A 57,671-nucleotide genomic window follows, 5' to 3' on the forward strand; every position below is an offset into this window, starting at 1 on the left:
CGTCGACCTGTTGCCCGCCTTCTCGAAGATGTGCTTGCCGGCAACGAAGAAAACGAAGGTCACGCCGCAGAAGGCACCGATGAAGTTTGCCCAGAACACGGGCAGGCCACTTTGCGTGAGCGTTGCCATGGTCAGGAAATCCAGGCACCAGCCTATGCCGGAGATCAGGGCAAATCCCGAGAAGCGCTTTGCGATCGCATTGAAACGGTTCAAGGAAGACGACCCTGACTTTTGTTTGCCGTCGCGTTCCACGACAGTAGATGCGCTCCCGGCGTCCTTCATGAAACCACCGTCAGCAACCGCTGGAAAGACGGTCGATCCATATGCTGAAATTGCGCTCGGCCGGCATCGGGAAAACCTGTTCACATCCTGAAAACAAAGAAGCCGTTTCCGTCGAACTGTCTGACCGAAACGACCTTATCTCATGCCGGGAAACACTAGCGGTGAATTGTTTCAATGCCGTTAATCGGCGAATCTGACAATGGGTCTGGATATGTGGAAGGTGTCCGTGCCAACGCCCGCTGGGATGCGATGCAAGGGTTCGGGGACAGCTTCCCGGTGGCGGCAGAACAGTCAATCGGCGATCGCTCGCGGCAAAGACAAACCGCACACGGCCCACTGCCTGGTCGGCTCAAAATGCAAATTTTTCGAAGAAAGACTGGAATGGTGGAGCCAAGGGGAATCGAACCCCTGACCTCTACAATGCCATTGTAGCGCTCTCCCAACTGAGCTATGGCCCCATGTTCCATATGAGAGCCGGTTTGGGTGCCGGCGTCGATGGAGGCGGGTTATAGTCACACCTCCACACAAGATCAAGCAGAAAATATCAGGATCTTTTCTGCCGCTTGTGGAAAAGCCCGGACAGACTGAAAAGCCTGTCCGGACAATAGCTTAGCGATCCGTATCTTCGTCGATTTCGACGCGGATGCCCGGGACGGATTCTTCGTCTTCATCTTCATCGTCGATAAAGACGTCGTCGTCGTCGTCACTATTTTCGTCGTCGTCGAGATCGACGTCCGTATCTTCCAGATCCGGCACATCGTCGTCGTCGCCTTCCGCTTCCGCATCGGCCTCTTCCAAGGTCACGATTTCCGGAGCTGCGACGTCGTCTTCTTCTTCATCGTCTTCCGGCGTCTCTTCGACCTTCGCAGCCTTCGCGGCACGGGAGGTCATGACCGCCTCGAACACCGTGCCGCATTTCGGGCAGGTGACCGGGTTCCGGTTGAGATCGTAGTATTTGGCGCCGCAGCTCGGGCAGAGCCGCTTTGTGCCAAGTTCAGGTTTTGCCACTGTGCTCACCCTTCTTCGTTATGCAATCGACTTGAATTCGTGGGCCGCCCCATAGCCTCAAGCCGTTCCGGTGTCAAAGGCAAATCAATCGAAAAACATTCTTCGGATTATTGTTCTGCACGTTGTGACTCAAATTTCAAGCACCTGACCGCGTTACCCACACGCCCTGCAGACCGGCACACGTTTGAATCTGCTTGTCGTTCTGCCAATGCCGGGAAATTTTGCGAAGTTCGGATTCGGGCGGTCTGAACGGATGACGCAGGCGCATCCACATGATAGGACGTGTCACCTTTTGACAACCGATCCAATTTGCGGACATTGAAAATGTCACACGATTCTGCGCCCAAGCCTCTGACTTCCAGCCTGGGCAGCCCCTTGACCGGCACGATCCGCGTGCCCGGCGACAAGTCCATCTCCCACAGATCCCTGATGTTCGGCGCGCTTGCCGTCGGCCGCACCACCGTGAAGGGTCTGCTTGAATCGGAAGACGTGCTGGCCACGGCTGACGCCATGCGTGCTGTCGGCGCAACCATCACCAAGCTCGAGGACGGCAGCTATACCGTCGACGGGATCGGCCTCGGCAGCCTGCTTGAGCCGGAGCATGTCATCGACTTCGGCAATGCCGGCACCGGCGTGCGCCTGACGATGGGCATCTTCGGAAGCCACAACATCGCCGCTACATTTGTCGGCGACGCTTCCCTGTCCAAACGACCGATGGGCCGTGTGCTCAATCCGCTGCGCGACATGGGTACCAACGTGATTGCCCGCGACGGCGACCGTCTGCCGGCGTCCATCCGCGGCCCGGAGCAGGCACTGCCGATCACCTACCGGGTGCCCATGCCTTCGGCGCAGGTCAAATCGGCCGTTCTGCTGGCCGGCCTCAATGCCGCCGGCGAAACCACCGTCATCGAACCGATCCCGACACGCGACCACACGGAAAAGATGCTGAAGGGTTTCGGCGCCGACATTTCCGTATCCGTGAACGAGGCCGGCGAGCGCGTGATCAAGCTTCAGGGCCAGCCTGAACTGAAGCCGCAGGACATTGACGTGCCTGGCGATCCCTCCTCCGCGGGCTTCCCCCTGGTGGCGGCATTGATCGTGCCGGGTTCGGACGTCGTCATCGAAAACGTTCTCCTGAACGAGCACCGCACCGGTCTCATCACCACCCTGATTGAAATGGGCGGCGACATCTCGATCGTCAATCGCCGCGAGACGGGCGGCGAGGAAGTGGGCGATCTGCATGTGAAGGCCAGCAAGCTGAAGGGCATCACTGTTCCGGCCGACCGGGCGCCGTCGATGATCGACGAATATCCGGTGCTGGCCATTGCTGCCGCATTTGCCGAAGGCGATACGTTCATGCCGGGGCTCGAGGAGCTGCGCGTGAAGGAATCCGACCGCCTGGCCGCTGTTGCCCGCGGGCTGGAAGCCAACGGCATCCCTTGCGTTGAAACCGAGGATACGCTGACCGTGACCGGTGGTGCCGATGCGATCGGCGGCGGCACGGTGGTGACCCATCTCGACCACCGCATCGCCATGTCCTTCCTGGTGCTGGGCATGGCTGCTCACAAGCCGGTGACGGTTGATGACGGCGCTGTGATCGCGACCAGCTTTCCGACCTTCACCGGTCTCTTCGACCGCCTTGGCGCTAAGATTTCCGCAAACACCAGCGAGGCCGCATGATCATCGCAATCGACGGACCGGCGGCTTCCGGCAAGGGGACCCTCTCCCGCCGGCTAGCAGATCATTTCGGACTGCGGCACCTGGACACCGGGTTGACCTATCGCGCGGTTGCGGCCGCGCTTCTGGCCAATGGCCTGCCGCTTGGCGACGAAGGTGTTGCCATCGAGATTGCCCATAACCTCGATCTGGCCCAGATGGACAAGTCCGTCCTGTCGGCTCACGAGATCGGCGAAGCGGCGTCACGCATCGCGGTTCTCGGCGGCCTTCGCGACGAATTGGTGAAGCTGCAGCGGCGTTTCGCCCAGACGCCTCCCGGCGCCGTTCTCGACGGTCGCGACATCGGCACGGTGGTGTGCCCCGATGCAACAGTGAAGCTGTTCGTAACCGCCTCTCCCGAGGCCCGCGCAAAGCGCCGGACCGACGAGATGGTCTCCAAGGGGCAGGACGCGCAATATGCCGCCGTTCTGGAGGATCTCAAGCGCCGGGACGAGCGCGATTCCAAGCGAACCGTGGCTCCAATGCGCCAGGCGGACGATGCGGTCTTGCTTGATACGACAGAAATGGATATAGAGACCGCGTTCCAGGCGGCTGTGGATATCATCTCCCGCGCCAGGGGTGCCTGATAAGGACAAGGGGTTCACCACCGGTGCGCCCCTGTTTGTGCATCCGGAACGCATGTGGCCTCAGGCCATCAGTTCTTTACGGAACGACCAGAGAATTTCGGCAGGGCGCCTTTTCCGGCGACCTGTGACGAGACCGGATTTTCCGCCTCTCGCCCCGCCGGCCCGCTTTCGATAGCGGCAGGATCAGCGGAAACCGCGATCCCGGGAGAAGGACAGATCCGGAGTGCAACACCAACCCGCCGGCGGCGCGCCTGAAGGCGCCAGGAGCATATATGTCTGATTACAATCCCTCCATGGAGGATTTCTCCGCTCTTCTCGAAGAGTCCTTCGTTCAGAACGACCTGTATGAAGGTGCCGTCGTAAAGGGCACCGTCGTCGCGATCGAAAAAGACCTGGCAGTCATCGACGTCGGTCTGAAGGTCGAAGGCCGCGTGCCGCTGAAGGAATTCGGCGCAAAAGGCCGTGACGGCGAAATGAAGGTCGGCGACGAAGTCGAGGTTTACCTGGAGCGCGTTGAAAACGCTCTTGGCGAAGCTGTTCTGTCGCGCGAAAAAGCTCGCCGCGAAGAAAGCTGGGTCCGCCTGGAAGTTGCTTTCGAAGCAAACGAAAAGGTCAACGGCCAGATCTTCAACCAGGTCAAGGGTGGTTTCACCGTCGATCTGGATGGCGCAGTTGCCTTCCTGCCGCGTTCGCAGGTCGATATCCGTCCGGTTCGCGACGTGACCCCGCTGATGCACACCCCGCAGCCGTTCCAGATCCTGAAGATGGACAAGCGCCGCGGCAACATCGTCGTGTCTCGCCGTGTCGTTCTGGAAGAAACCCGCGCCGAACAGCGTTCGGAACTGGTCCAGAGCCTGGAAGAAGGTCATACCGTGGAAGGTGTGGTCAAGAACATCACCGATTACGGTGCGTTCGTCGACCTCGGCGGTATCGATGGCCTGCTGCACGTCACCGACATCGCGTGGCGCCGCATCAACCATCCGTCGGAAGTTCTCACCATCGGCCAGACCGTCAAGGTGCAGATCATCCGCGTCAACCAGGACACGCATCGCATCAGCCTCGGCATGAAGCAGCTTGAAACCGATCCGTGGGATGGCATCGAAGCCAAGTACCCGATCGAAGCCAAGTTCACTGGCCGCGTGACCAACATCACCGACTACGGCGCATTCGTGGAACTGGAGCCGGGCATCGAAGGCCTGATCCACGTTTCCGAAATGTCCTGGACCAAGAAGAACGTCCATCCGGGCAAGATCGTTTCCACTTCTCAGGAAGTCGAAGTGATGATCCTGGAAGTCGACCCGGTCAAGCGCCGCATCTCCCTGGGCCTCAAGCAGACCCTGCAGAACCCGTGGGATGCATTTGCCGAGCAATTCCCGATCGGCACCGAAGTCGAAGGCGAAGTCAAGAACAAGACCGAATTCGGCCTGTTCATCGGCCTCGACGGCGACGTGGACGGCATGGTTCACCTCTCCGACCTCGACTGGAACCGCCCGGGCGAGCAGGTTATCGAAGAGTTCAAGAAGGGCGACATGGTCAAGGCCGTCGTTCTGGATGTTGACGTCGACAAGGAGCGTATCTCCCTCGGCATCAAGCAGCTTTCCGGCGATCCGATGGAATCGGGTGCAGCTGGCGAACTGCGCAAGAACTCCGTCGTGACCTGTGAAGTCATCGAAATCAAAGACGGCGGCCTGGACGTCAAGATCGCAGACAGCGACCTGACTGCCTTCATCCGTCGCGCCGACCTGTCCCGCGATCGCGAGGAACAGCGTCCGGAGCGTTACTCCGTTGGCGACAAGTTCGATGCCCGCATCACCCAGTTCGACAAGAAGACCCGTCGGGTCACCGTGTCGATCAAGGCTCTCGAGATCGCAGAAGAGAAGGAAGCTGTCGCTCAGTACGGCTCTTCCGACAGCGGTGCGTCCCTCGGCGACATCCTCGGTGCAGCTCTGAAGCAGCAGTCCGAAGACTAAGATTTTCGTCTCTCTCACGAGAGTTGAAAGCGAAAAGCCCGGCAGCAATGCCGGGCTTTTTTGTTTCTGCGTTGCGAGGGGGTTAGTGTAGGTAACGCGCCCCTCAATTTACGCCCCAAATGGGGAATGCGGCCAGCTCCACCGTGCACTAGCTTCCTGCCATGCCATCACCTGGAGGAAGAGCATGTTCGACTGGTATGACCTGCGTAATTTCCTGGAAGACAATCTGATAGTCAGCATATTCGTCGGCATTGCCTTCGCAATTGCCATTGTCTGGGCGGTGGTCGTGTTCGTCCAGGCCCGCGGCGGCGGGTTCAAGGCTGTTTCAGCCAGCCTCTTTGCGACAATCGTTTCCCTGTTCTATCTCGTGATGGCCTTCGCTCTGGGCTCGTTTGCCGAGCCTCTGGTCATCATGCCCTATTTCGCCGTTCTCGCCGCGCTCAAGTCCATGGCCGTCGCCTGGCGTATCGGCGCACGTTGATACCAAGTTCCCAGGCGGATGACGTCAAACCGGCCTGGCGCGTTACGCCTGTGCTGAGAAACGCAGACTTAGCGCCGCTCTTTCAGAATGCCCTGGAAATAGCCCGACAATGCTTCATGGGCATCCAGCGGCAATACCTGGGCGACGTATTGATCCGGCCGGACGATGACCAAACAGCCTTTATCCCGGTCAATGCCACGCATTTCGAAAATGTCGTTGCCGCTTTTGAGATCCGGGCAGAACATCTTTTCATAGTCCCTCAACCCGTAGCGGCCTTTTGCCGGTAGCAGCAGTGACGGCATGCGCCCAAGGGCCAGATCGCGATGGTTTTGCTGGAAGACTGCGCGAAGATCGATAACCGCATCGATATCTTCACCCGCCGCCGTATGACGCAAAACCGGTGAGCCCTGATCGTCTTGCAGAAAGTTGCAAAGACGACGGATGGCCGACGTTTCCGCTGCCGGGTCGCCTTTATCGGCAAAGGCGAAGATCCGCCAGCGACCGTCCGCCTTTACGACATGGCCCAGCTGTACCGGCTTGGCGTCGGCAAGACGAACGACAGGGGCGGAATGAAACCGCATGCCGATCTGGAAACCTTCCGCCAATTGCTGATGCGCGCCGTCCCCCGTCAACAGGGACGGGAGATAGCGCGAGGCCGTGCCGGCGGTATAACGGCCATGCTGCACAAAGTATTTCTGAACTTCAGCCGGTTCGACGCCATCGGGATTGCTTTCCGATCTCACCGGCGCGCTGACAAGCTTTGCCCATTCCCGGTCGAAATCGATCAGGTTCTGCGCAATCGCCTGGCGTTCGGCCGAATAGCTGGCAAGCAGCTGCGGTTCGCTCAGTCCCTTCAGTACGTGGGCGAGTTTCCAGCCAAGATTGAACGTGTCCTGCATGGAGACGTTCATGCCCTGCCCTGCCTTCGGGCTGTGCGTGTGGCAGGCATCGCCCGCAATAAAAACGTTAGGCAAGCGACCTGGAGCGCCTCCTGCCGGAACATCATCGAACTTGTCGCAAAGCCGCTGACCGATTTCGTAGACCGACCACCAGGCGACTTCCTTCACGTCGAGCGAATAGGGATGAAGGATGCGTCCGGCTGCGGCGATCAGATGATCGACCGTAATGTTCCGGTTCGCGACCCGTTCGTCCGGCCGCAGCTTGTCGAGTTCGACATAGATGCGGACCAGATATCCGCCTTCACGCGGAATGATCAGGATGCTGCCTTCACTGGCCGACTGCACCAACGCCTTGAAGCGAATATCCGGGAAGTCCGTCACGGCAAGAACGTCCATCACGCCCCAGGCCTGATTGGCACTGTCGCCCTTCAACTCGCGGCCCAGCGCCCTGCGCACGGAACTGCGGGCGCCGTCGCAACCGACCACGTATCTTGCGCGTACCGTTTCCGTTTCACCTTGGTGTCCGGGGTCCATGCGTTCCAGCTGAACCGTAACTGGCCACTCCCGCCCTGCTTCGGCCGCCATATCCAGATCGACCAGCCGGCGGGAGTAGTTGGGCTCCAACCTGTTTGGCGAATTGCGCATGATCTCGAGATAAAAGTCGTGAACGCGCGCCTGGTTCAAAATGACATGCGGAAACTCGGACAGGCCGTCCTCGACATCCTGAACCCTGCCGCTGCGGGCGATCGTGTCCGGAGACGCCGGGGCCGGTTTCCAGAAAGTGGTCTCGTTGACCCAGTAAGCTTCCTTTTCCAGTCGCTCGGCAAAGCCGAACGCCTCGAACATTTCCATTGTCCGGCAGGCGACACCATCCGCCTGGCCAAGCTGCAAGGGGCCGGCTTTCTGCTCCACGATACGGGTTCGGATATCCGGGAAAGCCGCAAGTTGAGCGGCAAGCGTCAGGCCCGCGGGACCGCAACCGACAATGAGGACATCGACTTCTTCCGGCAGGCTGTCTGTGTTGGCCAGGGCAGTGGCGTCGGCATTAGGTTCATGAATGACCGGATCACCGGTCTTGAAGCCGTCGAGATGAAATTGCATGAAACCGTCTCCTCCGCCACATTCCGGCAGTTTGGCAACCGGCCCTCCTTCTTGGGAGAGGCCGGCGCCAGCATGATGGGGCCACGCGAAAGCTGCCGGTGTTCAAGCCCGGACTTCCTTGCCGCATTGCGGGTCTTTCGCGTTTGACAATTCCGCCGTGATGTCCAAACAAACATCGACAACGGATTAATTAGAAAGCATACTGATTATCAGCATGCTGTCAAATATAATCAGCATACTTCCTTTTTTGAACTCCCTGGAGGCGGCGATGCGAAACCTTGAACAGATGCCCGGACACCTGATCCGCCGTTTGCAGCAGATCGCAGTGGCGGTGTTTCATACGGAAGTGGATGCCGTCGGATTCGACATGACGCCGGTGCAATTCGCGGCGCTGGTCCGGGTGGCGGAAAACCCGGGCATCGACCAGATAACGCTGGCAGGCCTGATTGCCTATGACCGGACCACGATAGCCGGCGTTGTCGACCGGCTGGTGCAGAAGGGCTTCCTGTCACGCGCCGTGAGCGAAAAGGACAGGCGCGCAAAGGTGCTTCACATGACAGACGCCGGAACCGATGCGCTGTCGCGGCTTGGCCCTGCGGTGGAAAAGGCGCAACAGGTGATGCTCAGTGGGCTCGACCGCCAAGAGGCTGACGATTTCATGCGGCTCTTGCAAAAGGCAACAGAGGCGGTCAACGACCTCAGCCGCGCGCCACTGCGTTCCGGTTCCAAGGCCGCGGAAAAAGACTGACTGGCCTGCGAAGGTTCGGCATCAAGCCCGCAACAAGCGGTGACTATTTCCCTGCCCAGAAATCCGCCTGCAGGCCGGCCGCTTCCTCTTCCAGAAGCGGACCGACAACCTCCACCTTGCGTTGCCCCGCCGCAAACACCGTCCTGCAGGGCAGATCGAGTGTCGGATTTTCCTCGTGATCGCCGGTCTGTTCCTTCAGGGACTTTTCGGTCTGGCCAAAGACGACCCGACCAATGCCCGCCCAGTAGACAGCACCGGAGCACATGGCGCACGGCTCTGCCGACGTGTACATGGTGCAGCTTTCCAGAAAATCCGGGCGCCAGCGCTTGCTTGCCCGTGTCGCCAGCAGCCTTTCGGCGTGGGCGGTCATGTCCTGCCCTTCGGCGGAATAACCGTTACCCTGTTCCATCAGAACCTCACCGTCCGGACCTGCCAGCAGGCAGCCAAATGGATGATCGCCCGTTTCCCGCGCCTGCCGCGCGATTTCGAATGCCCGGCGCAACAGCGCGATATCTTTGTCGTCATGAGTATCAGTCACGCAAGGCTCCTTTGATTTCTTCCCCCTGAAGGGAGCATGAACACGCTCACCCCGCAAGACTTTGCAAACAGTCAGTCACGTTGAACAGAAACACATCAAAAGACTGGCAATTTAAAAGGCAACTGCTGAAATATTGGCCTCTTGATCACTATTCTCGCGGTTTCATCTTGAGGCTTTCTTGACAAAAATCGCGCACCGGTTTCCCGTAGAGGTCGAGTAGAAGCGGTGGAGCCCAACGGTTCCGACATTGCTCATCTTTCAGTTGATCGACGATGCCCGGCACGAACGCGCCCGCATCCAAGACCAGGAGATGAGAATGCCGGCCGAAGACAACAAAACGCTCCCGCCACTCGAAAACCTTCCAGAGAAAGTACAGCGAAAGGGTGTGCCGATGCGCATGTTTGACGGTAAGTCGTTGGTTGTTGCCATGGCGGCAATGGTTGGGTCGTTTCCGGCGGCTGCGGCCGATCTCGTGACCTATCAGCTCGACTGGTTGCCCGGCGGTGACAAGGCGCCGATCTATGTCTGCATTCAGGAAGGCTTCTGCGAAGAAGCCGGTCTCGAGATCAAGATCGAACCGGGGCGCGGGTCTTCCGAGGCCATCACAAAGATCGCCACGGGGGCATCGGACATCGGTTCCGCGGGCATGGGCGCCCTGATGGCAGCCAAGGCGACCGAAGGCGTGCCGGTGACCGCCGTCATGACCATCTTCAACATGGGACCGCACGCCTTCTACACCACCAAGGACAGCGGCATCGCCTCGATCAAGGATGTCAAAGGCAAGAAGATCGCGACTTCGCCTTTCACCTCCTCCAACGTGTTCCTGCCGCTGGTTCTGGCCGACAACGGATTGTCGGAAGAAGATATCACCCTGACCAAATCCGACCCTGGCGCGTTGGGGCCGCTGCTGATGACCGGCCAGTCGGACGCGATCATCGCCTGGCTGACCGATGTCTCCCGCTATTCCGGCCAGGCGGCGGAGGCCGGCAAGGAACTGGTCGTGCTGCCCTGGGCTGACGCAGGTCTTGAGCTTTATTCCGCATCGCTTGTCGCGGGCGACACGTTCCTGGAGGAGCGCCCGGACGTCGCCAAGCGCTTCGTTGCGGCCTTCAAGAAGTCCCTCGAATTTGCCTATGAAAACCCGGACAAGGCAGCCGCAGCTGTTTCCGCACAAGTGCCGGAACTTTCGGCGGAAGACGTCAAGGGATCCTGGCTGGATGCGTCCAAGCTCGCGTTCAACGATGTCACCGAAAAATTCCCGCTCGGCACAATCGATGCCGACAGGCTGGCGGCGACATGGACCCGCGTTGCAGCGGCGCAGGATCTGGACCCGGCATCCCTGAAACCTGAAGACGCTGTCAACCGCTCGTTCCTGCCGGCAGCGGAGTAACCCTCAAGTGGCACTCACCAACAACGCGATCAGCTTTTCCTCGGTCGGTCAGACATTTCTGACCGGCTCGGGATCCGTCACCGCCCTGGACGGGGTCACCGTCACCATTGCGCAGCATGAGTTTGTAGCAGTGCTCGGTCCATCCGGATGCGGAAAATCGACCTTGCTGAGGCTGACCGCCGGACTGATGAAACCTTCAAAGGGAACGGTGAGTGTCTTCGGCAAAGAGGTGACGATGCCGAGGGACGATGTCGGCATCGTCTTCCAGAAACCGACATTGCTTCCCTGGGCGAACGTAGAGGACAACGTCGTCTTTCCGGTTCGCCACAAATACGGACGGGTGACGACGGAGGACCGCGAACAGGCCCGCACCATCATCGAGACCGTCGGCCTGAAAGGATTTGAAAAGCGGCTGCCGTCAGAACTTTCCGGCGGCATGCAGCAACGGGTCGGCATTGCCCGGGCTCTGTTTCTCAATCCGGACATTCTTCTGATGGATGAACCGTTTTCAGCGCTTGATGCACTGACCCGCGATGCCATGGGCTTTGAACTTCTTCGGTTGTGGCAAGCAAGTCCGAAGACAGTCCTTTTCATCACCCATTCGATCCCGGAAGCCGCGCTGCTGGCCGACAGGATCCTTGTGCTCAGCGAGCGCCCCGGCCGCATCATCGCGGACCTGCAGGTGCCGACCGCCCGTCCGAGAGACGAAAGCGCGCTGAGAACGCCGGAGATGCAGGATTTCTCGGCCGAACTCCGCGCGCTGCTGATCAGAAAGGAGGCCGCCTGATGACTGTCAGCGAAACACAGGACACTGCCGCGGCGAAGACCACCCCAAAGCCCGAGCGTCTGGAACGGCCGTTGCCGGTTTCCGAAAAATTGCTCCGGATGCCTGTCGTACTTCCCCTGATCACCTTCCTCCTGATCCTGATTGTCTGGGAGGCCGGGACACGGCTGTTTTCCGTTCCCTCATTCGTGTTGCCCGCCCCTTCAAGCATTTTGGGCGGATTTGAGAGCGTTACAGCCGGACGCTGGATGGAGCATATCTGGGCAACACTTCGGGTCGCCCTCATCGGCTATGCCGTTTCGTTTGTCATCTCGCTTCCGATTGCCGTCGGCCTGGCAAAGTCGCGTCTGCTTTCGGGAGCATTCTATCCCTTGCTCGTGGTCATCCAGTCCGTTCCTGTGGTCGCCGTTGCCCCGATCATCATCGTGGTGCTGGGCACCGGTGATGCTCCACGCGTCGTGATCACCTTCATGATCTCCTTCTTTCCGCTGGTCGTTTCCATGACGACGGGTCTGGCCGCCACGCCGCCGGAACTGATCGAATTGTCCAGGTCGCTGCGCGCGCCGTCCTTCCGGGAGATCACGCAAATCCGCTTGCCCTATGCGACGCCTTACATCTTCTCGGGCATGAAGATTTCGATCACGCTTTCGGTCATCGGCGCTGTCGTTTCCGAATTCGTCGCCGCCGAAAAAGGCATCGGCTACTTCATCCAGTTCTCCACGTCGATGTTCAAACTGCCCCAGGCCTGGGCCGGGCTTGTCATCCTCGTCGTGATGTCTCTTGTCCTGTTCCAGTTGGTCAGCCTCGCGCAGCGGATCTTCTTTCCCTGGTCACTGCCGAAGGGACAGAAATGACGAGCTTCCTGATCAACAACATTGACTACGGCCTCACCGGAACCCGGGAGGGAGCGCGCCTCAGTGGTGCAATCCGCGTTCACGACGGCAGGATTGCGGAAATCGGCCACCTGCAGCCCAGGCAAGGCGAACGGATTGTCGATGCAAGTGGATGCGTGGTCACACCGGGTCTGGTCAACACCCATCACCATCTATTCCAGTCTGTCCTGAAGGCCGTACCGGAAGGCATGAATGCGCCACTAGACGACTGGCTCATGAACGTTCCCTACAGCTACTGGCCGCTGATCGACGAGGAAACCCTTCGCGTATCGGCCAGGATCGGACTGGCAGAACTGCTTCTCACCGGAACGACAACGGTCTGCGATCATCACTACGTCTATTCCGACCACTATGACTACGATCCGGCGGACGTGCTTTTTGAAGAGGCGGAAGCGCTTAGCATCCGTTTCGTCCTGGCCCGGGGTGGTGGAACGAAAGGCCGATCTTTTCCCGATCCGAGCCTGCCACCGTCACCAAGCGAGCCACTGGACAAATTTCTGGCCAGCATCGAGCGGACTGCAAACCGCTGGCATGACCCCTCCCCAGGTTCCAGCAGGCGGGTTGCCGTCGCACCGACCACGCCGACGTTCAATGTCGATGCGGGTGAGCTTGCCGACGTCGCCCGCTTTGCCCGCGGCAAGGGCCTGCGCCTTCATTCGCATCTTTCGGAAAATCGGACCTACGTCGACTTCACCCTGGCGAAATACGGCAAGCGACCGGTTGATTGGCTTGCCGAGCAGCAGTGGCTCGGGCCGGATGTCTGGTTTGCCCATCTGGTGGAATGCGACCGGGACGAGGTGCGCATGCTCGCAGAAACCGGAACCGGGATGGCGCACTGTCCGCAAGCAAATGCAAGGCTTGGCTCAGGCATTGCTCCAGCTGACGCCCTGCACGACCTCGGCGGCAGAGTTTCGCTGGCGGTAGATGGCGCGGGTGCGAACGAGGCCGCCGACATGGGCGCTGCCCTCTACAGTGCCTTCGCACTGCACCGAGCGACAAAGGGCGTGCAGGCATTGCAAGCCGAAAGCTTGCTCAACTGGGCAACCGAAGGCGGCGCCAAGGTGCTCGGCTTTGAGGAGATCGGCGTGCTGCGTCCCGGCATGATCGCCGACATTGCCGTTTTCGACATTTCCGCCCCTCGCAACATGGGTCTTCACGATCCGGCCCTTGCTCCCGTGCTGACGGGTGCCGCAAGCCTGCGCCACAGCTTTGTCGGCGGGCAGCAGATCGTCCAGGACGGTTCCATCCCCGGACTGGACCTGGCAGGGCTCGGTTCGGACGCAAGGCGTGTTACCCGGCAACTGATCGAACGCAGAAAGGAAATGACGGCGCCTCACCGGGTCCGCGCCGCCCAGGCCTGATGGCAAATCGCCTGCATCGGGCAGGCACATTCTTATGTGGAGTAGAAGCTGTCAGTGCCCATGAGCACGGGTCATTGCTCCCGGACCTCTTTCTCAAGGAGAACGGAAATATGAGCACCTCTGCATCTTATGGTCTCGTTGAACTGGAAAAGGAAAAAGGCTTCGGCGGCGTCGGTGAGACGGTCGACCGGTCAATTCCCCAGGTCGACATGTCGGACTTCTTTTCGCGCAAGGCAGAAATCACCGAGGATCTGTGGGCCGCGGCGACGGACATCGGCTTTTTCCAGCTGAGCAACCACGGCATCCCGCAGGAACTGATCGACGAGGCTTTTCGACTGTCGGCCGGCTTCTTCGATCTGCCGGCCGAGACGAAAGAACAATATCCGCTTCGGCCCGGAACCAATGCAGGCTGGGAGTTCAAGGCGCAGGTCCGCCCTTCAACCGGTACTGCCGACCAGAAGGAAAGCTACCAGATCACCCTGCCGCGCATGACAGGTCTCTGGCCGACCGGCGAAGAACTGTCCGGCTTCAAGGCGACCATGCTGGCATTCGAGCGGCACAACTGGGCGCTGGCGATGAAGGTTCTGTCCTGCTTCGCCGACAAGCTGCAGTTTCCGCCGGACTTCTTCACCGACGGGCACGACCCGCTGACACCGGAATACCAGTCGACCCTCCGGCTGATCCATTATCTGGGCATGGAAGATGCCAAGCCAGAGGACTTCAAGTTCTGGCGCGCCGGAGCCCACACCGACTTCGACTGCCTGACACTGCTGCACCAGAAGGCAGGCCAGGGCGGGCTACAGCTTTGCCCGGGCAAGGACAGCCAGGGCCGGGCGATTGCCTGGACCGACGTACCCCCGCTGGAAGGCGTTATCACCTGCAACATCGGCGACATGCTGATGCGCTGGTCGGACGACAAGCTTCTGTCAAACCTTCACCGGGTGCGCATGCCCAAGCCGCAGGAATATCTCGGCCCTCGCTACTCGATGGCCTATTTCGCCCAGGCCAACATGGATACGGTGCTTGCAGGGCCGGAAGGCAAGTATGAGCCGATGACGGCGCATGACTATATCCAGATGCGGCTAGGTGCGAATTTCGGCAAGAAATAGCGGCGCAATCGCCATCCGACGAAGTAGAACCACGGCACCGGGGCCATCGTTTGAAACGATCGGCGCCGGGGCTGCACCATTTCAGTCATGATTTGTCCGCGAAACTATCCAGAAGCTGACGATCCGGCAGACTTTACTTTTGCTGCCCGTCCTTTAGGCTTGGTTTCACGACGAGCACCCGCCAACCAAACGCGGCCTCAAAACTCACCCAACAGACAGAATTGCGAAACGCTCCATGACCGAAGCCAAAAGCGGCGACACGGTTCGTCTTCATTATAAGGGCACGCTGGACGACGGCTCCGTCTTCGACAGCTCCGAAGGACGCGACCCGCTGGAATTCACCGTTGGATCCGGCCAGATCATTCCGGGTCTCGACCAGGCCATTCCCGGCATGAAGGTTGGCGACGAGAAGACGGTCCGCATCGAACCCGACAGCGCCTACGGTCCCCACAATCCGGCCGCACGCCAGGCTGTTCCGCGGACCAACATTCCGGCCAACATCCCGCTGGAAGTCGGCATGCAGCTGCAGGCGCAGACAGAGAACGGCCAGATGATGACCGTGACCGTGATCGAGATTTCTGAAAACGAAGTCATTCTGGACGCCAACCACCCGTTGGCCGGCAAGGTGCTGACGTTCGAGATCCAGCTGACAGGGATCAACTGAGGCCCACCGGTTCCGGTTTGGCTGGCGGTGGTAAAGTCAGAAGCCGATTTCGGCTCGCTGATGAGGTCTGAACGCTGAAAAGACAAAAGCCCCGCGGTTCGCCGCGGGGCTTCTTTTTTCACGCACCGGCGCTGCAAGCCGGCGCGCGAAAATGTCAGACCATGCTTCAGTCCATATAGACGCTGTCGTTGGCTTTCTGGACCTCGGTCTTGAACAGGCCAAGCAGTTCGTTGGCTTTCGGGTCGAGGTTTTCAGCCACGTGCGTTTCGAAAGCCGGCTGGGCCGCTGCTGCCATGGACGCGCGCTGGTCGGCGGTGAGAGCGGTCACTTCCATCTTGTCCATCAGGCCCGCCAATCCCCTGTCGGAGGCTTCGATGATGCGCGACAGGCCACGGCTGGCGGTTACGCAGCTTTCCGCGGCATAGCGCAGGGTCTTCTGCTGCTCTTCGCTCAATCCTTCGAAGAAGTCCCGATTGACCATGAACGTGTAGGGCGAGAACAGGTGGTTGGTCAGCGTCATGTACTTCTGAACCTCGGAGAAGTTCGCGAAGGAAATGATCGGCACCGGGTTCATCTGACCGTCGATGACGCCGGTCTGCAGGCCGGAATAGACCTCGCCCCAGGATAACGGATAGGCCTGCGCGCCAAGTGCCTGAATGATGGTCTGGTGAGACGGCAGCGTCATGGTGCGGATGCGGATGCCGTCAAAATCGTCGAGCGACGCGATCGGATGCTTGGAATTGGTAACAGCGAAGAACCCGCCCGTGTCCGGGAAACCGAGCACCACAACATCTCCAAGGGCTTCCTCGATGTCGGCAGCCAGAGCCTTGCCGAAATCACCGTCGAAAACCGCGTAGGTGGCGGCGTTGTCGGCGAAGGCGAACGGCAGGTTCAAAACGTCGATGCGTGGGTAGTAGCTAGCCAGCGCGCCGGTGGACGTCAGTGTTGCCTGGATGATGCCGTCGCGCACATGCTGCACATGCTCGGCAGCCGAACCGAGCTGGTTGGAACCGAAGACCTCCACTTCGACGGCACCGTTGGTGTCTGCGTTGACGATGTTGGAGAACACCGCGGTGCAGGCATGAGCCGGATTTTCGAACGGATCGGTCTTGTTGTCGTGTCCAAACTTCAACACCTTTCCATCTGCCAGCGCGCTGCCGGCCATAAGCGCAGCGGTCAGCCCGACCGCCAGTCCCTTTGCGAACTTCTTCATGATTTTCTCCATTCCTCTGTCAGGTTGTTTTTTTGTTATTGGGCAAACCCGAGAGCACGCGGCAGCATCATCGCCGCGCTTTCCCAGAAGGCGAACAGGAACAGCACAGCCACCTCTGCGACCAGGAACGGCCCCAGCTTGATGGCAATCCGTTCCAGTTTCTCACCGGTGACCGATGAGAGAACGAACAGGCACGCGCCGACAGGCGGCGTCATCAACGAGATGTTGAGTGCCAGAACGAAGATGATCCCCGCATGGATCGGCTCCAGACCCACCTGAGCGGTGAGCGGAACAAGAACCGGTGCCAGGATGATCAGGATGGCGGTGATATCCATGACCATGCCGACGATCAGCAGAAGTCCGATGATGATGGCGATGACCGCATAGCGGTTGTCGGCCAGACCCAGGATGGTCTCGGCCAGCATCTGGGGGATTTTTTCAAAGCTCATCCACCAGCCGAGGATGCCGGCAAAGGCGATGATGACGAAGATCACGCCGGTGATGCGCGCTGTGCGCACGAGCATCTGGTAAAGCGCGGGCAAGGTCAGCGTGCGGTAGACGAATGCACCGATGAAGAGTGCATAGGCGACTGCAATGGAAGCAGCTTCCGTCGGCGTGACGACACCGCCGAGAATACCTCCCAGAATGATCACCGGCATCAGCAGTGCGGTAATTGAGGAAACGAAGACCTGCCAGATTTCCTTCAGGTTGGCCCGGCGCTCCGCCTTGGGCAGGCTGTTGCGGGCCGCACCAAGGGTAATGACGGCCATGCAGACACCACAGATGACGAGACCCGGCAGAATGCCTGCGGCGAACAACCCACCAATGGAAACGCCCATGAGCGAGCCGTAGACAACCATCAGACCGGACGGCGGGATGGTCGGTCCGATGATCGAACCGGCCGCCGTTACGGCGCACGCGTAATCGCGCTTGTAGCCTTCCTTGACCATGGCGGGCACCAATGTGCGCCCGAAGGCCGCCGCATCCGCCGTTGCCGAACCCGTTAGCCCCGCAAAGAACACGGAGGCGAGCATATTTGTGTGGGCCAGCCCACCCCGGAAATGGCCGACCAGCACCTGGGCCAGCTTCACCAGCCGGTCGGTGATACCCGTCTGGTTCATGATTTCGCCGGCCAGAATGAAGAACGGCATCGCCAGAAAGGGGAAGATGTTCAACCCGTTGAAGATACGGCTCGGCCCGATGGCCAGGAACTGGTCACCGCCCATATGAATGAGGCCGATGACGCCGGCCGCGCCAATGGCAAAGCCGATAGGCATGCCGAGCAGGACAAATCCGATGAAGACAGCGGCAACGATCATGCTGCGGCCTCCGCAAACGGGGGATTGTCGAGATGGGTGCCGTTGTCCCGGATCATCGCCAGAACGGTCTGGATCGAGGCAAGGGCTGCGGCAGCCGGGATTGCCGCATAGAACGGCTGCAGACTGATACCGAAGATCATGGCCTGCCGCTTGGCGCCGCTTTGCGCGAAACCGAGCCCGTACCACAGCACGTAGAGAAACAGCGCCAGGACGCAGAGATCAATCGCCATCAGCACAATGCGGCGCAACGACACCGGCACGCGCATGATGGCAGCCGTCAGTCCGATATGGTCCCGTCTGGCGATGCCGGATGAGACGGCCAGCATGGCTGCCCAGATCATCAGGTAGCGCGCCAGGATCTCCGGCCAGGGCAACTGCCAATGAAAGAAGTAGCGATCAACCACGCCAAGCCAGACATCAAGCACAAGCAGTGCCATCAGCAAGGCTATTACAGCCTCGACGCCCGTATTCAGCCTGGCACTGGTTCTGGCAGCCCACTCGCGCATAATCCCTCCACCGAAATGTACCTTAATTACATTTTCAGAGCAGAAACTGCGTTTCGTCAAGCGTATTTTGTTTTTAAATTACATTTCTCGCGTAAATGAGGCTATGATCAGGCGCTGATTGACGATTTTGTGTAATCAAATTACAAATCCCGCAACCAGGGAGACATGTGTGCAGGCAAAGATCCGAACCCCGACCGGCGACAATACAAACGGCCATGCCGCTATCGATCTCATTTCCGCACTCCGCGATCACGCCGGCCAGTTTCCGGCGCGGGAACAAAAGGTTGCGGACTACGTGCAAAAGCATCTGTCCGCGATTTCGGACATGACGATCGCCGAACTGGCAAAAGCCTGTGGCGTCAGCACACCGACCGTCGTTCGCTTTTGCAGGACACTCGGCTGTGACGGTTTCCGGGAATTCAAGCTGCGTCTGGCGCAAAACCTGGCCGTCAGCCTGCAGTATATTTCCGCGCCATCGACCACCGAGCAGGTTGCCAGCGAAACGGCGATCGACCGCGTTCTGGGCGCGCTTTATGCGACCGCCAATGTCATGCGGCAGCAGGTCGATCCGGCCGTTATCGAGCGGGCCGTCGAAAAGATCGCCAAATGCCGGCAGCTTCTCACCGCCGGGATCGGCGGTGGGTCGACGATGGTGGCCGGTGAAGCGGCAAGCCGCTTTTTCCGCCTTGGCATCCCGTCCGTCGCCCTGCACGACAGCTATCTCCTGCAGATGCGCGCGGCGACGCTCGGGCCTGAAGACGTTCTGCTGTGTGTCTCCGCCAGCGGCGAAGCGGATGAACTGGTCAGTGCGGCCGAAATTGCCGGCGGCTATGGGGCCACCACGATCGCGATCGCACCGAAAGGCTCCCGCCTTGCAATGATTTCCAAGATCCCCATCCTGGTCGATCTTCCCGAGGACCCGGACATCTTCAAGCCCACCGCCTCGCGATACGCACACCTGGTGATTGTCGACGCCATCGCCATGACGGTCGCGCAAGTCCGGGCCGCCACCACAAGCGAAAACCTGCGCCGGATCCGCTCTTCCCTGACCGCCTTCCATGGCCGTACCGGACCTCAACCTCTGGGCGATTAAGCCTTATGAACACACGAAACTGCGCCGGCTTGCCAGAAACCGCCGCAATCTGATGTGAAACTTAGAGAAGCCGATTGCATTTCTTACAACGGTCACCCTATGTATGTTATTGGTTTTCATAAGCTCTTGTCGGGGACATCGTATTCATGTCGGTAGATGTTGACGCGCTGGTAGACAGACGGCGCCTCAGACGCAAAGTGACCTTCTGGCGGATCGCGACTTTTGTCGTCATCGCCGCGGCACTGATCGGGGGGCTTATCTACGTCTCCGGGGCTTCGGAATTGTCCAAGCGGACGGCGCATATCGCACGCATCCCGATCGAAGGCGTCATCCTCGAAAGCCGCAAGACCCTGCAGATGATCGAGAAGATCGGCAAGTCCGATGCGGTCAAGGGCGTGGTGATCTCCATCAACTCTCCAGGTGGCAGCACAACCGGCGGCGAAGCGCTGTATGAAGCGCTGCGCAAGCTTTCCGAAAAGAAGCCGGTGGTCGCCGAAATCCGCACCATCGGAACCTCCGCGGGCTACATGATCGCCCTTGCCTCCGATCACATCGTCGCGAGATACAATTCCATCACCGGCTCCATCGGCGTGCTGTTCCAGTTCGGCAATATCAGCAAACTGATGGAAACGGTCGGCGTGGAAATGGATGCGGTCAAGAGTGCTCCGCTGAAGGCCGAGCCCGACTTCTATTCCCAGACGAGCCCCGAGGCACGCGCCATGCTGCAAAAGCTCGTCGACAATTCCTACGACTGGTTCGTTTCACTGGTCGCCGAGCGGCGATCTCTCGACATGCCCAGGGCCAAGGAACTTGCAGACGGCCGCATTCTGACGGGCCACGATGCCCAGACGGAAAAGCTGATCGATGCCATTGGCGGCGAAGATGTCGCAATCGACTGGCTAGTAAGCGAGAAGGGCGTTCCGAAAGATCTTCCAGTCGTCACCTGGAGCGCCAACGAAAATCTGGAAGAGCTGCCGTTTTCCTCCCGGGTCTCGCGAGAGTTCGGAAAAGGCATCGGATCGGCCCTTCTGGAGCCGGTTAGTGAAGCTAAGGGGCTGATTCCACGAGGGCTTACGCTTGACGGGCTCGTATCCGTTTGGCAGGCTTCTGACGCGGCAGACAATAATCCGTAAGCGAGGGGGCACTTCATGATCAAATCTGAGCTGGTTCAGCATATCGCCGAACAAAATCCGCATCTCTATCAGCGGGACGTTGAGAACATCGTCAACGCCATCTTGGATGAGGTTACCGAAGCGCTCATGCGCGGCGACCGGGTGGAGTTGCGCGGCTTCGGCGCGTTTTCCGTCAAGAACCGCCCCGCTCGCGTCGGCCGCAATCCGCGAACCGGTCAAAAGGTGGAAGTGGACGAAAAGTTCGTGCCCTTCTTCAAAACCGGCAAGGAAATGCGTATACGGTTGAACGATGGTGTGGACCACGGCGACGACTGATTGCGTTTGCCACGGCACGCCATTTAAAATCGACTTCTGATCTGGCCAAAACCGGGAGAACCCAGTGACCCGTTTCCTCAAGAACGTGATCTTGTTCGTTATCGCGGTTGTCCTGATCCCGTTGTCGGTGGCGAACCGGCACACGGTCTCCCTGTCGCTCAATCCCCTCGACCCGCAGGACCCGCGCCTGACGATCCCGGACATTCCGCTGTTCTGGATCATCTTCGCAAGTCTGGGTGTCGGCATCATCGTCGGTGGACTTGGCGCATGGGCCAAACAAGGCCGCTGGCGCAAGGAAGCACGCGTGAAGCGCCGGGAAGCCGCGAAATGGCACAAGGAAGCCGACCAGCTGCGGGAAATGAACACCGCAGGTCAGCCGGCATCCAATCTCAAGGGACTGGCAGGACCGGGCAACCGCAACGCCGCCTGACCGGCCGACATTACCATGCGTATTATCTCCAGCGACGAGATCGATGCCTGCCTGGAAGACAGGGCCGTTCTTGAAACGCTGCGCCGGGCCTATCGCTCCAGCACAGTCGCCCCCAAGGCATCCCCCTTGCCCATCGGCCGGCTGAACCAGCAGCAAGGCGCGCTTACCGTACAGCCGGCCTGGACTGACTTTACCCAACAAGGCGACGTCAAGCGCGGCTATATCGGCTGCTCCCTGGCGCTGGATCTACCCGAACAAACGGGCCTGTCCTCAAGTCTCTACCTATTGTTTTCCGGTTCCGGCGGACAACCGATCGCCCTTCTGGATGGCATGCGCCTTACAGTCTGGCGCACGGCCGGTCTGCATGCGCTCGGCGCAAGTTACCTGTCCCGCGAAGACACGTCCCGCCTGCTGGTCATCGGCGACGACCCGAGGTTGCCCCGGCTGGTGTGCGGCTATGCGGCCGTGCGCAACCTGACGTCGATCCTTCTGGCCGGCGTGTCGCCGGAAATCCAGAAAAGGATCGCCGCCTTGCCCGCGCTCAAGGGGGTCAATGTCGGCATCACGAACGAGATCTATGCCGCGCAGGAAGGCGCGGACATGATCTGCATTGCCGGTCCGGAAAACGAAACAGGCACCCATCACGCCCTCACCTACCTGGATCCTCCTGCGGGCTGTCACGTAGATGTGCTGGATCCGGAAGCACAATTGCCGACAGAACTGCTGCAGGAAGCACGGCTGTTCACCACCGACCTGAGCGAACCGCCGCGGCCGGATCTTGAATGGGCTGCCGACCTGAAGGACCTCACACAGGGCACGAAAGCCGGCCGGCGTTACTACGGCCAGCGCACGCTGTTTTTGCCTGCCCCGCGCACCGGGCTCGCAGACTACGCACTGGCTGCACACGTTTTTTTGAGGACGTGACCTCTGGAACTCGTGCCTGCGCACACCATATCCCGGAACAGCAGGGGGAATCCATGAAAGCGAGCGCCCGAAAGGGGTCGCCCGGATGACGGCTTGGCCGCCATGGGTTTCTCGTTGGTATCTTGAAGGAGCAAATCATGCTGACGACGCTTGCCTATTCGGCAAGCCTTCCGGCAATCGCAATTGGGCTGATGTACTATGTGTCGGCCTGCTCGGGGCTTGTCTACTAGTGCCTTGATGGCACCCTGGCCGTTCGACCCTACGGGCGAGACCGGCTGCCTCCAAGGGTTTGGCACGTTCTGCCAATCGCGCCAAACCCGTTATACGATAATCGTGAAGCCGGTTCCCCGTGGGCCGGCTTTTGTCGTTCCCGGACTGTCCGCTGAGGCCAAGGGACGGAAAGCCATCCCGGCTTAGCTGGGATCTGAACCTGTTCCAAAACGGTGTCCGGGCAAGGTCCAGCCACGCAGGATCGCTCCGCCGCGCAAGATCAGCGCAAAGCTTGCGGCAAGGATCGCGGCAAGGATTTGCGGCGCACCCAATTGCACCAGCACAACAAATCCACCCGCACCGGCAAAAGCCGCACCGACATAGATTTCCGGCTTCACGATGGAGGAAGGTTCACGGGCGATGGTGTCCCGCAGGATGCCGCCGAAAGTTGCCGTCGAGACACCCATCAGGATCGCCACCAGGATCGTGTCACCGACAGTCAGGGCCTTGGCAGCTCCCATGACAGAATAGGCCGCAATACCGATGGCATCGGCCCATCTCAAGGGTTTGCTGAGCTTTTCGATCCACTCGGCAAAATACCAGACCAGCGCGCTGACGACGAAGCACACCAGCAGATACCATTCGTTCTCCACCCAGAAGACCGGTACACCCAGCAAAAGGTCACGCAGGGTACCACCACCGATCCCCGTCAGCGTGGCAAAGAACAGCAGGGCAACGATATCCAGCTGCTTGCGCGAAGCGACGATGCCGCCGGTAATGGCGAATACCGCCACCCCGAGATAGTCCAGCATTTGCAGCAGCATTCCGTCCCCCATGGCCACTTTCTTTCCGAAGGCAGTACCTGAGGTCCGGGTCTTTGTCATCCCGTAGCATGCCACGCCGGCGCTCGGCCCTACGTCTGAGGGGCTGCATATCTCGCTCAAGGGATTAGGAAAGTCCGACCAGACCGCTTTCTGGAAAACACTGATCGTTGGGCTGTCATCCTCGCGCGTCGCGTCGACAGCAGGACTGGCTCCGGTTGGCTGTGTTGACGAAAGGGTTGCCCCAAAGAAAAGGGGCCACTTCGCTGGATGCGGAGCAGCCCCTTCAAAGCTCTGGGGTCGGTTGAACTCAGGCGTTCTTGTCGACTGTCTGTCCGGCTTCAGCCGACGCCGCAACATCCTTCGGGCCACCCTTGGAAACGCCGACCATGGCCGGGCGCAGCACGCGGTCGCCAATGACGTAGCCGGCCTGCATGACCTGTACAACCGTGTTGTTCGGCACTGCGGTGTTCGGCACCTCGAACATGGCCTGGTGGAAGTTCGGGTCGAACTTCTGGCCTTCCGGGTCCAGTTTCTTGACGCCATTCTTTTCAAGCTGGTTGAGCAGATCGCGCTCGATCATCTCGACGCCTTCGATCAGCGAAGCAACACCCGCATCGGCGTTCTTGCGGTCATCTTCCGGCAACGCCTCAAGTGCGCGGCGCAGGTTGTCGGAAACCGTCAGCATGTCACGGGCGAAACCTGACACGGCGTACTGGCGGGCGTCCTTGACTTCCTTTTCCGTGCGGCGGCGCAGGTTTTCCATTTCCGCCATGACGCGAAGCGCGCGATCCTTCAGATCCGCGTTTTCGGCTTTCAGAACTTCGATCGGATCGACACCGGCCGCCTCGACAGCTTCCGGCTGTTCCGCTGCTGCGGTTTCCGGCGTTGCTTCTGCCGGCTGCTCTTCCGGGGTTTTGTTTTCGTCGCTCATGAATGATCCGTTTGCTCAGACTGTTTGCGGGTGCTTATACGACCGGTTGGCGTTTTTTCAAAGAGCATCGGCGGATAGGCTTTCGCTTACCCGCCGGATGCGCTCATATGAACCGCAGCCGGTCAGCCGCAGATATATTTCGGAATTAAAGGGCGCTCTTGATCCAGTCGGAGAGTTTGCCCTTCGGCGCTGCACCGATCTGGGTTGCCATCGGCTCGCCGTCCTTGAACAGGATCAGCATCGGAATGGACCGAACGCCGTATTTCATCGCCATGTCCTGGTTCTCGTCGATGTTGAGCTTGGTGATCTTCACCTGGCCGTTCATCTCTTCGGAGATTTCTTCAAGAGCCGGAGCGATCATCTTACACGGACCGCACCATTCGGCCCAGAAGTCGACCACGACCGGGCCGTCGGATTTCAGGACTTCGGCTTCAAACGAAGAGTCGGTAACTTGTGTGGTAGCCATAACTAGATCTCGTAGGTCTCAGGATCGCGCCTACCCGATGTAAGCGCGTCAGTTGGCAAGAACGTAGGAAGCCGAGGGCCTGCCGTCAAGCCGATGTGCCGTCAGGACGCAGTCCGGCGAAGGTTTCTTCCAGCACCTTTTCGGGGATTTCCATCAGGCTCGGCACCGCGGTCCACAGAAGCTGGGCGGAAATCTCCCTGTCCGGATAAATCTGCTTCAGCATTTCCCTGTAAACACAAAGCTGTGCGCGGTACTCGAGCGGGATTTCGGCAACTGATGCCGGCGGATGGAAATTGGTCTTGTAATCCACAATCACCACCCGGTTATCCTCAACCACCAGCCGGTCGATCTGTCCGGATATCTCGACTTCCGTACCGTCGCTTGCCCGAATCGTCCCGACCAGCGGAACTTCGGCGCGGGCATGACCGCAAAACAACGTCTCGAATTCCGGCATCTCGAGAATCGCAGCCACTTCACGCAGAAGGTGAGGCATGCGCTCGGCAAATTCCGGCTTGAGCGCCTGCTTGAGGTAGGCTTCCGACGCTGTCATGCGGGCGTCTTCAGCCAAGTCCGGCGACAGCTCCAGAAGCCGGTGGATCAGTCGACCGCGCTCCAGGGGCCAAGACGCAAGATCCCTGCCCGCCTGCAAGCGAGACACCGCAGGCACCGGTTCGATGCCTTCCTTTTCCTCCATCGCCTCGAATGCCCGTGAGGGCTGAAGGCGTTTCTTCCTGGCAAGCGGACGGACGGGACTGGAGAGCCAGTCCGGCAACGGCGGTTCTTCGCTGCGCGGCTCTGCGGAGGTATGCGGCGCCGCGCCTGCCTCGGGCTCGGCGATGACGCCGTCCTTCTGCCAGCGCCAGGCGGAGACGGATCCATCCGTCGCTGTCAGTTCACGCGCCTCAGGCTTCAACGCCCGCGAGACCATCGAATACCAGCAGTTCTCGTGGGCACCGCGTTTCGGTTCCCAGCCGCAGACGATCAGCCGGTCTTCGGCGCGGGTCAGAGCCACGTACAACAGGCGCCGGTATTCTTCCTCCTGCGCGTCCCGCAGGGCTTCCACCGCCGCGTCGTGCCAGGGCGTCCGGTCCGCCTTGGGCGGCAGCCAGACCAGAGCCGGTGGCAGAAGATCGTTTTCCAGACGCTTGCGCGGCAGGAAGGCCGGATCGTGGATTGCGCTGACAGGGGCTGCCCCCGGATCGACCAGAACGACGATCCGCGCTTCCAGCCCCTTGGAACCATGCACGGTCATGATGCGGACCATACCTTTGGTATTGGTCAACTCACGCTTGATCTCGGTCGGTGCCGCTGCCATCCAGGCAAGGAACCCTTCCAGGCCCGGCGTGCCGGATTGCTCATAGGCAATGGTGAGCGCCAGGAACTCGTCCAGAACGTCATCGACTTCCACGCCGAGGCGAGCGCGAAATGCTTTCCGGCCACCATCAGCCCCCAGCAGCCGGGCATAGAATTCGTAAGGCGGCACGAAGTCGGCGCGTGCGCGCCAGTCTTCCAGCCTTGCGCGCACGGCCTTCCATTTGTCCGAACTGTCCGACCGTTTCACCAGCATCTGCCACAGCGTTCCGGGGCGCACCTTTTCCGGCGTTTCCCGGGCAACCTCCAGCAGGTCGTCGTCCGTCAGGTCGAACAGCGGGCTCTTCAGCACGCAGGCAAGCGACAGGTCGTCTTCCGGCAGCAACAGGAACCTGCCGAGAGCGGCAAGATCCTGAACAGCGATATGGTCCGTCAGAACAAGGCGGTCACTGCCGGCAGCCGGGATGTCCAGCTCCTTCAGTTCCCGGTTGAGCGCTTCGACAAAAGGCCCGCGCTTGCGCACGAGGATCATCACGTCGCCGGGATTTGCCGTGCCATCGCGCATCCATTGGGCGATCTCTGCCGCGATGCGCCTGGCCACCTTCAGCATCGGGCTGCCTGAACCGACGTGGTCGATCGGCTGGCGCCAGTCGTCCGGCTCCTCGATCTCCGCCTCGGCCTCCAGTGGCCACAGATCAACGATCCCCGGATCGCGGCGGATGGCTTCATGGACCGGCGCTTTCACGTCCTGCGACAGGCCTTTGTGGGCGCTTTCGTCGTGAAACACCTTGTCGACCGCTCCAAGAACATCCGGCGTGGAGCGGAAGGAGAGCTGTAGATTGACGGAATGAAACTCAAGCTCGGCCGCCTCGGCCTTTCCGGAAAAGGCCCGGCGCATGGCATCGAAATAGGCCGGAACAGCGCCCTGGAACGAATAGATCGACTGTTTTTCGTCGCCCACCGCAAACAGCGTGCGGACCCGGTCTCTTGCACCAGTCCCGGCGAAGAACTCGGAGGCAAGCGAAGTCACCACTTCCCATTGGCGCGGGCTGGTGTCCTGGGCCTCGTCAACGAGGATATGATCAAGCCCCTGGTCGAGCTTGTATTGCACCCAGAGTGCGGCGTCCGACTTCTGCAGCAGTGTTGCCGTCTTGACCACCAGATCCTCGAAATCGAGATACCCGCGGGCGGTCTTGGCGCGCTCATAATGACCGATCACCGCGTCGGCGAGACGCAGCAGGGCTGTGGTTCCCTCATAGGTCGCCACCTTCCGGCGCTGGTCCAGCAGCTCCAGCAGGCGATGTTGTTCCGCCTCCAGCGCCTCGAGCATCTGGGGGAACGTTTCAGCGACCTTCTTGGTGGCGAGCGACTTTCGCGGCTCAAGCTTGGCTGTCAGGAAAATCGCCTGCCAGGCCTCGCGGAAAGCGGTTATGTCCGTGAGCCTCGCGGCGGCAACCAGATCGTCCGCACGCGCCTGATCGGTCTTGGTGCCGGTTCGCAGTGCCTCGGCATAGGCAAGACAGGTGTTCAGATCAAACGGGCATGCGGACCGAAACTGCTCGTCGAAATCCGCGAGCCTCAGAGCCGGGTCGGTTTCCAGAAGATCGGCAAGCTCGGCAAGCGCGGTTTCCAGATCGCCGGCATCAACCGTCCAGCGGCGGAAGGCGTCGCGGCTCTGGATCAACTCGTCCAGCGCCTTCTGGGCGCCGCCGTCGCTCATCAGATCAATGACAGATGCCAGCGCCCTGCCAAAGGCGCTTTCCGGCTCGGTTTCGGCAACATGAAGCACGGTCGCGCGCGAGGCCGCCATGAGTTCCGCCGCCACCCGGTCGTCGAGTACGGCAAAATGGCCCGCGACGTTTGCTTCCAGCGGAAACTGGTGCAGCAGGGATTCGCAGAAACCGTGAATGGTCTGGATCTTCAACCCGCCCGGTGTTTCCAGTGCCCGGGCAAAGAGGCGACGCGCCATCGCCAGGCGCGCGGCATCTGGTTTGCGGCCTTCAATATCCTGCAATTCGGCCGCGAGCGCGGCATCATCCTTGGTGACCCATTCGCCGAGAATCTTGAAAACGCGGGTCGCCATTTCGGCAGCGGCGGCCTTGGTGAAGGTCAGCGCAAGAATACGAGAGGGATCGGTGCCATCCAGCAGCAGCCGCACCACCCTGCGGGACAGAACGAAGGTCTTGCCCGATCCGGCATTGGCACTCACCCAGGCCGAGGCCCGTGGGCGGGAGGCAAGGTCCTGCCGTTGCCTGGTCACTTCAGGGATCTGAAAGCTCACGACGCCTCCTCCGATCCAAGCGCCCATTCCTGCGTTCTGGCAAGATGATCATAGTCACCGCCCATCTGCCGTTCGCGCATGACGCGGGCACGGGACAGGTAACCAATGTCTTCTCTGACATAGTGGGCGATCAATTGTTCCAGTCGCGTCCAGGCGTCTTCCACCAGATCTTCCAGCGGCGTGTCCTTCGGGTTTCGCGGCGCTTCGATCACCGGTTCGCTGCCGCCTTTCAGCTGCAGATACAATAGCTCGGATATGGGCGCGTCAGCTGGCACATCCTTGAACCCGAACCGCCGGACCATCGCGGCCTCCAGCGGCAATTGCGGCGACAGGAGCGCGTCGACCTGCTTTTGCGAGGGCACCTGCCCTGTCTTGTAATCGACCACGGACAGCCCGCCGCCACTCAGAAGGTCGATCCGGTCTGCCCGGCCGCGCAGGCGGAAATCGAAGCCGGGCAACTTCAATTCCACACCGCCCCCGATTTCCAGGAACCGCTGACTGACGTGTTGTGACCGCCTCGCTTCGTAGGCAACGAAGCCAGCCGCAATTTTCTGGAAACGCGGCCACCAGAGCGCCCGGATCGCCGGAAACGCATCAAGAGGCTCAAACAGCTCCTCGCCGATCTCTGTCAGGGCCTTTACGGCACTGTCGTCGAATGCGCCGGTCCAGGTCAGCAGGAAATCTGCCAGCGCATCGTGAATGAGGTTGCCCTTGTCGGCCGCACCGGGTTCGCCGCCGATCGGGTCGACCGGCTGCAGCTCGAGCACATGACGGGCAAAGATCGCGTAGGGATCGCGGATCAGGCGTTCGATTTCGGTGATGGAGAGCGATTTCGGGCGCGCTGCCAAGGGCGGACGAGGGTGAGGCCGGGACGCGGGCCGCACCGCACCTTCCGGCCGGTCGAGCTGTGCTGCAAGGGCGGAATATACCGCCCCTTGCGCTTCCAGTTTCTTCGTCAGGTCAGGCCCGGCAAGCGTGGTCAGGCGCTGCAGCCAGCGCGATGCGACAGTGGGAGCGCCGTCGGAGCGTGCGGCACGCGACAGAAGGACCCGCCGTGCACCCATGCCTTGCGCAAAGTCATGTGCGGCCGCACCGAGCCGGCGTTCCGGGGGTTCCAGCCCCATGTCGCGCTTCATCGGCCGGTTCAGCCACGGATCATTGCGCGTGCGTTGAGGCCACACGCCCTCATTGAGGCCACCCAGGATCGCAAAATCAAAGGCCTGAAGCCGTGCTTCCATGGGACCGAGGATCTGCACCCGCTGGTCGCCCGGCAGCCTGCGCCGTACGGCCTGACCGGACATCAGCGCAGGCAGTACCGACGGCCATTCGCCGGCGGGAATTTCCAGTCCGCTGGAGCTTGCTTCCAGAAGACCGGTCAGGAACTGGGCCAGCGCCTCGCCCGCCTCACCGGTGTAAAGTTCGGCCACCGAACCTTCGTGATCGATCGAGATCGCCTCGATCACATCGACATGCCGCCGTGCGAGGTCGGTCAGAAGGATCGTGCCGCCTTCTGCGGCAAGTTCTTCCAGCGGTTTCAGTGCGTTCGCCAGCCGGTCGACAAGGTTCGCAATCACATCCCAGTCTTCGTCGTGGATCTTTTTCCAGCGTGGCGTATGTGCCTTGCCCGCATCTTCCCGGCTCGCCTCGACAGCCAGCCGCAAACCTGCCGTTCCCGGCCGGGCGCGCGGTCCGCGAACCACGCCACGCTCCAGCGCGCGGGCGGCAGACCGGATGTCCTTCACCGGCAGGCCCAACCGTGTCAGCGGATGCTTCAGAAGCGCCAGAAGATCAATAGGCTCGCAGCCACCAAGGGCGAGTTTTGCTGCCAGGATTGCCAGGATCGCCGGTGCGGTCTGGTCGAGCGGGCGGCCGGCACTGTCGTCCACCTGGATGTTCCAGCGGGCAAGCTCTGCCGCAACCCGGCGCGTCAACATACGGTCCGGCGAAATGAGGGCCGCACTTTCCTGCCGCTCGATCGCTTCGCGCAAGGCAATCGCGACGCTCAAGGCTTCATCCGCCTCGTTGCGGGCAGTCATGATCGAGACACCATCCAATGCCTCCGCCCTGTCCGTTTCGGGACGGGCGTCCAGATAGGCTGTCCAGCCATCGGAGGTATCGGCGGGACGCAAAGCTTCGGAGACAAGTTCCTCACGCAGCAGGAGCCCACGGTCCGGGTCCGGCCCGAGTGTTGCAACCTCTTCCCGCCCGGCACCCAGCCGATCAAGCAACTGCTTCAGAGAATACTGCGGATGTGAAGGCAGGGTTGCCGCGTCTTTCTGCATCACACCCTTGCGGGTCGAGGCCTTGCCCGTCTTTTCTCCCAATACGGCCCAGGAGCGGCTGTCCAGATAGCGGTCCAGCCCAGGCAGCACGACGACACCGGATTCAAGCCGGGAGACAACCTTCAGCAATTCGGCGGTGGCCGGAACCGAGCCGGTGACACCCGCAACAATGACCGGGCCACGAGGAGGTGTCCGTTCCAGGCGCTCGGCCTCGCGCCGGATAAGGGCCGAGCGGCGTGCCTTCGGGTCCATCATTTTCAGTTCGGCCAGATGCGCGGGCCAGGCCTCCCGCACGATCTGCAGGAAATCGAGCGTGATCTGCCAGTACCGGGCGTGGTCCTCCGGCACCAGACCGGACAGTTCCGTCCAGTCGGCTTCTTCCGTTTCAACCTCGTCCATCAGCGTCAGCAGGTCTGCCGCCAACCAGGCTGCATCGGCCGTCGACGCCGGAAGGCCGAGAGGTTCGTCGGACCTGAGACTGAGCGCTTCCCGGCGCAGCATGCCCTTCCAGGCCTTTACCAGCCGCGTCATCGCAAGATGACGTTCCAGAAGGGGCATTGCCGGCGGCAGAGGTTCCAGATCCGCATTGGCGGTCAGGCTCTGCGCATCCTCGTCGGCATCGCCCACCGGGCGGATGGCAGGCAGGAGAACCGGCCGGCCACCAAACCGCTGCTGGAAAAGCTCCGGCAGCAGGCGTGCGGCGCGGCGTGTCGGCAGATACAGCGTGACCGACGGCAGCAGCAGTGGATCGTCCAGCGGGCGAAAGCCGGGGATCAAGCTCCCGTCGACCAGTGTGTCGACCAGCGTTTTCAGGAAAGGGACGGACGGCGGGACAGACCAGAGGCGCGCGCTGCGGGCCATCCTCAGGCGGCACTCTCGCGAACGGCATATTCGGCGGCACGGATGGCCTCCGGGGTACCGATATGCAGCCACAGGCCTTCCATCTGAACGCCGTAGAGACGTCCGGCTTCAATCGCCCTGTCGAAAAGCCTGTTCATGGAGAACGGCCCGTCCGGGGCATCTTCGAACAGGCGTGGGTGCAAAATGGTTGCACCTGCATAGGCAAAGGGCGTCACGCCCTTTTCCTGCCGCCGGGTCAACGCGCCGTCCTTTGCCATGTCGAAATCACCACGGCCGGAATAGCCGACCGCTTTCACGGTTTCGGCAACCAGAAGCAGGGCGTCCATGCGGCTCTCGTCCCAGGCTTCGATCATGTGTTCCAGGTTGGGTTTGACGCCTTCGATCCAGTAGCAGGTGTCGGCATTGAGCTGAAAGAACGGCTCTTCGCCCAATAGCGGCAGCGCTTTCTTGATACCGCCCCCGGTTTCCAGAAGCTGATCGCGTTCGTCGGAAATCAGGATTTCCATATCAGGGCGGCGACGGACATGAACCTCCACCAGATCGGCAAGGTAGTGCACGTTGACCACACAGGTCTTCACGCCGGCTGCTGCGAGCCGGTCCATGCCATGGTCGATCAGGGCCTGACCGTTGACCTCGATCAGGGGCTTGGGCGTCGTTGCCGTCAGCGGGCGCATGCGCTTGCCGAGGCCTGCGGCCAGGATCATGGCTTTGGAAGGGCGAAACCGCTTGTCTGTCATCATCTGTCTCAAATGTGCGACCGGTTGAACGCGGCGCGTTCAGTGCCGGTAGCGTGCGTACCAGTCTTTCAAATCCGACAGGAACGGCCTGTCAAGCACCCGGTCGAGATAGCCTAGCATGCGCGGCAAATGGCTCAAGTAAGCCGGCTTACCATCGCGCTCGGCCAGACGGACGAAGATGCCGAGGATCTTGGAGATCCGCTGCGCCGCCATGACCGCATAGGCTTTCGAAAAACCAACTTCATCGAACTCTGCGGACTGCATTTTTCTTGCCGAGAGATAAGCATCGTAGAGCGCCGTTTCCAGAGCTTCGTCCATGTCCGTGCGGGCGTCCAGCAGCAGGGATGCAACATCATAGGCAACCGGGCCATAGACTGTGTCCTGGAAATCGATCAGGCCGATCCTGTCGGTTCCTTCAGCACCCGCCTGCCAAAGGAGGTTCGGCGAATGAAAATCGCGCAGCACCCAACCTGTCTGGGCCTCGCTTATGTCTTCAAGTGCCTCGCGCCATAACCGTTCGAATTCCGAGCGCGTGCTCTCGCCGGCCGGCTTTCCGGACACCTTCGGGACATACCAGTCCAGAAACAGCGCCGCTTCGGCAACAAGCGCGTCCGCTGAGAAGTCGGGGACCTGATACAGCCCACCATCGGCGAGCGAGACCGTTTTTGGCCAGGCCTCACCATGCATCTTCGCCAGGACATCGACGGCGGCAAAATATCTTTCGCGCACCGGTTTGCCGTCTACCACGATGGTATCCCGGCCAAGATCGGACGAGAGGATCAGTCCGTTTTCCAGGTCGCTCGCCATAAGATCGGGCGCGCGAAGACCATGGTTCCTGAGTTCCGTTCCCACCGCGACAATCGCCCGGCAGTCGCGCGCCAGATGCACCTTTTCCATGTAGGCGCGGACAGCTTCCGGCACCGCGTCCCCCTGGAAAGGCCAGCGCATCAGAACAGCTGTCGAAGACCCTGTTGCAACCGTCTCGAACGTTCGCAGGGAGGCATCGCCTGCCAGGAAACGGCGCTCGGCATCCGGAAGACCAGCGGTCCCCAGAAAGGACCGCGTTGCCAGCGATTGCCCGATCCGGTTCTGCCAGTGCGGGGCGTCCGAATAGAGGCTGAACCGGCGATGGTCATCGCTGTCAGTCGGCTGGGTGATCTGGATCCAGAGGGCATTGCCGGGCAGCAGCTCGTTCGCCTTCTCCGGCCATTCGATCAGCGCGGCTCCCGTTTCCAGAAGGTCATCCAGCCCGAGCTCTTCCAGTTCTTCGGGCTCTTCAAGCCGGTAAAGATCGAAGTGGGACAGGTCGAAACGCGGCAAATCGTAGGTCTGCACGAGCGTGAAGGTCGGGCTCGGCACTTCCAGCTCCGGCTCACCGGCAAAGGCCCGGATCAGCGCCCTGGTGAACGTGGACTTCCCGGCGCCCAGATCACCCGACAGGCAAATGACATCGCCGGGCTTCAGGACCATCGCGATGTCGTTGGCAAGTCGCCGCGTGCCGTGTTCGTCGGTAATTTCGATTGTCTGAAAGGCGCCCGACAGGGCTTGCAGCTGGTGGTCTGCCATCCGGCGTCCTACTCGGCCGCCGCCTGGTCCGCCAGTTCGGGCCGTGCGGGGAAAACGCAGGTCACCGTCGTGCCCTTGCCTTCGGCGGACTGAATGTCGACCGTGCCGCCATGCAGTTCGACAAAGCTCTTGACGATGGCAAGGCCGAGACCTGCGCCCTGACGGCGCGATCCTGTGTCATGCCCGACAAAGCGGTTGAACACCTGGGTGAGGATTTCAGCTGGAATGCCATAGCCATGATCCTGAACGACGAAGGTCACCTTGTCGTCTTCGCGGCTGCAGCTGACATCGACCACGCCGTCGGGCTCGGAATAGCGCACGGCATTGGAGATGAGATTGAACAGGACCTGACGCAGGCGTTTTTCGTCGGCAACCATCATGCCGACATCACCCGGCACATGGGTCCGCAGGTTGATGCGTGCTTCGGCGATCCGGTCCTTCAGCCCTTCGACGGCGGCCGCAACGGTCGGCGCGACGTCGACTTCACCCAGGTCCAGTTCCATGATGCCGGCATCCAACGTTGCCAGATCCAGAATGTCGTTGATGATGGCAAGCAACGCCGACGAGGACGACTGGATGTAGTCCGCATATTCACTCTGCTTGTCGGAGAGCTCTCCGAATTTCGGATCTGCCAGCAATTGGGCGAAGCCGATGATGTTGGTCAGCGGCGAGCGCAGCTCGTAGGAAACATGCTGGATGAAGGCGTTCTTGATCTGGTCTGCCTGTTCCAGTGCCTCGTTCTTTTCCAGAAGCGCCCGCTCGACGTTGACGCTGTCCGTTACGTCGACAAAGGTCACCAGCGTACCGCCGTCGGGCAGCGGAACAGTGGCATAGTCGACGACATCGCCGTTGTGGCGTTCCAGACGGCTGACCTTCTGGGTGCGGTTGTCGAGAAGTCCCGTTACATTGCCGGCAAGCTGTTCCCAGGCATCGCGCTCGGTTTCATTGAGCGTGCAGGCGGAGACGACTTCCTTGACGTGCGGCAGTTCGGAAAGCTGATCCTCTTCCAGACCCCAGATGCGACCGAAAGCCGGGTTCCAAAGGCGCAGGCGCCCGTCTGACCCGAACACGGCAACGGCTTCCGACAGATTGTCGAGGGTTTCCCCCTGGACACGGGTCAGCGCGTTGTAGCGGCTTTCCAGATCGAGCTGCTCGGTGACGTTTTCATAGATATAGGTGACGCCGCCTTGCGGGTGCGGATTGGCAATGACGCGCAGGGTGCGGCCATCGGGAAGATGCCACCAGCTTTCGCGAGCTTCCAGAGACTGGTAGCTCTCCATCATCTTGTTGCGCCAGACGCGATAGTCCGCCTGTTCCGGGATCTTGCGCGCCGCGCGCAAGGCATCCAGAACCGCGCTGTCTTCCGGCCGGCTTTCCAGGAAAGCGGGATCGAGATCCCACAACTGGCGGAAGGCCGCGTTGTAGAATTGTAGCTTGCGATCGGCGCTGTAGATGGCAACCGCAGCTGCCAGCTGGTCCAGCGTGCGGCCGTGGAAGTCCTCGGCGCGGCCGAGTTCCTTCTGGGCCTGTTCCAGTTCGCTGATGTCCACGGCAATGCCGGCTCCGCCGACATTGGCATTGACATCGGTCACTTCGAACACCCGGCGTTCACCGGAGGCAACGATGGGAATACGTGCGTTGAAACAGCCGTCTTCGTTACGCTGGACGGCCATGGCGGTGCGCGCAGCAGCGTCGAGGAAGGTTGCCCCTTCCTTGATCGCAAGATCGGCGTCGGTCATGTCGACCGCTTCTGCATAGGCCTGGTTGGCCCAGATGAGATTTCCTTCCGCATCGCGCTGCCAGGCCGGTGCCGGCATGGCGTCCAGCAGCGCGTGCAGCATATGCAGTTCGCCCGAGATCTTGGCATTGCGGGCAGCAAGTTCCGCCTGCATCTGACGTTCGCCGGTCAGATCGCGCAGACGCAGGACCACAGCACCGCCGGTGGTGCGCCCCAGCGCTTCCACATAGGTTCCGGTGCGGGTCTTCAAGGTGGTGGTGAAGGCTTCGCCGGTACGGAACAGCATGTCCAGATGACGTTCCAGGTCGCCGGCGCATTTTGCCGTCAGCCAGCTGCCGAAGGCAAGCAGTTGCGCCGGGGGCCGCGGCACGCCAGATTTTTCGGGAAGGATGCCCCAGATCTGCGGCATGGCGCCGTTACCGGTCCAGACGATGACGCGTTGCTCGTCGGTATTGAGCATCGCCTCCAGGCGGTCGACCCGGAATTTGAGATCGCTCTTTTCCTTTTCCAGCGCGTCGGTCAGCAATCCGGATTGTTTGCGATGACGCACAAGAGCGACAGATGCGGTGACGGCAAAGGCGCACATTCCGCCTAACGCACCAAAAAGAATCATGTTATCGGGGGAAATGGCGGCAGTCGTGTCGGCGAGCATGTCGGCTGCCGCTGAACCGCAAGACAGGCTCCAGCCTGCCAGCGCCGTTCCGCCGAGCTTCACCGATTTCAGACTCCAATCTCGCCACGCCGCGCGTGGCCGCGCGTCGTTCCTGCCGCTTATCGGCATATTGTGATCCCCTTGTGCCGCCTTGCCCTGTTCTTGCGGGCCGCAGCTCCCGGTTTCTGGGAGCAAATCAAAGACATCCGCCTCGTGGCCTTTGATTCGCCTAAACCATAACCTTTTTGAGAATCACGCAGAAGAGTCCGTTATTGAAAAGTTAACAGGACCCTTAAAATTAAAGGGTCCTGCATTTTTTTGTTCACAGACCCGAATCGAGGCGATCACCACATCTAGTGGGCCACCTCGCCGGAATCAGTATTTGTAGTGTTCCGACTTGAACGGACCAGCCTTATTAATCCCCAGATATTGAGATTGCTCGTCCGACAATTCGGTTAACGTGACGCCCAGCTTCTCCAGGTGAAGGCGGGCAACCTTCTCATCCAGATGCTTCGGCAGCACGTAGACTTCGTTCTTGTACTGATCGCCCTTGGTGAAGAGTTCGATCTGCGCCAGAACCTGGTTGGTAAAGCTTGCGGACATCACGAAGCTCGGGTGGCCGGTAGCATTGCCGAGGTTCACCAGACGGCCCTGCGAGAGCAGGATCATGCGCTTGCCATCCGGGAACACATACATGTCGACCTGGTCCTTGACCGGGCGGCACTTGGTGTTCTTGAGGGCAGCAACCTGGATCTCGTTGTCGAAGTGGCCGATGTTACAGACGATCGCCATGTCCTTCATGCCACGCATGTGGTCGAAGGTGATGATGTCCTTGTTGCCGGTCGCGGTGACGTAGATATCGCCTTCCGGAAGAGCCTGCTCGATGGTCTTGACCTCGAAACCGTCCATGGAAGCCTGCAGGGCGCAGATCGGGTCGATTTCGGTGACGATCACGCGGGCACCGGCACCAGCCAGGGACTGAGCGGAACCTTTGCCGACGTCGCCGTAACCACAGACAACGGCAACCTTGCCGGACATCATCACGTCGGTGCCGCGGCGGATACCGTCGACCAGGGACTCACGGCAGCCATAACGGTTGTCGAACTTGGACTTGGTGACGCTGTCGTTGACGTTGATCGCCGGGAACGGCAGGTCGCCCTTCTTCTGCATTTCATAAAGACGCAGAACGCCAGTGGTGGTTTCTTCCGAAACGCCCTGGATCAGCTCTTTCTGCTTGGTGAACCAGCCCGGGTTGGCGGCCATGCGCTTCTTGATCTGCGCGAACAGGCACACTTCCTCGTCCGACTTCGGGTTATCGATCAGACCGGTTTCACCGGCTTCGACCCGTGCACCGAGCAGGATGTAGAGCGTGGCGTCGCCGCCATCGTCCAGGATCATGTTCGCACCTTCGGGGAAGTCGAAGATCTTGTCGGCATAATCCCAGTATTCTTCCAGGGTTTCGCCCTTGGTTGCGAAAACCGGAATGCCTGCAGCTGCAATCGCAGCGGCTGCCTGATCCTGCGTGGAATAGATGTTGCAGGACGCCCAACGGACTTCCGCACCCAGTGCAACCAGCGTTTCGATCAGAACGGCGGTCTGAATGGTCATGTGCAGGGAACCGGCAATGCGGGCGCCCTTGAGCGGCTTGGAGTCACCGAATTCGGCGCGGCAGGCCATCAGGCCCGGCATTTCGTGTTCGGCGATCTCGATTTCGGTGCGGCCCCAGTCTGCGAGCCCGATGTCTTTAACGATGTAGTCGGTCATGAATAAGTCCTGCTGTTTTGAGCCAGCTTCAGGCGCAAGGCCCCTTGAGTGTCGCCGCCATCTCGTGAACCAGTGCCAAAACGGCACCAGGGGCGGGCGACAGCCGAAATCCGGAAGGCTCCGGAAATCGTTGGAAGGGGTTATAGCGTCAGCAGGGTCATCACGCAATAAAGATATAAAGAATTCTTTATATCATATGTCCCAATCACGTCCGGTAGAGATCCGCGCGTGACGGCGGCATGCCTGACGGCCCCTTGGTGCGACGCGTCGCGACCGTCTGGAAGATGCCAATGGAGCCGCGTTCGAAGCCAAGCGAGACGCCAATGAGATAGGCCAGCCACAGACGATATTTGTGCTCGCCTATTTCCGCGACAGCCGCGTCCTTTACCTTCATCAGGTTTTCCGCCCACAGCCGTGTCGTGCGGGCATAGTGCTCGCGCCAGGCTTCCACGTCGTGAACCTCAAAGCCGTGCGCTTCCAGATTGGTCAGCGTCCAGCCAATGTGGTCGACCTCCCCTCCCGGGAAGATGTAGCGTACCAGCGCCTGGTATTCCGGCTTCTTGCGGCGGAACGCCTTCAGATCCTTTTTTCCGCGGCGGGTGATCGCATGGTGCAGGTAGACACCCCGCGGTTTCAGCAGGCGGTGCACGCTCTGGAAGTAATTGTCGTAATTGTCCAGCCCGACCGCCTCGAACATGCCGATGGATGAGATCTTGTCGAACTTGCCGTCCATGTCGCGATAGTCGATCAGCTTGACCGAGACCTTGTCTTCAAGGCCACGCGCCTTGATCCGCTCCTCGGCAAGCTTCAGCTGTTCTTCCGCCAGTGTGACCCCAACGGCTGTCACGCCATAATGTTCGGCGGCGTGGCAAATCAGGGCGCCCCAGCCGCAACCGATATCGAGCATCCGGTCGCCCGGCTTCAGCCGCAACTTGCGGCAGATCATGTCGAGCTTGTCTTTCTGCGCCGTTGCCAGATCGTTCGACCAGTCGGAGAAATAGGCGCAGGTGTAGACCATCTCCGGGTCGAGAAAGAGCCGATAGAAGTCGTTGGAAACGTCGTAATGGAACGCGATGTCGTCCTTGCGGCTGCCGGAGCTTCGGTCCGCTGACTGACCGGCATCAAGCCCGTCCGGGTTGGCTTCAGCCTTGCGGCCAGAGCCGCGCCAAAGCGAAAATCCGGTTTTCAGAAGCAGGGTCTTGTTGAGGCGCTTGCGAATTTCCCGGCTTTTGAGTGTCGGCCGCTTTTCGGCAAAGTCGAAAATGCTGCCACCGCGCGGGTCGACGTCGCCATTTGCATAGAGATCGATCAGCGTCTTGATGCCGGGACGGCGAAGAAGACGCGTCAGCGCCGTTTCGGAAAGCGCAAGCCGCAGACCGTCCGCCGGCGCATCGGCAGGTACCCGGGATCCGTCCCAGAGTTCGAACGCGAATTGAAGTTCCAACGCCTCATGGACATGTATAAGTGCAGTGCGCGCGGCGGAAATCAGTCGGTCCTGAGTGTGGCTCGCCATGTCGGCCCCCGGTTCGGTTTGGAAGGGTGTGGCCGATGCCCGGAATTCACTCGATCGACCGCAGCAGGAATGTGCACCGCAAGGTGGCGGCACGAAATGTCAAAATCAATCTTCTTCGCCAAAGCCGCTTTCGACGAGTTCGGCAATCGCCGCCATGGCGTCTCCTGCATCAGAGCCGGTGACGCTGACAGTGATAAAGCAACCCGGGCTGGCAGCGAGCATCATGAGACCCATGATCGACGTTCCGCCGACGGTCTGGCCGTCCTTGGAAACCTGGACATCTGCGTCAAACGTCTCCACCAGCTTCACCAGCTTTGCGGAAGCCCTGGCATGCAGGCCACGGCGGTTGACGATTGTCAGGTCTTTTTCCAACACGGTCTGCGCTGTCATTGTTGTTTTAGTTCTGTCCCGACAGCACCTGGCTGGCAACCGAGATGTATTTCTGGCCGGCCTGACGGGCTTCGTCGACAGCATCGGCCAGTTCGCGATCTGCGCGCACGCTGGCAAGCTTGATCAGCATCGGCAGATTGACACCGGCCACCACTTCAACGGATTTGCTGTCCATCACGGAAATTGCGAGGTTGGAAGGTGTGCCACCGAACATGTCCGTCAGAAGCACCACACCCTTGCCGGAATTGGCAGCTTCAACAGCGGCCAGAATGTCCTGGCGCCGCTGTTCCATGTCGTCATCCGGACCAATGGAGATGGTTTCAACCTGTTCCTGTGGACCGACAACATGTTCCAGCGCCGCTTTGAATTCCTCAGCAAGGCGCCCGTGCGTAACAAGTACAAGTCCGATCATGCGTCAGTTAGCCTGATTATCGAGTGCGTTAAGCTCAGGATCCCAAAAGAGATCCGGAAAGAGCCGGGCGTTTATCAGTCTGATGCACTCTCTTCAACCGCTTCGTCAGTTGCAAGCAAAAAACGCCCCTGCTGCCTCAAATATAATCCGGTCCTTTGGGGAAAAGGTGCCGTAACGCCCAACGGATCAGGCGCAGGCTGTGCTCAGGGTCGTTTTGCGGGCACATAACCACCGGCAAATGCACGCCTTCCAGGCAGGTTGTCGCAAGAGCCTGCTCCGGCATCCTCTCGATGGCGTCGGCTTGCTTCAGTTCGACCAACAGATGCACTTGCGCATGCGGCAGAAAACGCGTTTCGACAACACCGAAGCCGCGTACTTCCATGCGGCCTTCTATCGTCCGCGGCGCATGCGCCTCGAGCCGTCCATCGGCTGCAGCAACATGCGTGTAGTCGTCAGCCACCAGAAGGCCGAGATTGCCTTTGGCCCGTGCCGCCTCGATGAGAATATCCGAAAGGGTTGTCTTGCCACTTCCGGCACCACCCCGGATCAGAAGGCCGGCAGTGCCCACCACCACGCAGTTGGCATGAACCGCCGGAGGCGTCACTTGCTCCGCCCTGCCGGCAGATAGATGGTGAAACGAGCACCTGCAATCTTCTGCTTGCCGTCCCGACCGGGCACCAGCCGGTTGGTGGCAACTATGGTCCCGCCATGGGCTTCGATGATCTGCCGGGAGATCGACAGACCCAGACCGGAATTGTTGCCGAAGCCTTCGCCTTCCGGCCTGTCGGTATAGAAGCGTTCAAAAATGCGCTCGGTGTTTTCAGCACGGATGCCGGGACCGTCATCATCCACGATGATCTTGATCATCCGGCCGTCCCGGCTGAGATCCACCCGAACCGTTCCGTCGGCGGGCGAAAAGGACCTGGCGTTGTCCAGAAGGTTGCTGACGACCTGTCCGAGGCGAATATCATGGCCTTGCATCTGATAAGGCTTGCTGCCCTGAGCATCTGCAACGGCCAGCTTGACACTTGCCTCTTCCGCTCCGGACCGCTGGTTGGCGGCATCGGCCATGTTGCGCAGCAGTTCGGCCAGGTCGATCGGCTCGGCCTGGATGCGGGCCAGTTCCGCATCAAGGCGGGAAGCATCGGAGATGTCGCTGATCAGACGATCGAGGCGGCGCACGTCATGCTGGATCACTTCCATCAACCGGTCCTGCGAATTCTTGGACTTGGCCAGCGGCAGGGTTTCCACGGCGCTGCGCAGCGATGTCAGCGGGTTCTTCAATTCGTGCGCGACATCGGCGGCAAACTGCTCGATCGCATCGATCTTGTTGTAGAGCGCGTGGGTCATTTCCCGGAACGAACGCGCCAGATGGCCGATCTCGTCCTGCCGATCCGAAAAGTCCGGTATCTCCTCACGAGAGGTCGAGCCTCGCCGCACCCGATCCGCGGCAGCCGCCAGGCGCCTGACCGGACCGGCAATCGTCCCGGCCAGAAGGATCGACAGAAGGATAGTCACTGTGGCGGCAAACAGGAACACGCGAATGATGGCGATACGTTCGGCCCGCACGATGGCGTCGATGTCACCGCCCTGTGTCGACAGGAGCAAGGCCCCAAGGACCGCGCGGAACCGCTGGATCGGCACGGCAACGGAAACGATCAGCTCGCCCCGTTGCGAGATCCGCGTCACGCTGGCCGGGGATCCGGCAAGCGCCGCCTCCACTTCCGGATAGGCGCGGCCATCGCCGCCGCCTACGTCCTGATAGATCGGCAGGTCACCCTGGCGCAGCCAGCGCTTGACCCATTGCCAGGTCGAATCCCAGAAGCCTTCCTCCTCCGCCGTCGGAGGCGGCAGGTCGAAGCGCAGGATCTGGGCGCTGGTATAAAGGTGGCGGCTGTCGAGGATGAGAATGCCTTCCGGATCATAGATCCGCGCCCGAGTCTTGGTCGGCGAAATCAGGCGGCGCAGCACGGGACCGACCCGTTCCGGGTTGATCGGAAAGTCGAGACTGTCGAGATCTTCCTGGGTCGGGGTAATGCTCTCGCCTGCCTGCAACTGCAACAGGCGTTCGGGGTCGACGGTGATCGTGCCCGTATCGACGGTGGCGGAAGCGGCAATGGCGCCAGCAATGATTTCGCCCTGGGTCAGAAGGCTCTGCACCCGTGCATCGATCAGGCCCGCGCGAAACTGGTTGAGGTACAGAATACCGATCACCAGTGCCAGCAGACCCACAAGGTTGATGGCGATGATCCGCCGCGTCAGCGACGAGAGAACATACGTTCCGAAGATACGGCCCAACTGGCTGAGCAGACGGCGACGGATGCGCTTGTTGCCAAGTCGGCGCAGACGGGAGCGATCCGAACCGTTCTGAGGTTCAGAGGCACCAATCTCTTCCGCGCTCTCGCTTTCCACCGCCATTCGGGCTCACATTAGATCAAAGGCTGTTCAATCGAAACCGACTGAACAGCCAAAAGCAGATCGTTTCCAGGTTTTACCGGGACAGCCGCTCTACCGGTCCGTTTCAGACTTCCCGGAAACGATACCCGACGCCGTAGAGGGTTTCGATCATGTCGAAGTCGTCATCAACAACCTTGAACTTCTTGCGCAGCCGCTTGATGTGGCTATCGATGGTGCGGTCATCCACATAGACCTGATCGTCATAGGCCGCGTCCATGAGCGCGTTACGGCTCTTGACGACACCGGGCCGCTGCGCGAGCGCGGACAGGATCAGGAATTCGGTCACGGTCAGCGTGACGGGTTTGCCGTTCCAGGTGCAGGTGTGACGCTCCTGGTCCATCACAAGCTGGCCACGTTCCAGCAGTTTGTCGGCATCGTCGCGCGGCGTGGATGCGTCACGCGGTTGCGCCCGGCGCAGCACCGCGCGCACACGCTCGACCAGAAGCCGCTGCGAAAAGGGTTTGCGGATGAAATCGTCGGCGCCCATCTTCAGGCCGAAGAGTTCGTCGATCTCGTCATCCTTGGAGGTCAGGAAGATTACCGGCAGATCGGAGTTCTGGCGCAGGCGGCGCAGCAGTTCCATGCCGTCCATACGTGGCATCTTGATATCGAAAATCGCGAGTTCCGGCGGGTCGCTCTGCAGGCCGTCGAGCGCCGATGTACCGTCGGTGTAGGTTTGAACGCGATAGCCTTCCGCTTCCAATGCGATAGAGACCGAAGTCAAAATGTTGCGGTCGTCATCGACCAGGGCAATTGTCGGCATGCTTTGTTTTTCCATTTCCGGCAACGCACCGATGGCGCGCATCGGCATTAATGTAACACACAGCCTTTGGCCTGCTAAATGCGCATAAATTAAGGCAATCCGCCTCCGGATATGCTTGCATGACACAAAGACCGCCCAGCCGGCTGCATTGGTGGGGATCACTGTAAAAGATTTCAAGAGACCAACTTAACGTCAAGTCTCGTACATTGGTGGCAGGGCTCAGTCGAGTCTCTACTACAAGTGCGAAATGAACGCACTTTCTTTCGATTCAATCAACATTTCGAACATTCCGAAAGTTTCGAATTTTAGTTCGACGTCCAAATTAATCATTGGCAATTTAATGGTGATTTTTAATCGATTAAACAATTACATAGCACCTTTGGTAGTCTTGCTGCCGTTTAGTCATTCCACTACGTTCGCAGCCCTCACAGCCAGATTTAGCTTTTCTTAACTTTCTCCGGCCGTGACAAAACTAGCCCCCATCACGAGGACTGCGGGAACATGCAAGAAGTAGGTGTCAGGAATCCCTCAATTGGTTGCGAAACTTTCGGCTTCAAAGGCCTGAAAGCGCTCTATTGGAACCAGAACGAGCCTGCTCTTTATGAATATTCCCTCTCCCGCGGCGAAGCGCAGCTAGCTGCCGGCGGCGCGATTGTTGCCGAAACCGGTGTTCACACCGGCCGTTCGCCGAAAGACAAGTTCGTGGTTCTGGACGACGAGACCCGCGACACAGTGTGGTGGGACAACAACTCCCAGATGTCGAAAGCCAATTTCGACCTGCTGCTGTCCGATTTCCTTGCCCACGCCGAGGGCATGGAGCTGTTCGCACAGGACCTTTACGGCGGCGCTGACAAGACCCATCGCCTGCCGGTGCGCGTCTATACGGAATATGCCTGGCATTCGCTGTTCATCCGCAACCTCCTTCTCCGGCCCGAGACTTCCGAGCTGGAAGGTTTTGCTCCGGACATGACAATCATCGATCTGCCGAGCTTCAAAGCGGATCCGGAACGCTACGGCTGCCGGACAGAAACCGTGATCGCCTGCGACCTGACCCGCAAGATCGTTCTGATCGGCGGAACCTCCTATGCAGGCGAAATGAAGAAGTCCGTCTTCACCATGCTGAACCACCTGCTGCCGGCAAAGGGCGTCATGTCCATGCACTGCTCGGCGAACTTGGGCGATGGAGGCGATACCGCAGTGTTCTTTGGCCTGTCCGGCACCGGCAAGACCACGCTCTCCGCCGACCCGTCCCGCACGCTGATCGGCGACGACGAGCACGGCTGGGGTGAAAGCGGCGTCTTCAACTTCGAAGGCGGCTGCTACGCCAAGACCATCAAGCTTTCCGCGGAAGCCGAGCCGGAGATCTACTCCACCACCCAGCGCTTCGGCACGGTTCTGGAAAATGTGGTTCTGGACGAGAACCGGGTGCCGGATTTCGACGACGGTTCGAAAACCGAAAACACCCGCGCTGCCTATCCAATCCACTTCATTTCCAATGCCAGCGACACCGGTTGCGCGCCAATGCCGAAGACCATCATCATGCTGACGGCCGATGCCTTCGGCGTGATGCCGCCGATCGCGCGTCTGACACCAGCCCAGGCAATGTATCACTTCCTGTCCGGGTACACCGCCAAGGTGGCCGGCACCGAAAAGGGTGTTACCGAGCCGCAGGCAACCTTCTCGACCTGCTTCGGCGCGCCGTTCCTGCCGAGGCATCCGTCCGAATACGGCAACCTGTTGAAGGACCTCATTGCCAAGCACAATGTGGATTGCTGGCTGGTCAACACCGGCTGGACCGGCGGTGCATACGGTACCGGGCAGCGCATGCCGATCAAGGCAACCCGCACGCTGCTCACTTCCGCACTGAACGGCAGCCTGAAAGACGCCGAGTTCCGCACCGATGCGAACTTCGGCTTCGATGTGCCGGTTTCCGTCGAAGGTGTCGACGATACGATCCTGACCCCGCGCGAAACCTGGACGGACAAGGATGCCTATGACGTTCAGGCCGCCAAGCTGGTGCAAATGTTCGTCAAGAACTTCGCGACCTTTGAAGCCCATGTCGACGGTGCCGTGCTGAATGCCGCTCCCGCCGTGCGTATGGCTGCCGAATAAGCCCGAAAATAATACCCCGCAAAACCTGAACGGCTCCTCCCCCTCGAGGAGCCGTTTTTTCGTGGGTAGACAACGCTCTTGCGCTTCCCGATCACGACGTCCCGCCGGATGGATGATCGCTGAGAAAGTCCGGCGGCGGCGCGAGGAGCACAGGGTGATGCTGCGCTTGCTTTCCCTCGCCTGCTCTCTTTCATCAAATTCAGAAAGATCTATATTGAAGGTCCTACCTTGAAGGGGCGACCTCATGACGGCCACAGAGACGACTTCCATTCCCGACGTTTTGAAGACCGCCGAAAGCTGGCGCGGTGCGGGACGTTCCGTTGCACTGGCGACCGTGGTCGAGACCTGGGGTTCCGCGCCACGCCCGGTCGGGTCCCATCTTGTCATTGATGCCGAAGGCAACTTCGAAGGCTCCGTCTCCGGCGGCTGTGTCGAAGGGGCGGTAGTGTCCGAGGCAATCGACGTCATCGAGACCGGCAAGCCGACCACGCTGGAATTTGGCGTTGCCGATGAGACAGCCTGGCGTGTCGGTCTTTCGTGCGGCGGCCGCATTCGCGTCTACGTCGAGCCCGTCACCTGATCCCGGATCTGATTTCGATGACCACGGAAACCCTGCTTGCCTTCGTCGCCGCTACGGCTCTTTTTGCCTATATGCCTGGCCCGGCCCTGCTTTATACCGCCGCACAGACGATCGCCCGCGGACAGCGGGCCGGTTTCATGGCTGCCGCGGGTATTCACCTGGGCTGTTATGTGCATGTCTTTGCCGCAGCCTTTGGCCTGTCGGCGATCTTCAGCGTCGTGCCGACACTCTATTTTGCGCTGAAGCTGGTTGGCGGGCTTTACCTGATCTTTCTCGGCATCCAGATGATCCGGACCCGCGTAGTGGCCGGACCGACACCCAATCTGCCCCAAAAATCCGAAAAGCGAGCCTTTGCAGACAGCGTGCTGGTGGAGGTTCTCAATCCCAAGGTCGCCATCTTCTTCATCGCCTTCCTGCCCCAGTTCGTCACCCCTGACGCAAGCCTGCCGATCTGGGCGCAGTTCCTGATCCTGGGAACGTTCGTCAACTTTGCTTTCACCTCGGCAGATATCGTCACCGTTCTTTTTGCAAGCCAAGTGAAGAAACGGCTGACCAGGACATCGAAGTTCCAGAGCCTCACACGCTGGCTCGGAGGATCGCTTCTGGTGGGACTTGGACTGAAACTGGCAACGGACCGCGCATAGACCATGGACTTTTCCCTGCTAAGTGACCTCAACAAGGACCGTGCCGCGCGCCGTGCGGCGATCCTGGTGACCGACATGGTGGACGGGCAGCAACGCCTCGTCCGAAAATCCGACGATTTTTCCGGCGATCCCCTGGCTGAGGAACTTGCAAGGCGTTTCCGCTCAGGTAAATCCGGCATGATCACCGCAGAAAGTGGCGAAGTCTTCCTGAACGTATCCTTGCCTGCGCCGCGTCTGGTCATCATCGGCGCAGTGCACATCAGCCAGGCGCTTGTTCCGATGGCGGAGATTGCGGGGCTTGATGTGACCGTCATTGATCCGCGCACGGCCTTTGCCACCGAAGACCGCTTTCCCGGAAGCACACTCAAGGCGGACTGGCCCGAAGAGGTCTTGAAGGACGCGCCCCTTGATGCCTTCACGGCCGTTGCCGCTGTCACTCATGATCCGAAGATAGACGACTTCCCCCTGATGGAAGCGCTGAAGACGGGATGTTTCTATGTCGGGGCGCTCGGCAGCCGCAAGACCCACGGCAAGCGTCTGGAACGCTTTACCGAAGCCGGCCTGGCACCTGAGCTGTTTGACCGGATCGATGCTCCGATCGGCCTTGATATCGGAGCAGCTTCGCCGGAGGAAATTGCGGTGGCCGTGCTGGGCTCCATCATCAAGGCGTTACGGACCGCTTCGGGAGCTGCCGCATGATATTCGGCCCATGTCCGCCGGAAAATGCCGAAGGCTGTATTCTCGCGCACCGGACAGCCCTGCCGAACCGTGTACTGAAAAAAGGCCGCCGCCTGACGGGACAAGACTGCGCCGAGATTGCCGCCGCCGGTATCGACAGCCTCATGGTTGCCCGGATAGAACCCGGCGACACCGGAGAGGATGCCGCGGCCGAGCAGCTCGCCACGGCTGCTGCAGGTGCAGGTCTTGAGACCGACACCGCCTTTACGGGGCGCATGAACCTCTATGCCGCCACCAACGGCGTCCTGGTGGTCGATGCGGATGCGGTTACCGCAGCCAACCGGATTGATCCGGCCATCACCTTCGCGACGCTGCCGAACTACAGCAAGGTTCTGGCCGGCCGAATGGTTGCAACCGCGAAGATCATTTCCTTTGCCGTTCCAGAAGAACAACTGGGAGCCGCCGAAAGCGCTCTCAGGGGTGCAGTCCGTGTTGCCGGTTTCAGTCCGCGCAAAGTTGGCCTTGTCGCAACGCAACTGCCGCATCTCAAGCCCTCGACCATGGACAAGACCCGCCGCGTGCTGGAAGACAGGCTGTTGCCGAGCGGATCAACCATCCTGAGCGAGCACAGGGTCGCCCACAGCAGGGAGGCCGTCGCCGAAGCCTTGCGGTCACTGAAGGAAGAAGGCGCTGATTTTCTGATCCTGTTCGGGGCTTCTGCCGTTGTCGACAGGCAGGACGTGCTGCCTGCGGGTCTGGATCTTGCCGGCGGGACGGTGCACCACCTGGGCATGCCGGTGGACCCCGGCAACCTGCTGATGCTCGGAAGTCTCGACGGCATTCCCGTGCTGGGCGCACCGGGCTGCGCCCGAAGCCCGAAGGAGAACGGTTTCGACTGGGTTCTGGACCGCCTGCTTGCCGGACTGGAAGTACACCCCGACGACATTACCGCAATGGGTGTTGGAGGCCTTTTGATGGAAATCGGGACACGGCCGCAGCCCCGCGAAGGCAAACGCAAGGGCGAAGCTGCCAGGATTGCGGCGCTGATCCTTGGCGCAGGCAAGTCGTCCCGCATGGGCGGTCCGAACAAGCTGCTTGCGACGCTGGACGGCAAGACCCTGATCCGGCATGCCGCGGAAGCTGCCGCCGGCGCCGGTCTGTCACAGACCGTTCTGGTAACCGGGCATCTGGCTGAAGAAGTCGGCGCTCAGGTCGAAGATCTGGATGTTACGCTGGTGCACAACCCGGATTTTGCAGACGGCATGGCCGGGTCCATCCGCACCGGCATGAATGCTCTCGCCGCAGATACCGATGCGGTGATCGTTCTTCTGGGCGACATGCCACGCATCGGCAGCGATGTTCTGAAGAGGCTGATCGGCACTTACCGCGAAAACGACAACAGTCTGATCGTCACCGCAACGGCGGATGGGAAACGGGGCAATCCGGTCTTGTGGGACCGGCGCTTCTTCGAAGCTCTGAAATCCTTGAGCGGCGACGTTGGAGCGCGCCACATCATTGGCGAAAACCCAGGGTTCGTGGCCGAAGTCGAGATCGGATCCGCCGCAAGACTGGATCTTGATACACCCGATGCGCTTCGGCAGGCTGGAGGCAAGTTGCCTGAGCCAAAAGGCTAAACCTTTGGCCTGGTAAAGTAAGCCGAAGCAATAAAGCCAAACGATAACATTACATTAACCCGGTATGCACTGAGTGCAGGCCGGAATTGCCAGCTATTCTATTGCAATTTTGTGACATGCCGCTTATGTAATGCCTGCGCTTGCTGAAGGGCACCCAATTGGGTTGGACAACGGATGACGTCCCGGGCGCCGCTTACATCCGATTCCTGTCGAAAGCTGTTCGGATCCTCCCTCCCGAGGATGCTCGAGCGCTTTTGTCGCTTGGTTAAAAGAAGAACGAAGGAAAACGTCATGGCTGACTTGTCTCTCCCGCGCCCGGGCTGCTGCAAATGGGCAGAAGGTGATTCTGGTAACTACATCTTCCCGTGCAGCACGCGCGTCGAAGCAGGTGTCTCCTATTGCACCGAACATAGCGCCATCGTCTACATCCCGCCGGAAGAGCGCCGCCGCAACCGTTCCGGTGGTGGCATGAGCCTGTCCTTCCGCCGCGCGGCATAAGAATACAAGCTGCTTGAACTAAAAAAGCAGACATTCCGTGGAACACCACGTACCTCGAAACCCGGCCTCCGGCCGGGTTTTTTGTTGCCCGATCGTCAAGGAGATCTGCATAGCCCCGTCCTAGCGAGCTCCTAAGGCAATAGGCAGCCAGCAACCTGCGGCTGAGCAGAAGATGTATTTCTATTTTTTCTTTCTACGCAAATATTCTTATCCAATATTACCTAGAGGCCGTTTCTTCTTTAAAAACAATCGCGCCTTCCAGTCGGAACAACCCTGCCTTAGTAGACAATTTAACTAAATCTCGCGAAGTTAATACTTTGTTTTGGTTCCAAGGGTAGGTGTAAACGACCTAGAACCGAAACAGTGACGCGTTCGGCAGGGAGGCGCAGCGCACAATGAACCCTGTGCAAGGACACAGCGAACGGGAACGCCTGAGTGCGCTAGCTACCCTTCAGATTCTGAACTCTGAGCGCCTGCCTGAATATGATGATCTCGTAGCAACTCTTGCAACGATTTTCGACGCCCCGATGGCGTTCATTTCCATCGTTGGCGAAGATAATCTCTGGTTCAAGGCCAAGATCGGTATCGCTGTGGACAGCACCCCCCGAAAAGGGACCTTCTGCGACCAGGCGATCCTTTCACGCGACGTGATGGTCGTGACAGATGCTCTTGAAGACGAGCGTTTCCGCGATACCAGCCTCGTTGTCGGCCCTCCTTACACGCGCTTTTACGCCGGTTTTCCGCTTTCCATGGATGGTATCCACATCCTGGGGACCCTATGTGTCGTCGATACCAAGCCCAGACACCCCACCGAAACGCAGCTCCAGCAGTTGCGGCGGATGGGAACCATCGTGCTTGGCCTGATGAAGTCTCATCGCTCCCAGAGCGAAACGCAGTCTGCCCTTCGGGCAACCGAAGAACAGCAACAGCTTGCAATGCGCAAGAGTGACCTGCTGGAGGAGATTACCACCGTCTCCGGTGTTGGCGGCTGGGAAGTCGATATAGATACCGATACCGTGACCTGGACGGATAAAACCCGCGAAATCCACGAAGTGGATGATGACTTCGTTCCAACTGTCGATATGGCGCTTTCCTTCTACGCACCGGATTGCCGTCGCCAAATCTCGGATGCCGTCATCAAGAGTATCAAGGAAGGTGTCGCCTGGGATCTTGAACTCCCGTTCGTGACCGCCAGGGGTCGTGAAATCTGGGTTCGCACCGCGGGCAGGCCCATCATCGAAGATGGTCGCACGACCCGTTTGATCGGTGCCTTCCAGGACATTACAGAACGCAAGCAATCCGAACAGGCCGTGCTTCATTCCGAAGCGGTCCATCGCACCACCCTGGAATCCCTGAGTGAAGGGATTCTCCTCGTCAACAGAGCCGGACAGATCCAGTCCTTCAATCCTGCAGCAGCTGCATTGCTCGGCTACACCGTCGGGGAAATGAAAGGTCAAAAGCTTCAGGATCTCGACCTCGATATCGAATGTGAAGAAGACGGCCACGTTTCCGGCTGCAATCCCCTGCAACAGGCAGCGGTCAATCCGGACAAGGTTTGTAACGTCGTTGCAAACGTGACCCGTCGCGGGACCGACCAATCCGTCTGGCTGCGGCTGAATGCGAAATCGATTGGCGACGACAATGCGTATGGCCTCGACGGCGTTGTCCTTTCCCTGACCGACGTCACCGCGACCAAGCGGCAGCTCATCGCTCTGCAAGCCATTTTCGACAACCTGCCGGGTGGTCTCGTCTATTATGACCCCGACAGACGGCTTGCGGTCTGCAACAAAGATTTTCAGCGCCTTCTGCAATTGCCGCAGGAATTTATTGATCGCAAGGCGCCGTTGCTGGAAGTGGCGACATATCTGGCAAAGCGGGGAGACTACGGTCCGGGAGACCCGGACAAGCTTCTGGAAGAACGGTTCAGGTATTTCAATGATCCCAAACCGCATATTTACGAGCGCGTCAGCCCCGATGGGACACATCTGGAAGTCCGTGGTATCCCTCTGCCGAGCGGCGGCCTTATCACCAGTTTCTTTGATATTTCGGAGCGCAAGCGGGCAGAGAACATCTTGCGGTATTCCGAGGCCGTCCAACGGACAACGCTCGAGTCTCTCAGCGAAGGTATTCTTCTGCTGACACATACCGGCGAGATCCAGTCAGCCAATCCTGCTGCGATTGACCTGCTGGGCGTGACCGGCAGGGAGCTGGTCGGGGTGAACGTAACCGACATTGATTTTGGCCTTCGCTGTGACCTTGAAGGCAAGGGTCCGTGCGATGCACCGCTGGAGCTTGCTGCCCGCGACCCGGGATCACTGAGGGACGTCATCGCCCGTCTCTCCCCCACCAACGGGCATCCGAGGAAGTGGCTTCGCCTGAGCGCCATGCCAATCGACGACGATCAGGAGTTCGATCTGGACGGTGTCGTCGTCTCCCTGACGGACATTACCGAGACCAAGCAACAGGCCGACACGCTGCAAAGCATCTTCGACAACTTTCCGGGTGGGATCGTTCACTACGATGAAACGCTCCGGCTCGCATCGAGCAATCAGCAGTTCCGTGACCTTCTCGAATATTCTGATGAGTTGATTGAAGATCGGCCTTATCTTTACGACTTCTTTCTCTTCAACGCTCGAAGAGGTGACTATGGCCCTGGCGACCCAGAGGCTCTCGCTCTGGAGCGGTTTAGGAAGTACGACCTGAAAAAATCGCAGGTGTTCGAACGGCGTGCAGCAAACGGCACGTACATCGAAACCCGGAGCACGCCACTGCCGTCAGGTGGTCTGATCCATAATTTTTACGACATCACCGACCGCAAGAACCTGGAAGAACAACTTGCCGCGAACGAACGGCTGGCACGGCATCGCTCGCAGGAACTCGAAGCCATTCTCGCCAATATGCGCCAGGGGGTCAGCGTCTTCGATGCGCGTGGCCGACTGTCATTGTGGAACCGGCAGTACATCGAAATCTTCAACAAACCTGAGGGCGATGTTTACGAGGGTGTCAGCCTCATCGAATTGATCCAGGCCGAGAAGGATCGCGGCGAATTCGAAGGCGACGTTAAGGAACACGTCATGGATCTGATGATCCGTCTTTCGGCAGGCGAAGTGGTCCGTTCCAAGTTCAAACATCCCAACGGCAGGATTGTCAGCGCGGTCCATGCGCCCTTGCCGGCGGGCGGCTGGATCGGTACGCATGAAGATGTCACGTCCCGTGAACTGGCGGCTGAAAAGATCCAGTTTGCCGCTCACCATGACACCTTGACCGGGCTCGCCAACCGAACGCTATTCAATGCAAAGCTGGACGAAGCCCTGAATGCGGCATCGGCCAATGGCATTGCAGGCGACCTGATGCTGCTTGATCTCGACAAGTTCAAACCGGTGAATGACAGCTTCGGTCATGATGTCGGTGACGAACTTCTTAAAACAGTCGCACAGCGACTGCGCGAGTGTGTCCGGTCCTCAGATCTGGTCGCTCGTCTCGGCGGCGACGAATTCGGGATCATCCTGACCGGAACCGGTTCCGGCAACGCCAGTACAGCCGAGATTGCCGATCGTATCGTCCGCAAGATCGGGGCACCGTTCGCTGTCCAGGATCACATTATTTCGGTTGGCGTCAGCGTCGGAATTTCTCCGATTACGGGCACGGAACTGGATCCTCGTCCAGTGATAAAGCGCGCTGATATGGCGCTATACGAGGTCAAGCATAACGGGCGTAACGGGTTCAAGTTCTTCGAAGAAGAAGACGTCGCGCGGTTTGCTCGCGCCTGACGTTCGGCCTTCTGATCGAGAGCCGACTGTTTGAGAGGCAGCCTGCCAGGCACGTCAGAACCGCGCCTCTTGCATACTTGACCGATCGCTTCCCCCCAAGAACAAAAAACGCGGCCCGTTGCCGGACCGCGTCATTGAATGAAGCTGGAGGGGGTCGTATCAGGCCTTGGTGAGGGCTTCTGCGACGTCCTTGAGCTGAGCCAGTGTCATTTCGGCTTTCTGCCGCGAGGCATCGTCCTTGGCGTCGGAAACATCTTCCTGCGCATCCTGGATTGCCTGGTCGAGCTGCTCACGGCTGATCTCGCCAACCGGAACGGCCTGTTCGGCCAGAACGGTGAGACCGCCTGCTGCAACATCGGCAAAACCACCGCGGACGAAGTATTCGTCCCAGCCACCATTTTCGCTGCTGCGCACCTTCAGGATGCCCGGCAGGATGGTGGAGATGAACGGGGCATGGTTCTTCAGAACGCCAAACTCGCCTTCGGCGCCCGGTACAACGACCTCTGCGACCTGTTCGGAGAGGAGCTGGCGCTCCGGCGAGACCAACTCAAACTGGAAAAGTTCAGCCATTTGGCGTCTTCCTTGTCAGTCTAATTCTGATGGCAAGCCATCAAGCATGAAGAAGACGGACGCCCGATAACGGGCGTCCGGTCAATTCGCCGATCAAGCGGCTTCAGCAGCCAGGCGCTGTGCTTTCTCGATGGCTTCATCGATGGAGCCAACCATGTAGAAAGCAGCTTCCGGCAGGTGGTCGTATTCGCCTTCGACCAGACCCTTGAAGCCCTTGATGGTGTCTTCGAGGGCAACCAGCTTGCCCGGAGAACCGGTGAAGACTTCAGCCACGAAGAACGGCTGGGACAGGAAGCGCTCGATCTTACGTGCGCGGGCAACGGTGAGTTTGTCTTCTTCAGACAGTTCGTCCATGCCCAGGATGGCGATGATGTCCTGCAGAGCCTTGTAGCGCTGCAAAGTAACCTGAACCGCACGAGCCGTTTCGTAGTGCTCTTCACCGATGATGCGGGCATCAAGCATACGGGAAGTGGAGTCCAGCGGATCCACAGCCGGGTAGATGCCTTTTTCAGCGATCGAACGGTTAAGAACCGTCGTTGCGTCCAAGTGAGCAAAGGTCGAAGCCGGTGCCGGGTCGGTCAAGTCATCGGCCGGAACGTACACGGCCTGCACGGACGTGATCGAGCCCTTGTTCGTGGTGGTGATGCGCTCCTGCATGCCGCCCATGTCGGTGGCCAGCGTCGGCTGGTAGCCCACAGCGGACGGGATACGGCCGAGAAGTGCGGACACTTCGGAACCTGCCTGGGTGAAGCGGAAGATGTTGTCCACGAAGAACAGCACGTCCTGGCCCTGGTCACGGAAGTGTTCTGCAACGGTCAGACCGGTCAGAGCAACACGTGCACGGGCTCCCGGGGGCTCGTTCATCTGGCCGTAAACCAGAGCAGCCTTGGAGCCTTCTCCGCCGCCTTCCTTGTTCACGCCGGATTCGATCATTTCCCAGTAAAGGTCGTTACCTTCACGAGTACGCTCGCCAACACCTGCGAACACGGAGTAACCGCCGTGCGCCTTGGCGACGTTGTTGATCAGTTCCATGATGAGAACGGTCTTGCCCACGCCGGCGCCGCCGAACAGGCCGATCTTACCGCCCTTTGCGTACGGAGCCAGAAGGTCAACGACCTTGATGCCCGTCACAAGGATTTCAGCTTCGGTGGACTGTTCGATGAACTCCGGAGCGTCCTGGTGGATCGCACGCTTGCTTTCGTGCGGGATCTCACCGGCTTCGTCGACCGGCTCGCCGATCACGTTCATGATACGGCCCAGGGTGCCGTCGCCAACCGGCACCACGATCGGTGCATCGGTGTCGACCACTTCCTGACCGCGCACCAGACCCTCGGTGGAGTCCATCGCGATGGTACGTACCGTGTTTTCGCCAAGGTGCTGAGCAACTTCAAGCACAAGACGCGTGCCCTGGTTGTCAACTTCAAGAGCGTTCAGGATCAGCGGCAGGTGGTCATCGAACTTGACGTCGACAACGGCGCCGATGACCTGGGTGATCCGTCCGACCTTTTTGTCAGCCATATCCCTAATCCTCGTCTCGATCCCGTTAGAGCGCTTCCGCGCCCGAGATAATTTCAATCAGTTCCGTCGTAATCTGAGCCTGGCGCTGGCGGTTGTAGTTGATCGTCAGTTTGTCGATCATCTCGCCGGCGTTGCGGGTCGCGTTGTCCATTGCGGACATACGTGCACCCTGTTCAGACGCAGCATTTTCCAGAAGTGCCCGGAAAATCTGAACGGAGATGTTGCGCGGCAGCAGATCCGCAAGGATCTCTGTCTCTTCCGGTTCATATTCGTAAACCGCGTTGGCACCTGCGCCTGCATCAGTGCTGCCAGCCTCGAAATGGGCCGGGATCAGCTGAGTTGCAGTCGGTTCCTGCGCGATCACGGATTTGAAAGTCGAATAGAACAGCGTGCAAACGTCGAACTCGCCATTGTCGTACATGGAGAGCACTTCGCGGCCGATGTCGTCCGCGTTGTTGAAGCCAACGTTCTTAACACTGCGCAGGTCGATGGTCTTGATTATGTGCTGGCCGAGCTCGCGCTTCAGAGCGTCGTAGCCCTTCTTGCCGACACAGATGATCTTGACCGTCTTGCCCTGCTTCAGCAGGCTGCGCGCTTTTTCACGCGCAAGCTTGGCAATGTTGGTGTTGAAGCCCCCACACAGCCCACGTTCGGCCGTGGCAACGAGCAGGAGATGAACCTGGTCATTGCCGGTGCCGGACATGAGCTTCGGAGCGTCGTCGCGCCCCTCGAAGGCCACCGCGAGGTTGGCCAGCACCGCACCCATGCGTTCCGCATAGGGGCGAGCGGCCTCCGCAGCTTCCTGAGCACGACGCAGCTTCGCCGCGGCCACCATTTGCATGGCCTTGGTGATTTTCTGCGTCGCCTTAACGGAAGCGATGCGGTTTCGTAAGTCCTTCAGGCTCGGCATGGCCGCCCCTGCTCCTTATCCCGGCGTGGTCTTAAGCGAAGTTCTTGGCGAACGCGTCGATGGCAGCTTTCAGCTTGCCAGTCAGCTCGTCGTCGAGTGCCTTCTTCTCCCAGATGGCGTCGAGCAGCGCTTTGTGCTCGCCACGAAGGAACAGAAGCAGGCCTTCTTCGAAGTCCTTCACGCGGTTGACCGGGATTGCATCCAGGTAGCCGTTCACGCCGGCATAGATGACTGCAACCTGTTCTTCGGTCTTCAGCGGCGAGAACTGCGGCTGCTTCAGAAGTTCGGTCAGACGTGCACCACGGTTCAGGAGGCGCTGGGTCGTGGCGTCGAGGTCGGAGCCGAACTGGGCAAAGGCCGCCATTTCGCGGTACTGAGCCAGTTCACCCTTAATCGGGCCGGCAACCTGTTTCATCGCCTTGATCTGAGCGGAGGAACCCACGCGGGACACCGACAGACCAACGTTCACGGCCGGGCGGATACCCTGGTAGAACAGATCCGTTTCCAGGAAGATCTGACCGTCGGTGATCGAGATCACGTTGGTCGGAATAAACGCGGACACGTCGTTGCCCTGGGTTTCAATAACCGGCAGTGCGGTCAGAGAGCCCTTGCCATGGTCTTCGTTCAGCTTCGCAGCACGTTCCAGCAGACGGGAGTGCAGGTAGAAAACGTCACCCGGGAAAGCTTCACGTCCCGGCGGACGACGGAGCAGCAGGGACATCTGACGGTAGGCCACAGCCTGCTTGGTCAGATCGTCGTAGCCGATCACGGCGTGCATGGAGTTGTCACGGAAGAACTCGCCCATCGCGCAGCCGGCAAACGGTGCCAGGAACTGCAGCGGAGCAGCGTCGGAAGCGGTAGCTGCAACGACGATGGAGTATTCCAGCGCGCCGGCGTCTTCCAGGGTCTTCACGAACTGAGCGACGGTGGAGCGCTTCTGGCCGACAGCAACGTAGATGCAGTACAGCTTGGCGTCTTCGTCGTCAGAAGCATGCAGCGGCTTCTGGTTCAGGAAGGTGTCGAGAATGATCGCGGTCTTGCCGGTCTGACGGTCACCGATGACCAGCTCGCGCTGACCACGGCCAACCGGGATCAGGGCGTCGATGGCTTTCAGGCCGGTAGACATCGGCTCATG

General features: G+C 59.9%; 49 protein-coding genes and 1 tRNA gene (2 of these 50 cut by a window edge). 23 read left to right on the forward strand and 27 right to left on the reverse strand.

Annotation, left to right across the window (positions count from 1 at the left end; translation table 11 throughout):
* The 3 genes from HCG46_RS13220 to HCG46_RS13230 all read right to left on the reverse strand — a co-directional run.
* A protein-coding gene (locus HCG46_RS13220) for a GtrA family protein (RefSeq protein ID WP_152504807.1) crosses the window boundary here: on the reverse strand, positions 1-282 show its 5' portion. Its footprint begins 252 nt before the window's first position; only the first 282 of its 534 coding nucleotides appear in the window; its start codon is at positions 280-282; its stop codon lies off the left edge, out of view.
* 382 nt (positions 283-664) lie between these two features.
* Positions 665-740: transfer RNA gene (locus HCG46_RS13225), tRNA-Ala, on the reverse strand.
* 151 nt (positions 741-891) lie between these two features.
* Positions 892-1,290: a TIGR02300 family protein gene (locus HCG46_RS13230; RefSeq protein ID WP_168686488.1), complete on the reverse strand. Its 399-nt coding sequence runs from the start codon at positions 1,288-1,290 to the stop codon at positions 892-894.
* Positions 1,291-1,614: 324 nt separating this feature from the next.
* On the opposite strand from HCG46_RS13230, the gene aroA reads away from it, so the two are divergent.
* From aroA to HCG46_RS13250, 4 genes are all read left to right on the forward strand, one after another.
* Positions 1,615-2,970 carry a 3-phosphoshikimate 1-carboxyvinyltransferase gene (gene aroA, locus HCG46_RS13235; RefSeq protein WP_205838485.1) on the forward strand — a complete coding sequence of 452 codons (1,356 nt, stop codon included), beginning with the start codon at positions 1,615-1,617 and terminating at the stop codon, positions 2,968-2,970.
* Positions 2,967-3,593: a (d)CMP kinase gene (gene cmk / locus HCG46_RS13240; RefSeq protein ID WP_022998949.1), complete on the forward strand. Its 627-nt coding sequence runs from the start codon at positions 2,967-2,969 to the stop codon at positions 3,591-3,593. Before aroA ends, cmk begins: the two co-directional genes overlap by 4 nt.
* Positions 3,594-3,865: 272 nt before the next feature.
* Complete coding sequence (rpsA, locus tag HCG46_RS13245; protein ID WP_031268654.1) at positions 3,866-5,563, forward strand: 30S ribosomal protein S1; 1,698 nt, start codon at positions 3,866-3,868, stop codon at positions 5,561-5,563.
* Between the two features lie 184 nt (positions 5,564-5,747).
* Entirely contained in the window at positions 5,748-6,044 is a 297-nt protein-coding gene (locus tag HCG46_RS13250; RefSeq protein ID WP_022998951.1) for a hypothetical protein, read from the forward strand.
* Positions 6,045-6,112: 68 nt separating this feature from the next.
* On the opposite strand, the gene HCG46_RS13255 is transcribed toward HCG46_RS13250, so the two are convergent.
* Positions 6,113-8,044 carry an FAD-binding monooxygenase gene (locus tag HCG46_RS13255; protein ID WP_168686489.1) on the reverse strand — a complete coding sequence of 644 codons (1,932 nt, stop codon included), beginning with the start codon at positions 8,042-8,044 and terminating at the stop codon, positions 6,113-6,115.
* 268 nt (positions 8,045-8,312) lie between these two features.
* Between HCG46_RS13255 and HCG46_RS13260 the strand changes: the two genes are divergently transcribed.
* The gene (locus HCG46_RS13260; RefSeq protein WP_023014439.1) at positions 8,313-8,792 is read left to right on the forward strand and encodes a MarR family transcriptional regulator; all 480 of its coding nucleotides are present in this window, start codon (positions 8,313-8,315) and stop codon (positions 8,790-8,792) included.
* A 43-nt stretch (positions 8,793-8,835) separates the two neighbouring features.
* Here HCG46_RS13260 and HCG46_RS13265 read toward each other — a convergent pair whose 3' ends face one another.
* Positions 8,836-9,330 (reverse strand): nucleoside deaminase, encoded by a 495-nt coding sequence (locus HCG46_RS13265; RefSeq protein WP_022998954.1) that lies wholly within the window; start codon positions 9,328-9,330, stop codon positions 8,836-8,838.
* Positions 9,331-9,757: 427 nt separating this feature from the next.
* Between HCG46_RS13265 and HCG46_RS13270 the strand changes: the two genes are divergently transcribed.
* The 6 genes from HCG46_RS13270 (at position 9,758) to HCG46_RS13295 (ending at position 15,531) form a co-directional block, all read left to right on the forward strand.
* Positions 9,758-10,720 (forward strand): ABC transporter substrate-binding protein, encoded by a 963-nt coding sequence (locus HCG46_RS13270; protein WP_286185384.1) that lies wholly within the window; start codon positions 9,758-9,760, stop codon positions 10,718-10,720.
* Positions 10,721-10,727: 7 nt separating this feature from the next.
* On the forward strand, positions 10,728-11,507 hold the full coding sequence (locus HCG46_RS13275) for an ABC transporter ATP-binding protein (RefSeq protein ID WP_168686490.1): 780 nt from the start codon (positions 10,728-10,730) through the stop codon (positions 11,505-11,507).
* A complete protein-coding gene (locus HCG46_RS13280; RefSeq protein ID WP_205838487.1) occupies positions 11,507-12,358 on the forward strand; it encodes an ABC transporter permease in 852 nt (283 codons plus the stop codon). Before HCG46_RS13275 ends, HCG46_RS13280 begins: the two co-directional genes overlap by 1 nt.
* On the forward strand, positions 12,355-13,758 hold the full coding sequence (locus HCG46_RS13285; RefSeq protein ID WP_168686491.1) for an amidohydrolase family protein: 1,404 nt from the start codon (positions 12,355-12,357) through the stop codon (positions 13,756-13,758). The genes HCG46_RS13280 and HCG46_RS13285 overlap by 4 nt, the downstream gene beginning before the upstream one ends.
* A 110-nt stretch (positions 13,759-13,868) precedes the next feature.
* Positions 13,869-14,867 carry an isopenicillin N synthase family oxygenase gene (locus tag HCG46_RS13290; protein WP_168686492.1) on the forward strand — a complete coding sequence of 333 codons (999 nt, stop codon included), beginning with the start codon at positions 13,869-13,871 and terminating at the stop codon, positions 14,865-14,867.
* A 235-nt stretch (positions 14,868-15,102) separates the two neighbouring features.
* On the forward strand, positions 15,103-15,531 hold the full coding sequence (locus tag HCG46_RS13295; protein ID WP_022998960.1) for a peptidylprolyl isomerase: 429 nt from the start codon (positions 15,103-15,105) through the stop codon (positions 15,529-15,531).
* A gap of 166 nt (positions 15,532-15,697) precedes the next feature.
* Here the strand turns inward: HCG46_RS13295 and HCG46_RS13300 are convergent, their stop codons facing one another.
* The 3 genes from HCG46_RS13300 to HCG46_RS13310 are packed head-to-tail and all read right to left on the reverse strand — an operon-like array spanning position 15,698 to position 18,569.
* The gene (locus HCG46_RS13300) at positions 15,698-16,744 is read right to left on the reverse strand and encodes a DctP family TRAP transporter solute-binding subunit (protein ID WP_031268661.1); all 1,047 of its coding nucleotides are present in this window, start codon (positions 16,742-16,744) and stop codon (positions 15,698-15,700) included.
* 35 nt (positions 16,745-16,779) lie between these two features.
* A complete protein-coding gene (locus HCG46_RS13305) occupies positions 16,780-18,063 on the reverse strand; it encodes a TRAP transporter large permease (protein WP_022998962.1) in 1,284 nt (427 codons plus the stop codon).
* Positions 18,060-18,569 (reverse strand): TRAP transporter small permease subunit, encoded by a 510-nt coding sequence (locus HCG46_RS13310; RefSeq protein ID WP_022998963.1) that lies wholly within the window; start codon positions 18,567-18,569, stop codon positions 18,060-18,062. Before HCG46_RS13310 ends, HCG46_RS13305 begins: the two co-directional genes overlap by 4 nt.
* A gap of 169 nt (positions 18,570-18,738) precedes the next feature.
* On the opposite strand from HCG46_RS13310, the gene HCG46_RS13315 reads away from it, so the two are divergent.
* The 5 genes from HCG46_RS13315 to HCG46_RS13335 all read left to right on the forward strand — a co-directional run bounded on the left by HCG46_RS13315 (position 18,739) and on the right by HCG46_RS13335 (position 22,464).
* On the forward strand, positions 18,739-19,662 hold the full coding sequence (locus tag HCG46_RS13315; RefSeq protein ID WP_055657235.1) for a MurR/RpiR family transcriptional regulator: 924 nt from the start codon (positions 18,739-18,741) through the stop codon (positions 19,660-19,662).
* Between the two features lie 146 nt (positions 19,663-19,808).
* On the forward strand, positions 19,809-20,795 hold the full coding sequence (sppA, locus tag HCG46_RS13320; RefSeq protein WP_062490767.1) for a signal peptide peptidase SppA: 987 nt from the start codon (positions 19,809-19,811) through the stop codon (positions 20,793-20,795).
* 15 nt (positions 20,796-20,810) lie between these two features.
* Complete coding sequence (ihfB, locus tag HCG46_RS13325) at positions 20,811-21,110, forward strand: integration host factor subunit beta (RefSeq protein WP_006940254.1); 300 nt, start codon at positions 20,811-20,813, stop codon at positions 21,108-21,110.
* A 64-nt stretch (positions 21,111-21,174) separates the two neighbouring features.
* Positions 21,175-21,540 (forward strand): lipopolysaccharide assembly protein LapA domain-containing protein, encoded by a 366-nt coding sequence (locus HCG46_RS13330; RefSeq protein ID WP_022998966.1) that lies wholly within the window; start codon positions 21,175-21,177, stop codon positions 21,538-21,540.
* 15 nt (positions 21,541-21,555) lie between these two features.
* Positions 21,556-22,464, forward strand: a complete 909-nt coding sequence (locus tag HCG46_RS13335; RefSeq protein WP_055657231.1) for an ornithine cyclodeaminase — start codon at positions 21,556-21,558, stop codon at positions 22,462-22,464.
* 413 nt (positions 22,465-22,877) lie between these two features.
* Here the strand turns inward: HCG46_RS13335 and HCG46_RS13340 are convergent, their stop codons facing one another.
* From HCG46_RS13340 to HCG46_RS13410, 15 genes are all read right to left on the reverse strand, one after another.
* The gene (locus HCG46_RS13340) at positions 22,878-23,498 is read right to left on the reverse strand and encodes a trimeric intracellular cation channel family protein (RefSeq protein ID WP_022998969.1); all 621 of its coding nucleotides are present in this window, start codon (positions 23,496-23,498) and stop codon (positions 22,878-22,880) included.
* 307 nt (positions 23,499-23,805) lie between these two features.
* Positions 23,806-24,429 (reverse strand): nucleotide exchange factor GrpE, encoded by a 624-nt coding sequence (grpE, locus tag HCG46_RS13345; protein WP_022998970.1) that lies wholly within the window; start codon positions 24,427-24,429, stop codon positions 23,806-23,808.
* 145 nt (positions 24,430-24,574) lie between these two features.
* Positions 24,575-24,895, reverse strand: coding sequence for a thioredoxin (gene trxA, locus HCG46_RS13350; protein WP_022998971.1), 321 nt, complete (start codon positions 24,893-24,895; stop codon positions 24,575-24,577).
* An 85-nt stretch (positions 24,896-24,980) separates the two neighbouring features.
* Entirely contained in the window at positions 24,981-28,487 is a 3,507-nt protein-coding gene (gene addA / locus HCG46_RS13355; protein ID WP_209009455.1) for a double-strand break repair helicase AddA, read from the reverse strand.
* The gene (addB, locus tag HCG46_RS13360) at positions 28,484-31,630 is read right to left on the reverse strand and encodes a double-strand break repair protein AddB (protein WP_168686493.1); all 3,147 of its coding nucleotides are present in this window, start codon (positions 31,628-31,630) and stop codon (positions 28,484-28,486) included. The genes addA and addB overlap by 4 nt, the downstream gene beginning before the upstream one ends.
* A gap of 2 nt (positions 31,631-31,632) precedes the next feature.
* Positions 31,633-32,367, reverse strand: coding sequence for a nucleotidyltransferase family protein (locus HCG46_RS13365; protein WP_031268670.1), 735 nt, complete (start codon positions 32,365-32,367; stop codon positions 31,633-31,635).
* Positions 32,368-32,406: 39 nt separating this feature from the next.
* Positions 32,407-33,933 (reverse strand): tRNA (adenosine(37)-N6)-threonylcarbamoyltransferase complex ATPase subunit type 1 TsaE, encoded by a 1,527-nt coding sequence (tsaE, locus tag HCG46_RS13370; RefSeq protein WP_168686494.1) that lies wholly within the window; start codon positions 33,931-33,933, stop codon positions 32,407-32,409.
* An 8-nt stretch (positions 33,934-33,941) separates the two neighbouring features.
* Positions 33,942-36,386 carry a PAS domain-containing sensor histidine kinase gene (locus HCG46_RS13375; RefSeq protein WP_022998976.1) on the reverse strand — a complete coding sequence of 815 codons (2,445 nt, stop codon included), beginning with the start codon at positions 36,384-36,386 and terminating at the stop codon, positions 33,942-33,944.
* Positions 36,387-36,698: 312 nt separating this feature from the next.
* Positions 36,699-38,087: an adenosylhomocysteinase gene (gene ahcY / locus HCG46_RS13380; protein ID WP_022998977.1), complete on the reverse strand. Its 1,389-nt coding sequence runs from the start codon at positions 38,085-38,087 to the stop codon at positions 36,699-36,701.
* A 205-nt stretch (positions 38,088-38,292) separates the two neighbouring features.
* A complete protein-coding gene (locus HCG46_RS13385; protein ID WP_205838490.1) occupies positions 38,293-39,600 on the reverse strand; it encodes a cyclopropane-fatty-acyl-phospholipid synthase family protein in 1,308 nt (435 codons plus the stop codon).
* Between the two features lie 105 nt (positions 39,601-39,705).
* The gene (locus tag HCG46_RS13390) at positions 39,706-39,990 is read right to left on the reverse strand and encodes an HPr family phosphocarrier protein (protein WP_022998979.1); all 285 of its coding nucleotides are present in this window, start codon (positions 39,988-39,990) and stop codon (positions 39,706-39,708) included.
* Positions 39,991-39,997: 7 nt separating this feature from the next.
* Positions 39,998-40,402 carry a PTS sugar transporter subunit IIA gene (locus tag HCG46_RS13395; protein ID WP_022998980.1) on the reverse strand — a complete coding sequence of 135 codons (405 nt, stop codon included), beginning with the start codon at positions 40,400-40,402 and terminating at the stop codon, positions 39,998-40,000.
* A 136-nt stretch (positions 40,403-40,538) separates the two neighbouring features.
* On the reverse strand, positions 40,539-41,006 hold the full coding sequence (locus HCG46_RS13400) for an aldolase (RefSeq protein WP_075281671.1): 468 nt from the start codon (positions 41,004-41,006) through the stop codon (positions 40,539-40,541).
* The gene (locus HCG46_RS13405; RefSeq protein ID WP_168686495.1) at positions 41,003-42,820 is read right to left on the reverse strand and encodes a sensor histidine kinase; all 1,818 of its coding nucleotides are present in this window, start codon (positions 42,818-42,820) and stop codon (positions 41,003-41,005) included. The genes HCG46_RS13400 and HCG46_RS13405 overlap by 4 nt, the downstream gene beginning before the upstream one ends.
* Positions 42,821-42,923: 103 nt before the next feature.
* The gene (locus tag HCG46_RS13410) at positions 42,924-43,622 is read right to left on the reverse strand and encodes a response regulator transcription factor (protein WP_031268674.1); all 699 of its coding nucleotides are present in this window, start codon (positions 43,620-43,622) and stop codon (positions 42,924-42,926) included.
* Between the two features lie 501 nt (positions 43,623-44,123).
* Between HCG46_RS13410 and HCG46_RS13415 the strand changes: the two genes are divergently transcribed.
* The 7 genes from HCG46_RS13415 (at position 44,124) to HCG46_RS13445 (ending at position 53,538) form a co-directional block, all read left to right on the forward strand.
* The gene (locus tag HCG46_RS13415) at positions 44,124-45,734 is read left to right on the forward strand and encodes a phosphoenolpyruvate carboxykinase (RefSeq protein WP_168686496.1); all 1,611 of its coding nucleotides are present in this window, start codon (positions 44,124-44,126) and stop codon (positions 45,732-45,734) included.
* A gap of 244 nt (positions 45,735-45,978) precedes the next feature.
* Positions 45,979-46,314 (forward strand): XdhC family protein, encoded by a 336-nt coding sequence (locus HCG46_RS13420; protein ID WP_022998985.1) that lies wholly within the window; start codon positions 45,979-45,981, stop codon positions 46,312-46,314.
* 17 nt (positions 46,315-46,331) lie between these two features.
* On the forward strand, positions 46,332-46,958 hold the full coding sequence (locus HCG46_RS13425; protein WP_055657213.1) for a LysE family translocator: 627 nt from the start codon (positions 46,332-46,334) through the stop codon (positions 46,956-46,958).
* A 3-nt stretch (positions 46,959-46,961) separates the two neighbouring features.
* The gene (locus tag HCG46_RS13430; RefSeq protein WP_168686497.1) at positions 46,962-47,657 is read left to right on the forward strand and encodes an XdhC family protein; all 696 of its coding nucleotides are present in this window, start codon (positions 46,962-46,964) and stop codon (positions 47,655-47,657) included.
* The gene (locus HCG46_RS13435; RefSeq protein ID WP_168686498.1) at positions 47,654-49,270 is read left to right on the forward strand and encodes a molybdopterin-binding/glycosyltransferase family 2 protein; all 1,617 of its coding nucleotides are present in this window, start codon (positions 47,654-47,656) and stop codon (positions 49,268-49,270) included. Before HCG46_RS13430 ends, HCG46_RS13435 begins: the two co-directional genes overlap by 4 nt.
* 291 nt (positions 49,271-49,561) lie before the next feature.
* A complete protein-coding gene (locus tag HCG46_RS13440) occupies positions 49,562-49,768 on the forward strand; it encodes a hypothetical protein (RefSeq protein WP_022998990.1) in 207 nt (68 codons plus the stop codon).
* Between the two features lie 395 nt (positions 49,769-50,163).
* Positions 50,164-53,538 carry a PAS-domain containing protein gene (locus tag HCG46_RS13445; RefSeq protein WP_168686499.1) on the forward strand — a complete coding sequence of 1,125 codons (3,375 nt, stop codon included), beginning with the start codon at positions 50,164-50,166 and terminating at the stop codon, positions 53,536-53,538.
* A gap of 159 nt (positions 53,539-53,697) precedes the next feature.
* Here HCG46_RS13445 and HCG46_RS13450 read toward each other — a convergent pair whose 3' ends face one another.
* From HCG46_RS13450 to atpA, 4 genes are all read right to left on the reverse strand, one after another.
* Positions 53,698-54,108, reverse strand: a complete 411-nt coding sequence (locus HCG46_RS13450; RefSeq protein WP_022998993.1) for a F0F1 ATP synthase subunit epsilon — start codon at positions 54,106-54,108, stop codon at positions 53,698-53,700.
* A gap of 93 nt (positions 54,109-54,201) precedes the next feature.
* The gene (gene atpD, locus HCG46_RS13455; RefSeq protein ID WP_173013971.1) at positions 54,202-55,635 is read right to left on the reverse strand and encodes a F0F1 ATP synthase subunit beta; all 1,434 of its coding nucleotides are present in this window, start codon (positions 55,633-55,635) and stop codon (positions 54,202-54,204) included.
* Positions 55,636-55,651: 16 nt separating this feature from the next.
* Positions 55,652-56,536, reverse strand: a complete 885-nt coding sequence (locus tag HCG46_RS13460; protein WP_023014438.1) for a F0F1 ATP synthase subunit gamma — start codon at positions 56,534-56,536, stop codon at positions 55,652-55,654.
* 31 nt (positions 56,537-56,567) lie between these two features.
* A protein-coding gene (gene atpA / locus HCG46_RS13465) for a F0F1 ATP synthase subunit alpha (RefSeq protein ID WP_022998996.1) crosses the window boundary here: on the reverse strand, positions 56,568-57,671 show its 3' portion. It continues 426 nt past the right edge of the window; only the last 1,104 of its 1,530 coding nucleotides appear in the window; its start codon lies beyond the right edge, outside the window; its stop codon occupies positions 56,568-56,570.

The sequence above is a fragment of the Labrenzia sp. PO1 genome (assembly GCF_012273635.1).
GTDB classification, from domain to species: Bacteria; Pseudomonadota; Alphaproteobacteria; order Rhizobiales; family Stappiaceae; genus Roseibium; species Roseibium algicola.

Excerpts from the sequence above, each read along its gene's own strand:
- HCG46_RS13415 (WP_168686496.1), top strand. The coding sequence starts at position 44,124 with ATGCAAGAAGTAGGTGTCAGGAATCCCTCAATTGGTTGCGAAACTTTC.
- rpsA (WP_031268654.1), top strand. The coding sequence starts at position 3,866 with ATGTCTGATTACAATCCCTCCATGGAGGATTTCTCCGCTCTTCTCGAA.
- HCG46_RS13280 (WP_205838487.1), top strand. The coding sequence starts at position 11,507 with ATGACTGTCAGCGAAACACAGGACACTGCCGCGGCGAAGACCACCCCA.
- ihfB (WP_006940254.1), top strand. The coding sequence starts at position 20,811 with ATGATCAAATCTGAGCTGGTTCAGCATATCGCCGAACAAAATCCGCAT.
- HCG46_RS13420 (WP_022998985.1), top strand. The coding sequence starts at position 45,979 with ATGACGGCCACAGAGACGACTTCCATTCCCGACGTTTTGAAGACCGCC.
- HCG46_RS13430 (WP_168686497.1), top strand. The coding sequence starts at position 46,962 with ATGGACTTTTCCCTGCTAAGTGACCTCAACAAGGACCGTGCCGCGCGC.
- cmk (WP_022998949.1), top strand. The coding sequence starts at position 2,967 with ATGATCATCGCAATCGACGGACCGGCGGCTTCCGGCAAGGGGACCCTC.
- HCG46_RS13425 (WP_055657213.1), top strand. The coding sequence starts at position 46,332 with ATGACCACGGAAACCCTGCTTGCCTTCGTCGCCGCTACGGCTCTTTTT.
- HCG46_RS13440 (WP_022998990.1), top strand. The coding sequence starts at position 49,562 with ATGGCTGACTTGTCTCTCCCGCGCCCGGGCTGCTGCAAATGGGCAGAA.
- HCG46_RS13390 (WP_022998979.1), bottom strand. The coding sequence starts at position 39,990 with ATGACAGCGCAGACCGTGTTGGAAAAAGACCTGACAATCGTCAACCGC.
- HCG46_RS13295 (WP_022998960.1), top strand. The coding sequence starts at position 15,103 with ATGACCGAAGCCAAAAGCGGCGACACGGTTCGTCTTCATTATAAGGGC.
- HCG46_RS13290 (WP_168686492.1), top strand. The coding sequence starts at position 13,869 with ATGAGCACCTCTGCATCTTATGGTCTCGTTGAACTGGAAAAGGAAAAA.
- HCG46_RS13250 (WP_022998951.1), top strand. The coding sequence starts at position 5,748 with ATGTTCGACTGGTATGACCTGCGTAATTTCCTGGAAGACAATCTGATA.
- HCG46_RS13410 (WP_031268674.1), bottom strand. The coding sequence starts at position 43,622 with ATGCCGACAATTGCCCTGGTCGATGACGACCGCAACATTTTGACTTCG.
- HCG46_RS13460 (WP_023014438.1), bottom strand. The coding sequence starts at position 56,536 with ATGCCGAGCCTGAAGGACTTACGAAACCGCATCGCTTCCGTTAAGGCG.
- HCG46_RS13300 (WP_031268661.1), bottom strand. The coding sequence starts at position 16,744 with ATGAAGAAGTTCGCAAAGGGACTGGCGGTCGGGCTGACCGCTGCGCTT.
- ahcY (WP_022998977.1), bottom strand. The coding sequence starts at position 38,087 with ATGACCGACTACATCGTTAAAGACATCGGGCTCGCAGACTGGGGCCGC.
- addB (WP_168686493.1), bottom strand. The coding sequence starts at position 31,630 with ATGGCCCGCAGCGCGCGCCTCTGGTCTGTCCCGCCGTCCGTCCCTTTC.
- HCG46_RS13405 (WP_168686495.1), bottom strand. The coding sequence starts at position 42,820 with ATGGCGGTGGAAAGCGAGAGCGCGGAAGAGATTGGTGCCTCTGAACCT.
- HCG46_RS13445 (WP_168686499.1), top strand. The coding sequence starts at position 50,164 with ATGAACCCTGTGCAAGGACACAGCGAACGGGAACGCCTGAGTGCGCTA.
- HCG46_RS13255 (WP_168686489.1), bottom strand. The coding sequence starts at position 8,044 with ATGCAATTTCATCTCGACGGCTTCAAGACCGGTGATCCGGTCATTCAT.
- HCG46_RS13435 (WP_168686498.1), top strand. The coding sequence starts at position 47,654 with ATGATATTCGGCCCATGTCCGCCGGAAAATGCCGAAGGCTGTATTCTC.
- tsaE (WP_168686494.1), bottom strand. The coding sequence starts at position 33,933 with ATGGCAGACCACCAGCTGCAAGCCCTGTCGGGCGCCTTTCAGACAATC.
- grpE (WP_022998970.1), bottom strand. The coding sequence starts at position 24,429 with ATGAGCGACGAAAACAAAACCCCGGAAGAGCAGCCGGCAGAAGCAACG.
- HCG46_RS13340 (WP_022998969.1), bottom strand. The coding sequence starts at position 23,498 with ATGCTGCTGCAAATGCTGGACTATCTCGGGGTGGCGGTATTCGCCATT.
- HCG46_RS13305 (WP_022998962.1), bottom strand. The coding sequence starts at position 18,063 with ATGATCGTTGCCGCTGTCTTCATCGGATTTGTCCTGCTCGGCATGCCT.
- HCG46_RS13285 (WP_168686491.1), top strand. The coding sequence starts at position 12,355 with ATGACGAGCTTCCTGATCAACAACATTGACTACGGCCTCACCGGAACC.
- HCG46_RS13395 (WP_022998980.1), bottom strand. The coding sequence starts at position 40,402 with ATGATCGGACTTGTACTTGTTACGCACGGGCGCCTTGCTGAGGAATTC.
- HCG46_RS13310 (WP_022998963.1), bottom strand. The coding sequence starts at position 18,569 with ATGCGCGAGTGGGCTGCCAGAACCAGTGCCAGGCTGAATACGGGCGTC.
- HCG46_RS13270 (WP_286185384.1), top strand. The coding sequence starts at position 9,758 with ATGGCGGCAATGGTTGGGTCGTTTCCGGCGGCTGCGGCCGATCTCGTG.
- HCG46_RS13450 (WP_022998993.1), bottom strand. The coding sequence starts at position 54,108 with ATGGCTGAACTTTTCCAGTTTGAGTTGGTCTCGCCGGAGCGCCAGCTC.
- HCG46_RS13385 (WP_205838490.1), bottom strand. The coding sequence starts at position 39,600 with ATGGCGAGCCACACTCAGGACCGACTGATTTCCGCCGCGCGCACTGCA.
- trxA (WP_022998971.1), bottom strand. The coding sequence starts at position 24,895 with ATGGCTACCACACAAGTTACCGACTCTTCGTTTGAAGCCGAAGTCCTG.
- HCG46_RS13365 (WP_031268670.1), bottom strand. The coding sequence starts at position 32,367 with ATGACAGACAAGCGGTTTCGCCCTTCCAAAGCCATGATCCTGGCCGCA.
- HCG46_RS13335 (WP_055657231.1), top strand. The coding sequence starts at position 21,556 with ATGCGTATTATCTCCAGCGACGAGATCGATGCCTGCCTGGAAGACAGG.
- HCG46_RS13260 (WP_023014439.1), top strand. The coding sequence starts at position 8,313 with ATGCGAAACCTTGAACAGATGCCCGGACACCTGATCCGCCGTTTGCAG.
- aroA (WP_205838485.1), top strand. The coding sequence starts at position 1,615 with ATGTCACACGATTCTGCGCCCAAGCCTCTGACTTCCAGCCTGGGCAGC.
- sppA (WP_062490767.1), top strand. The coding sequence starts at position 19,809 with ATGTCGGTAGATGTTGACGCGCTGGTAGACAGACGGCGCCTCAGACGC.